This window comes from Flavobacterium sp. IMCC34518 (genome assembly GCF_027111095.2).
Lineage (GTDB): Bacteria > Bacteroidota > Bacteroidia > Flavobacteriales > Flavobacteriaceae > Flavobacterium > Flavobacterium praedii.
In genome coordinates this window covers 2328089-2385759 of the sequence record NZ_CP114284.2, presented here as the reverse complement: position 1 = coordinate 2385759, position 57671 = coordinate 2328089, and the positions used below count along the sequence as shown (strand labels likewise).

The window sequence follows — 57671 nt, the reverse complement described above, 5'->3', positions numbered from 1 at the left end:
AAAAAGCATTGATAGCGCTATTGAGGACTCTATGGATTTCAAACCCAATGTTATGGATGCCTTATCCAAAATATGCTCACCAATGGAATTGAGTGATGCTTATAAAACTTGGCTAAGAATTATTCCAATAGAAGTATATTCAACGAATGTAAAATTAAAAAACGATTCCTTTTTACTCAACATGGGCATGAAGTGTAATATGGAAACTTTGATTGGCAAAAAACCCGATTCAAAATTTGAAGCCAACAAAATTACCTTAAAAGCTGTTGACAAAATTCCCGAACAAATCTCGGCCAATATAGCTGCAGTATCAACCTACCAAGAAGCTTCAAAAATAATGACAACCAACTTTGTCGGTCAAGAATTTGGTTCTGGAAGTAAGAAAGTAAAAGTACAAAATGTAGCAATTTGGCACAAAGATGGCAAATTAGTAATTGCTTTGGATCTTTTAGGCTCCGTAAATGGAACGATTTATTTAAATGGAATTCCTCAATATAATGAAACCACCAAAGAAATCTATTTTGACAAATTAGATTATGTTTTGGATACAAAAAGTAGATTAATGCGAACAGCCAATTGGATGGCACAAGGTATTATATTAAAGAAAATGGAAGAAAGTTGCCGTTATTCTATCAAACAAAACCTAGATGAAGCCAAACAAAGCATGATGCCTTATTTAAAAAACTACTCTCCTATGCCAGGTGTTTTTGTCAATGGAAAAATGGAAGACATTCAATTTCAAAAAATACAATTAACAAATCAAGCCATAATTGCATTTATAAAAATTGATGGAACTATTAATGTATCAATCGACGGACTGAAGTAAAGTAATCAGTTTGCAGTGATAAAAAAAGTCAGTTCTGAAAAAATATTTTTTTAGGACTGACTTTTTTTATTGCAATTAAATTTTGCTACTGCTATTGAACTACTGTTTTTTCTTTTTCATTCGATAAATGTAATATCCAAGTGCTCCAACTAAAACATAAGGAATAATCATAAGATAAACAATCCCATCATTTATAGCTGCTGCTTTCGCTTTATTATCTTCTCCATTTAGTGCAGCACGACACATGGCGCACTGAGCATAAGTTGAAATTTCTATGAAGAAAAAACAAATTCCAAAAAGAAGAATCTTACGTTTAGCATTCGAATTTAGATTTTCAGGTATATTTTGTTTAAACATAATAAGGCGAAATCATTAAATATACTATCACTCCAGTTACAGCAACATACAACCAAATTGGAAAAGTAATTTTTGCAATTTTTTTATGCTTATCAAATTTACTGGCCAAAGCACGAACATAAGTAATCAAAACCAAAGGAATTATAGCTATTGATAAAAAAATATGAGTAATAAGAATAAAGAAATACACATATTTTAAAATCCCTTCTCCTCCATATTTTGTAGATTCGGCAGTCATGTGATACGCCACATACATTACTAGAAATGCAACTGAACATCCAATTGCCAATTTCATCAACAACTCATGACGCTTTCTATTGCCATTTTTAATAGCCATTACCGCAGCAACCAATACTATTGCTGTTATTCCATTTACAGTAGCATAAATTGGAGGCAAAAAGGTCAGTGGTGTAACATTAAAACCAAAATCTTTTAACTTCACTTTAAAAAGAACAGCAACCGCAACTGGTATTACGATTGACAACAATACAATCCACTTATTATATTTTTGCTCTATAGTATTATTTTCCATTTTATTTTTTTAATCTAATTTTCTTTATTTTGTTACGTTTATTCTTTTAGCAAAGTTTGTATGTCTTGCTGAATATCTCTAATTCCTTTTTTCTCCAATCCATCATAATATAAAATAGGATTACCATAGTCATCTTTTCTGCATCTGATGTTTCCATTTTTATCAATTAAGGCAAAAAGACCCGAATGTTCAAAACCACCTTTTACTTTACTGTTTTCACCTACATAAATATTAAACCCTTTATTGGATAAATTATAAATATAATCATGATCTCCTGTCAAAAAGTTCCAATTTGAAGATTTCACACCTAATATTTTAGCATGCTCTTTTAAAACTGCTGGAGTATCATGTACAGGATCAATAGTAATCGATACAATTCCAAAATTAGGGTTTCCAAAAAAGGTATTTTGAAGTGTAAGCATATTGGCATTCATTTTAGGGCAAATTGAAGGACAAGTTGCGAAGAAAAACTCCAAAACATATACTTTACCTTTGTAAAAATCATTTGTGATTTTTACATTATCTTGATTGGTAAGCTCAAACTTAGGTGCACTTCCAATGGTAACTAATTTTTCATTTAGAACATTAGATCCATTTGTTTTGTCTAATCTATCACTTTGGACAACACTGTTGTTTTTCAATCTATCTACAATTTTCGGAATTGCATAGATACCAAAAACTAGTATTATAAAAGAGATTCCAATGTATGATTTATTCTTAAGCATCTGTTATAATTGTTTTGTTGCGTTATGATTCTTTTTTAAAGCAGCACGATATTCATAGAGAATAACTTTGAAATCATCTAGCATTTCATTGCTTAATTCAGCAGGATGAAATGTACTATATCCTTCCTTGTACCCTTTCTTTTCTTTACGTCCTCTCAAGTTTCTTTCTTTGTCTACAATATAAACATCAGGAGTGCCAAAGTCAGGATTCAAATTGCCTTTTAATTTTAATTGACTAAAATAAGACTTTATTTCTTCTGGAGTTGCAAATATAAAATGCCATTGACTCACATCTGTAAAAGCACCTAAAGCATCAATTACAACTTTTACATCTTTTTCAGTTCCAAGAGGAGCAACTACCACAAACTGTAAATCTTTAAAATCGTGATAACGCTGGTATATTTTTTCATTTAGATTAAAATAATTCCCTCTGTTTTTAAGAATCTCAGTTCCTGAAAAACCGAGAATTGTTATCTTATTATTCAGGCTTACTTTTTCGCCATTCAGTGATTTCCATTCTCCAAAATCAGGAATTTTTGAAGTAATCACAGGCAATTTTGTAAAACTATTAATACCTGATGCAAAAAAAAGATACGCAACAATAGGCAATATGAACAACACAAAAAGAACAATATTTTTTTTCATTAGGGTTATATAAAATTTACTTTACTAAAATAAAAAAAGGCATCCGTCGAGACGGATACCTTTTTCATTGAATTAATATCTTGTTAAAAATTCCATTTGATGGTAGAATTTTTAAAAACCTCAAATACATAGTCTCCTTCTGTCAATAGAATAAAAAGCAAATAACAAACTAAGAATATCAAAGGAAAAACAACAGCATTTCTTAATGACTTTTTTTCTCCTTCCATGTGCATGAATGCCCATACAATATAATATGCTTTTACTAATGTTAAAATTATAAACAACCAGTTCAACAAACTCATCGTTAAAAAAGTATGCATGTATAAAGCATCTGGTCTGATGATACCAAAACCAACTTCAACAGTTGTGATTAAAGACAATAGACCAAAAACAGTCCAAATTCTTTTTGTATTAGAAACATGTGCGTGTGACATAATGATAAATCTAAAAATTAAACTAAATAGAAGAATGTGAATACAAATACCCAAACTAAATCGACAAAGTGCCAGTATAGTCCAACTTTTTCAACCATTTCATAACTTCCTCTTTTCTCGTAAGTACCCAAAAGTACATTAAAGAAAATAATAATATTAATTACAATACCAGAAAAAACGTGAAAACCGTGAAAACCAGTAATAAAGAAGAAGAAATCAGCAAAAAGCTTACTTCCATATTCGTTATGAGTAAGATTTGCACCCTCAATAACTAAAGCTGCTTGACTCAATCGTTTTTCAGAATCTTCTCTAGAAAGAATTGTTTTCTCTTTGTTTTTATTAATTGTTTCAATTCTAACCAAAACATCTGGATGTGCTTTAAATCCAGCTTGAACCTCAGCAACCGTAAAATTAGGAATTGCAGCTTCGTCCATAAACCATTTTGCTTTTGCTCTAGTTAATTGCTCTCTTTCAACAGGTAATTTTGTTGCAAAATCAGCCAAAGCTACACGATGGCCTTCTTTATCTACAAATTGTAATAAACTACCACCAGTAGTTTCGATAGCCCCGTATTCACCTTTGATAAAGTTTTTCCATTCCCAAGCTTGTGAGCCAACGAAAATTATACCCCCTATGATAGTTAAAAACATATAAAGGGCTACTTTATCCTTTTTCATTTGATGCCCTGCATCTACGGCCAAAACCATCGTTACAGATGAGAAAATTAAAATAAAAGTCATTAAAGCAACATAATACATTGGAGCAGAAACTCCGTGTAAAAATGGAAAGTGTGTAAACACCTCATCAGCCAAAGGCCATGTTCCAATAAATTTAAATCTAGAAAAACCGTAAGCTGCTAAAAATCCAGAGAACGTTAAGGCATCTGATACGATAAAAAACCACATCATTAATTTACCATAACTTGCTCCCATTGGCTCATTGCCGCCTCCCCAAGTTTTTTCACTATTTGCAGTAGTAACTGTCGCTTCCATAAAAGTTATTCGTTAAAAAGTTTCCAAATTTACGTTTTTTTCTTATTTAAAGAAATATAAAAATAAAAATAAATAAACCCATAAGATATCGAGAAAGTGCCAATACATTGCACCTAGTTCTATTCCAAGAGTTTGTGTTGAATTATATTTTTGTTTAAAATGATTATAAATAATAATTAACAATGAAATCATTCCTCCTGCAAGATGAATTAAGTGAACGAGCACCACTATATACAAAAATGTAGTTGTTATCGAACTTGCACTTCCTGTGAAATAATAACCATTTGACACTATTTGACCAAACCCAACAAATTGCAATATTACAAATGAAATTCCTAATACCAATGTAGACAATAGATACATTGTTGTCTTACTTTGATTGTCTTTTTGAATCATTTTTTTTGCTAAATGAAATGTAATACTGCAACCAATAATGGCAATAGTACTATAAAAAAATGCAGAAGGCATTTGAAAATCCTTCAACCAATCTGCCCTAGATTGACTCACTACATAAGCACTTGTTAAACCAGCAAACATCATTGTCATGCTTACCATAGCGAACAATAAAATCAGCTTATACGATCTTGCCGTTCTTGATTTATAATCTTCGGCTGTCATTGTCATTTCCATAATTATCTTAAAAATTTATCTAATATGTATACTAATTGTAATAAGGTTATATAAGAAACGCTTACAAGCATTAATGTTCTTGCAGCTTTTGCGGTTTTTATCTGATACAAACGAACTGCATAAAACAACATCCAAAGTCCTAGGCATAAGACAAAAATTGAAGCAAGTGGAGTAATATACAATCGTCCAGTATATCCTAAAGCAGGCAATAACGAAGCAATTATCAACCAAATCGTATATAAAATTATTTGTAATGAAGTTCCTTTATCCTTTTTCCCAGTGGGCAACATAAAGAAACCTGCCTTTTCATAATCGTCATATAAAAACCAACCAATAGCCCAAAAATGGGGAAACTGCCAAAAAAACTGAATTAAAAATAAAGTTCCTGCTTCAATACCAAACTCTCCAGTAGCGGCTACCCAACCCAACATAAATGGAATTGCTCCAGGAAATGCTCCCACAAAAACAGACAACGAAGTTACTGTTTTAAGTGGTGTATAAATACTTGTATATAAAAAAATAGAAATAGCAGCAAACATCGCTGATTTCGGATTTATGGTATAAAGCAAAGTTACTCCCAAAATGGTAAGCAAACTAGCAACAATTAAAGCAAGGCTCGGCGCCATTCTTCCGGATGCAACTGGACGATTCTTAGTACGATCCATTAGTGCATCCAAATCTTTTTCGATTACTTGATTGTATGCATTAGAAGCTCCAACCATACAATAACCTCCGACAGCTAGTTTTAACAAAACCAACCAACTGAAAGGATGTGAAGTATCAAAACCTAAAACATAACCAGCTATTGACGAAAAAACAACACTAATAGCCAAACCAGCTTTTGTAATTGCTTTAAAATCAATGTAAATAGATTTGAACGAAATGGAATTAGGTGTTGTATTCAATGCAGATAAAATTGTTGTATTTTTTTTGGAAAACTGCTGCAAATATACAAATTAGATTCAAAAACAATCTATCTATTTGTAAATTGAAAAAATAGAGCTTTTTTAACCAGTTTTTATAGCAAAATGTAAAATCTTAAAGAAAGCCAAAATAAATTTAATAATCAAAATACCCATTAAACACATCTGACCTAAAGCCTAAAGTAAACCAAGTTGTTTGATTTTTATAAACAGTAGCTGTATTTGTAGTAGGATCGAAATTACGAAACAGAAAATTTCCGAAAAATTTTAAATTAGTAGCTGGATTAACCAAATATCCAACTTGAATATCTGAAATAAAAATACTGGTTTTGTTTCCTTGACCTACTTTCACACCTGTGTCAGCATACCTATCGGCATCATAGTCTCTATAAATATTTCCACCATAATTAGAATTGGCTCCCGAATCTGCAAAATCGAAACCACGAGTTCCAATAGTAAATTTAGCATTGGCATAAAATCGATCTTTAGTGTAATAACCCAACAACACCAATTCCTGAAAATTACCTCCCCATTGATGGCCTAAACTTTGATTATTGTGAGCATAATTTGTAATTGGTTCACTATGCGAATACACATATGGGCGCACATGATTGAATTCTAATTGCAATTGCAAATTATCCACCTTGAATGCATTAAAATATTTAACACCCAATTGATACCCTAATTTATTTTTCCAACTGTTATCACCACCAACAATATCACTAGTAGAAAACTCATCGATTAAAAATTGTCCATAAAGGTTTACTTGATTATTCCATTTGTACTTATAAGTTAACCCCAAAAGTGCATTTCCACTTTTGGAAGAAGAAGAAAACTCAACTGCACGATAGAAAACAATTGGATTAATGAAATTTGCATCAAAACCTCTTCCATTGGTATTGGTCCAAACTACAGATTCAAAAAAACCTAAATTCAAACGATTTGACACATTCCAACTCAGGTAATGATTGACAATATATTTTGAAGCATACGTTTTTTCTACGGTAACATCTGGACGAACATCCTTTAGCCACATATAATTTACCGTATATTTAATTTTCCAAAAATTAGCATCAATCTTAAAAAAAGGATAAGGACTAGTTCCGTCACTTAAAAATAAAGAACGATATCCATCACCAATAAAATTCTTGCCATAACCTAATTGTAAGTCTAAATATTTGGCTGCATTAAAAACAATATTAGCGTCAGCCATAGGAAAATCAAATGAATCCGAATTATATTCTTTTGCAATACCCATTCCTGGAACTACAGCAGGATTACCCCCCGAAGGCTTTATTGATCTTGCATAATCATTGTAATAATCTGCAAAACGCCCTTGACTTTCATAAAAAGTAGTGGTAAAATTCAAACGGGATCCAAGCCCTCCTTTAAAGTTTAAAGCTCGAGTATTTACATAAGTATAATCCGTTTTACTAGGATTTGAAATTCCACCTTGCACATTGAACAAAAAATTCAATGCAAACCAATAGCCTTCCCCTTGTATCTCTGCTAAATTCTCATTAAACGCTTTTCGTCCCCACCAACCCGATTTATTTTTCATCAAACTAGCATTAACCTTTTGAAAATTATAATATTTTTCAACTTCAGCAAAAGTATAAGGTTTAGTGGCGGTATGATTATTACTTCCAATTTTATTTATCGCTGCATCAAACTGAGCATAATAACTATGTGAAAAAGGAATACCGAGATGACTAGTAAACTGCGGATTATCGAAACGTTTGTATACAATACTATCCAATTCTGTCAGCCCTTCATTAATATTAATATTTTCCTTTTTTGCCTTTGCAACAGCAGCATTTCCCTCGGGAGACACCAAAGGAATAGCAATTTTCAAATTAAATTTAGAATACGTTGGATTTCCATTGTACGTTGGCGGTGCTATTTTTGGAAAATTTAAAAAAACCTTTTTCGTTTCAGTGATTAAATCCTCATTGTTAGAATTTACAACAATAACTTTAAACTTACCAGTTGCATCAACTTCAAAAAGAACTTTTACAACGCCTGAATATTGACTTTTCTTTAAATATTCGGGCACTTGAAAATTATGATATACAATTTGTTGGACTTCATTATAAAAACATTCTTCCAATTCTTTTCCTTGTAAATTGGAACAAATAGAGAAAACAGGAAAACGATCATCTGAAGACTCAAATTGTTTTGAAATTGGACTTTGAGCATTGACAAACAATACACTAAAAATAATAAAAAAAGATAAAAGGAATTTATTCATTTGGGGCATGTATATCAAATCAATATTGTGTAGATGATTCTTCACTATTTGCAATTGCTTTTGCACCAGAAGTTCCAATACGTTTTACACCAATAGCAATCATTTCTATAGCTTCGTCATAAGTCCTTACTCCACCAGCCGCTTTTACGGGCAGCGGAAAACTATTTTCAAGCATAATTTTTATTGAAGGAACAGTTGCGCCATTTGGCAAATTGTCTTTAGTAACAAAAAAACCAGTTGAAGATTTTACAAAAACAGAATTATAATCAGACTCTTTAAAATTAGAAATAACCACATTTTTTATCAATGCCGAAAGTTGTGCTATTTGCAAATCATTAAGTGCAGCTACTTCTATAATCCACTTAACAATTTTATTGTGAACTAAACCTAATCGTGTTCCTTTTAGAATCTCTTCTTTTACCAAGTCAACTTCTCCATTTTTAAAAGCTTCATAATTACAAACATAATCCAATTCATCAGCTCCATTTTGAATACACTCAAATGCTTCCTTTAATTTTTTATCTAATGCAGAATTACCTCCAGGAAAGTCAATTACAGTTCCAATTAACACTTTCGATTGCGCCTCTACTATCATTTTTTTTGCCAAAGCAACTCTATCAGGACGAATCATTATCAACTTAAATTTTTCGTCAATTGCTTCTTTTATAAATCCTTGAACTACTGTTTCATTATCTTTTTCACTCAAACCTGCTTGAGTATTAGTTTTTAAGTAAGTAGAATCTAAATAGTCTTTAATATTCATCTATAAAATTTAAGAGGTTAGCGTTTGCAAAATTACATTATTAGAATGATATGACCTCTATAACAATCCATTCAAAATAAAAAAACCCACCGAAGTGGGAATTATTTTTTTAAAATGAAATTCAAAAAGTTAAATTTATTACTGATTACTATAAAAGAAATCGACAACAAAGCCCCTGTACTATTTGCAATAACATCAAAAATATCGGCATTTCTAGTTGTAGTAATTGTTTGTTGTAAAATTTCAATGGTGATTCCAAAAGTAAAAGAAAACAAAAAAGAATACAACAATGGTTTTACAATTTTTTCCGTAATCAATTGCTTTCTAAAAAATAAATACCAAACAAAAGTAAACACGAAATGAAAAAAAACATGAACATATTTATCCAGATTTGGAATTTCAATTTTTGGTATTTCACTTGATTTTATCAAACAAAAATAGGAAACGACCCCTGTCCAAAATAACGCAACTAGAAACAATAAAAATTTAGGCACCTATAAGTTCCTTATATGCTTCATCTGACAATAATTCACCAATTTCTGCGGGATTAGAAATTTTTACTTTAATCATCCATCCTGCACCATAAGGATCCGAATTAACACTTTCTGGAGTACTTTCTAAAGCATCATTGAAAGCAATAATTTCACCTGATAAAGGAAGAAACAAATCAGATACCGTTTTTACAGCTTCAACAGTACCAAAAACCTCATCTTTTTCTAAAGTTTGATCTAATGTTTCTACTTCTACATATACAATATCCCCTAATTCTTTTTGTGCAAAATGAGTAATTCCCACTGTAGCAACATCTCCTTCAAGACTAACCCATTCGTGATCTTTTGTGTACTTTAAATTTGCTGGTATGCTCATAAAATGATATTTGAAATTATTAATTATTTTTTTGTACAAATGTAACAATCTTATACACATATACACTTTAGAAATTAAAAAATTAATTACCGAAAGTATACCGAAATGTAAACCCAGACCTAATATTAGTCAATGGAAAGGATGTAGAAATAACTGGTTTCGAAAAAGAATGATTATAATAAAATATTATTGTCAAATTTTTACTCAATGAATAATCAGAAGTCACATTTAATGTCCAAATATTTTGACCTCCTCCTAATTGATTGTTATTATAATCCAAATACCGCACAATGGTTTGATTATCCCTTAAAGTTAAATCGGCTTTAATATTTATATCACTTTTAATAACTCCAGTCGGATTATCAGCCAAGCTGGAAGAGAAAACTACGTCTTTAATTCGATAACCTAATCCAACTACATATTCAATTCCATGAACCTCCGTTAATAAATTATTATCAAAACTCATGGACAACGCTCTGTCTTTATTGATTTGCGTTAAAATTTTAAAAGAATTTTTTAATTCAAAATCCAATTTAACTAATGGATTAAACTGCTCTACCAAAGTAACATTTGACATAATAGTAGGATTAAAATAGTTCCCACTATCATCTTTCCCATTAGGGTTTTCAGTATATTTAAAATTAGACCTAAAAGAATTTACGGTATAAGATGCTCTATAGATTTGTTGCAAAGAAAAACGTTTAAAGTTCTTTTTGAAAAACTCATAACGCATCAAACCAGTATACTTTATTGCCCAATTTGGCAATGGAAAGTTTTTAAAAATACTCGTAGAAGTACTACTTGCATTAGAACCAGAATAAGCCGCCAAAAAAGCAGGTAATAAAACTGCCTGATTGGAACTGGAGTAGCCTAAAGGAAATCCTTTTGAATCTAATTGTGCTGGATCGGTAACATCTATACCTCCTCTTGCAGTTGCTAGCCTTTTCGCAATTACCAATCTATTTTCTCGAAACTTATCAAATGCCGTTGAACTAAATTCATCACTAGTAGAAAAAGAAGTTCGTATCAAAATTGTTGAAATAGAAAATATTCCAAAATTATAAGGCGATCTAGGATTATATTGTCCATTAGCACCAACGTCATATTGTTCTGAAAAATTTTCAGAATACGAACGATCACCTAATAAATCAATTTTTAAATCCGGTGTCAACTCAAGATTCGCAGATCCTTTGAATTCTTGTTTTTTAACATTGGTATAATTTTGATTGAATTCTTGATAAGTGGTCAACCATCCATTTTTGGCAGCTTCATATCGAACATCATTTTGGCTGCCAAATACAAATCCCAAAGTTGGTTTTGAAGAACCAAAAAAACCAATACCCGGAGTATAACCAGGTAAAACTGTACCCTGATTATCCGTAAAGCTTAAATTAACAGTTTTCAAACTTGTTAATACTCCTTTCAGGCCTTCAACAAATTGATTTTGATTGATCTTTTTTAACGGATCCGTTTTAACGATTTTTTCGCCTGGTTTTGGTGCTTGAGCAACTTTTGGTTTAGTTACAGAAGAATTTTTAGATATCCCTAAATATTTATAAAAGGTATCCATAGTAAACGTAGTTGAAAAATTGGTAGTTTTAGCATTCTGAACCGTACTTCCTAAATCATAATACTGACCATTTTTTTCAACTTTCCCAAATGCTTCTGAAGCTTGTTGCCAACTATAATCACCTGTATAGGAGTAATTAGCTTTAATAAAGCTCAAAAAAGGGATTTTGTTCAATGGAAGCTCATAGTTCAAAACAAACTGTTGCATATGAAAATTAGCTGTTCCCGTATCAAAATATTTATCCCAAATTGTTACTCCATCTATAGTCTGATCATTTTCATCCAAGTAACTTTTGACAAGGTTTCTTGATGAAGCTGTATAATTTAAAGTTAATGATTTTGTCAATTTAAAATTAAAACCATATTGATAATTAAAGCCATAGTTTCTTCGATAAAGTGGATCAAAACCAATACCTATATCTTCAACCTGCCTAAATTGTTGTTCATTATTTTGTCTTACCACATTTGTATTAAAAGTTACACTTGATGGCAAATAATTAAAATTAAGATCACTCAAAAACTTCCAATAACTACTTTTCTTCATAAATTTTGTTTTTTGAAAAGGTTCTATTGGTTTGGGTTGAAAAGCAAAAGCATAATCTACAGTAGTTCTTGATTGTTGATCCAAATTCTTTTCGACTTCAAAATCATGTCGTTGCACTTCATTAAAATATTGCGAAAAAGTAAAGTTTTCTACATCATAAGGCATTGGTTTTTTTTCTGCATTTCTTTCTTTACGAACACCAATAAAATTAATGCTTTTACGCTTGGTATAATCAATCGCCTGATTCAATTTTGATTTTCTTTCTGCTTTAGTATCTGCATCATCCAAAACTTGTTGCAATTTGATGTCCTCATAAAACGGATCATATTCCGGTTTAACAATTTCTTCCCCAATGGAATAATTAAAAGGCACATTTATTCCCCATTTTTTTGGTAAAAATTTACCTAAATTAATATTCGTCACAACATTATACTGCTGAATATCTTCTCTACTTCTTTCATTTGGACCTTGCTCTATTGTACCAAAACCAATATTTTTCATGTTTCCAGAAAAAGACACCGTAGCTAAGTCGGCAAAATTAGTATCTACGTTTAACAAAGCTGCCATACCTCCTTTATTGTCCATATCGGCTAAACGAAGTTCGTTAAACCAAACTTCCCCTTTAATGGCATCATGTGGTTCATTACTTTTAACCCCCAACATTATATTTCGGATCAAACCTAAATTAGGATTTCCTTTGATTCCTAAACGAAGTTTACTATTTCCATCTCCTCCAACTTGAGCAGGATCATCATCGGAATAATATATACCATCAGTAGGCAAAGTTGATTTGTCAATTTTTAAAGATTTCAACTTTAATTGTGTTAATAATTCTAATGACAAATCAATTTCGTTCTCAGTAGGCCAAACCAATTCTGAACTCAATGGAGCACAATTACTTCCACCCGAAGAAGAAGCTACAGTAACTTTTAAAGGAATTTCAACTTGATAAAAATCATTAGAATAATCGGCACCAAAACGTAAGAAAGCAACCATTTGATTGTCTTCTAAAACTTTTTCATCAGGCAATGACTCAGCATGCAAGAACATTTTGAGTTTATTGTATTGACGCATATCAATATTAAAGTTCTTAAATGCTCCTCTACCATCTAAAGGTTCCAGTCCTTTGCCAGAAACTTTCATCGAAAGAGATTGCTCATCTTGATTGATAACCGTGTTATTATTATACAATTGCTCCCTAACAACACTTGGGGGACTAACATAATTTACTGGACATCGATTAGAATTCTCCTCAACATTTACGGATGCTGTTTCATAAATAGTCCCATCATCATTAACATTCAAATCATTAAAATCTAATGCTTGGGTATAACGTCTCCATTCTCCTCTAATTAAATCTAAGGCACCAAAACGCAAAGTAACCTGATCCGAAAAATCAGTCATAAACATTCGCATAAAACGTATAGATCTAAAATCCGAAATTTCACCAATGATGTTTTGTGGCAAAGCAACTGGTATTTTAAACTGTATCCATCGTGCTTCTGTTGTACTACCATTGGCCAATGTTACCACTGTGTTTCGAACATCCGAAATATTATTCTGACCAACTTCCATATTGGGTTTCATATCAATACTGTATTCGTAATACGCATTGATTGTGTTCATAGTATTATCTCTATTAACATCCTCTACATCTGGAACTGTCGAAGAACCTCTATTGGGAGAATCGATATTAACATTTGAATTCCCATCGACACCGTTGTAATTTTTATAACGATTTAATATATCACCAGTTGTGTTTAAATAATAGGTATAATTATCCCCTGCTGGATCAGGGTCTGAGGCATACACATCATAGATCTTTGCTTCTTCACTAGAAGGAAGTCCGTCCAATCCAACATCCTGATTAACACGATTACCTGCATTATTATCGAAAGCATAAATTAAGGATTGAGAAGCAGGTACATTACCCCAATTTGCTTTCCCTGGCAACGGACTTGCAATGATCTGATTTGGTCCTAATCCATTTTCATAAAATTTTCGATCATCTTTTAAAATGTCTTCTGAAATTTCTCCAAGATTAAAATAGACTTTTCCTGTATTTGATTGTGGAATCTTTCCTTCTCCTACATAAGGATCCATAACCCAAAACTGAATATATTCTACATTACTTTGTTCAAAATTTGTAGCACTTAACGATCTCACTATACCTCCAAAATTCTCTTTGGGTGTATCGCCAAAAGTGGCCGAATTATTGTAAGGTCCGCGCTCTTTGGGATAAAAACTCAAATCCAATGTATTTACAACAAGGGATTGTCCCTGAACAATATCGGTCAAAGGGTACAATTCTTCACTATAAACTCTCCTAGTCGTATTCAATGATAAATCATCATTTGAAATTCCAGATGGTTTTGACGTATAAAAAACGGGGTCGATAGAATACCAAGATAATTTCGATCTTTTAAATCCATAGCTCAAATCAGTGGCAGTAGCATTAAAGCCATAATCTGTTGGTTTCTGAGCATTTTCATTGGTTGGCGTTGACGACAAACTCCAAGCATAAGGAGAACGCAAATCTATTGAAGATTGAGAACTTTCAAAATCATCTACATAACTAGTAGATTCTCCCTGAAATTGATCTCCTTTTGATGCATTGGGCATCAAATAAGCAAATTCACCACTTACCGAAATATTAGATGGCACATCAGTATCTATATTAGGCAGTTTATTAACCAAACGGGTAAAAAAGGGCACTTGAGAGGAATAATTTCCGTGTAATCCGAAAATACTATTATTTACTGATTCTTGACCATAAGTTGATTTTTGAGTAAAAGGCTTCTCTTTCATATTTAAAAAAGTAGCCCCAACCATAAAATTTTCAGAAATTAAATGATCAACATTAACCCCAAAAAACCTCCTAGTTTGTTGGCCAAAAACAGAATTATTTTCTAATGAAATCTCGATAGGAGTATTAGACGCTTGCAAAGAAGGATCTAAAATCTGGACTCTCCCCAATTGATAATTGACACTATAATCTACACCTTCTAGTAAAACCCTCCCAGCAGCTACGACTTTAACAGACCCCTGAGGAACATTAAATGCCCCAATAGAAATACCATCACCACCTACCGATTTAAACTTTCCTCTCAAAAGAAATTTATTCACCTCTGGATTTTGAATGGCACCCGCTTGAGTTATTCGATACATGTATGGATTTACATATTTTTTTTGATTATCATTATACGTAGTTACATCATCATAATTTCGTGGAGAGTTTGGATCATCTAACTTATTAAACAGTAATTCACCAAAAGGCTCTTTACTTGTGAAAATAATTCTACCATTTTGGGTATCCACCGTTAATCCAGGAATGAAATCAAAAAAACCATCTCCTCCAGTTTGAGGATCATTATTAAAATTTAGCTTATCAACATTTAGAACTTTCAACAAAGTTGTATTTTCTACTGTGTTTTCAGGCAAAGGGTTTAATGGAAAGGGCACTGAATTTCCAGCAGCGTCTTTTGCCGGTGTAATATAATTTAAGGCTGATGGATTTTTATATAATATATTTAATCTAAAATCATCTTGAATTAATTGGTAGGCACCGGGGATTTGATAAATATTTTTCATCATCAAATTCCAAACAGGATTTGAAACATTTGTCAAACTGCTTTTCAACATTTTTAAAATTAAAGTCTGAGAAACAACCGTTTGATTTGAAGGTTGGTTTCCACCTACCACAGTAGCTTCAACACCATCATTTCCAAATTCACCTACTTGATATACTTTATCTCCAATAGAATACTCATAGGCAACAGCTAAAATCTCATCATTTGCCAATTTCTGTTGCAAAGATATATACCCCAATTGTGTATTAAAAGTATATTCATTTGGCAATAACTTACGGGCATTTTCTAATTTAGAATAATCTTGACCTTCGGTAATTTTAAGAGGAACAGGAGACCCCGTAGCATCAAGATTAAATCCTTCATTAGCAGTCACTATTTCTCGAATTTTCGAATTTAGCAACCCCTTACTTACCTTTCCATCAATTAAAGCAGGATTATATAAGTTATTAGCATTGTCTGTTGGAGTATCTATAGGCTTAACAAACATTCCCGTTGAAGGATTCAGAACTACAATTTTATTTTCTAACAGTCCCGTAATTTGAGCTTCACCTAAATCCTGAAGCGCAATAATATTTCTTAAATTATTACTGGTCGTGTTTACTCGGTTTTGTTTGTTGGTGACCCAAACTTCCAGCCTTGTTATTTGTACCCTTGAATCTATAAAAGGATATTTTTTTAACGAGGCGTCGTATTTGTCCCTAAAATATTGGGATAAAAAGAAGTGTCTGTCATTATCATAATCCAAACCGTATAATTCATATTCTTGAATTGTACCTCCTCCTTGAGCGATAACACTTTTGGCTTGAGATTTTTGCTCAGAAAACACTCCTGTCACAGTTGTTTTACCAAACTGTAATTCCGTTTTTACACCAAATAAACTTTGAGCACCTTGAATCAATGTACTGTTTAAAGGCATACTGACATTACCAACTTCGATTTTGCGTACAATATCGTCATCGGCAGGGGTATATTCTAATTTTAATAAATTTTGAAAAGCAAAAGTAGATTGAGTATCAAAATTGGCATTAACTTGCAATCGTGTACCTACTTTTCCAAGCAAACTCATACTTATTCTTTGATTGAAATCGAATGCAGTATTGGTACGATTTCGGGGAGAAAATGCGGGATTATCCTGTTTGGTATACAGCATTCCCAAATCAATTTCTACCGATCCCGTTGGTTTTACATCAATGGTATTACTTCCAAAAATGGACTCAAAAAGTCCCGATTTAATATAATATCTGGGCAATAAATCTTTTTTGGCGGCTTCGCTTCCTTCTTTATTACCATCAATAGCAGCTAATTTTTTGCTAAAATAACTATTCATAGATTCTTTTAACATCAATTTCTCGTACTCAGCTGGAGTCAAAACAATAGGATAATTGATATTGAAGTCGTCTATAGAATTAGTATAAACATAAGTATCCGTAACAGGATCGTAAGTATAGGCTGATAATATACTTTGTGGATTTGCTAATTGAAGTTCACCAACATCATAGCCTTTTTTAACAGTATCCTGAACTACTTCTTGCGCTTGAGCCTGTGATAAAATACCACAAAAAAATACCAGCAAAAAAATATAAATTTTATGCATATCAATTCGGCTACTAGTCACCTTTTATAAATTTTTTAAAGCTCTCTTTATTATAGTTTCCACTGTAGCCTCTGGGTCTTCTTTGACGATTTTTTCAATTACCTTTTCTGATGTTTTTCGAACAAAGCCTAGGACTTCTAGAGCAGATAACGCCTCATCTTTATTTGTATTGCTTTGAAGCATGGAAACTTCATCCAAATCATATAATTTTAACACTTTTTCTTTCAAATCAAGAATAACCCGTTGTGCTGTTTTACTACCGATTCCCTTAATTTTTTGAATAGTAACTACATCTCCAGAGGCAATGGCATTAATAATTTGTTTTGGTTCCAATGAAGAAAGCATCGTACGGGCTATGCTAGCTCCAATTCCAGAAACAGACAACAGCATTTTAAATATCTCTCTTTCTGATTTTTCTACAAAACCAAATAAAGTATGCGCATCTTCTTTAATTTGAAGATGCGTAAATAATTTTATAAAATCTGTATTAGGAAGTAATGAATAGGTATGCAAAGAAATATTCACATGATACCCAACTCCATTACAGTCTATTACTACATCGGTAGGTGTTTTTTCTACTAATTTTCCTTGTAAATGTGCTATCATAAATATTTTATCTGTCCAAATATAATAAAATTTGAGATTAAAAGACAAATTGTAAGGTCTTAAGAATTCACGTTATAAGTAAAAACCAATAGTATACAATTTAATCTTAAAATCTCAAATCTTATTTTAGTGCAATTCTTAATATTATTACTTCATTCTCAAGTTTTTTTCCTGAGCATCGATTACAGCAATTGCAGCCATATTAACCATTTCCTCAACACTTGCACCCAATTGGAATACGTGCACAGGATTATTCATTCCCATCATTATAGGCCCAATTGAAGCAATTTTGTTTAACTCTTTCATCAACTTATAGGTAATATTAGCAGATTCTAAGTTTGGAAAAATCAAAGTATTTACTTTTTTACCGGCTAATTTTGAAAAAGGAAATTTTTCGGTAAGCATTTCTGGATTTAAAGCAAAATCTGCTTGAATTTCACCATCGACAATAATATCAGGATGATTTTCATGCAAATAAGCTACTGCTTCTTTCACTTTAGAAGCCGTTTTATTTACAGATGAACCAAAATTAGAATAGGACACCATCGCAATTACTGGCTCAACTCCAAATATTCGTGCTGTATTAGCAGTCATTAATGCAATTCTTGCTAAGTCTTCAGCCGAAGGATTAACGTTTATTGCAGTATCAGATAAGAACATAGGGCCACGATTGGTCATCATTAAATTAGTGGTAGCTACCAAAGAAACATTGGGTGCTTTACCAATAACTTGCAACATTGGTTTTACTACAGAAGGATAGCTTCTAGAATGCCCAGATACCAACGCATCAGCATCACCTAAATTCACCATCATTGCAGCAAAATAATTTCGCTCTCTCATGAACTTTTCAGCATCATAAAGCGACACCCCATTGCGTTGTCTTGTCTCCCAAAACTTAGTTGCATAACGCGTTCTTCTTTCATCTTCCTGGGCTAGCTTAGGATCAATTATAGGCAAATCGGCATCAAAGCCAAGTTCAGCTTTCAGCTCTAAAATAATTTCTTTATTTCCTAATAAAATTGGAAAACCTATCCCCTCTTCATAAACAATTTGAGCTGCTTTTAAAACATCCAGTTGTTCTGCTTCTGCAAAAACTACTCTTTTAGGATCTGTTTTAGCGCGATTGGTAATCATACGAATCATTTTGTTATCGTTACCCAAACGATCCAACAATTCTTCTTTATACTTTTCCCAATCAGTTATAGGATTCAAAGCAACCCCAGAATCCATGGCGGCTTTTGCAACAGCTGGAGCTACAACAGAAATTAATCTTGGATCAAACGGTTTTGGAATAATATATTCTCTACCAAACACTAATTTGGTGGCTCCATAAGCAACATTAACCTGTTCAGGCACGCTTTCTTTTGCTAATGCAGCTAGTGCTTTAACAGCAGCCATTTTCATCTCTTCGTTTATCTTTGTAGCTCGAACATCAAGTGCCCCTCTAAAAATATAAGGAAATCCAAGTACATTATTCACTTGATTAGGATGATCAGAACGACCTGTTGCCATTATAACATCTTTTCTTGTGGAAATGGCTAAATTATATGCAATTTCTGGATCAGGATTTGCCATTGCAAAAACAATTGGATTTTCAGCCATACCCAACAACATTTGTGGAGTCATTACATTTGCAGTTGACAAACCCAAGAAAATATCAGCTCCTTTCAACGACTCTTCTAAACTTACAGATGCGCCATCTTTAGCATATTTCAATTGCAATACAGACAAAGCAGGATTATCTTTTGTTAGAAGCCCTTTACTATTAAACATTAAAATATTTTCTCTTTTAACGCCTAACAAAACATATAAATCAGCACAAGCAATTGCAGCTGATCCTGCTCCAGAAACCACCATTTTTACGTCTTCGGCTTTTTTATTCGCTAATTCTAAAGCATTGATTAATGCAGCCGAAGAAATAATTGCTGTTCCATGTTGATCATCATGCATTACAGGAATATTAAGCTCCTCGACCAATCTGCGTTCAATCTCAAATGACTCTGGTGCTTTTATGTCTTCTAAATTAATTCCACCAAAAGTAGGTGCAATATTTTTTACTGTTTGAATAAACTCTTCAATATCTTTTGTTCCAATCTCTATATCGAACACATCAATATCTGAAAATATTTTAAACAATAAACCTTTTCCTTCCATAACTGGTTTTGAAGCTTCTGGCCCAATATCTCCAAGCCCCAAAACGGCAGTTCCATTTGTAATTACTGCTACTAAATTTCCCTTTGCAGTATATTTATAAACATTATTTATATCTTTTGCAATTTCTAAACACGGTTCTGCAACTCCTGGAGAATAAGCCAAAGACAAATCTCTTTGGGTTGCATATTTTTTGGTTGGCACTACTTGAATTTTACCTGGAGTAGGTTTTGCGTGGTACAATAACGCTTCGCTTCTTTTACTATTTTTATCCATTTTTATTTGGTTCTTTTTCTGGTTTTTTTATAACAAAGATAACTGACTTCAAATAAACAGCCACTTTTAACTTATTTTTTTATTTAAATTAAGGATAATTTATAACCAAAAAAAATAGCCACACAAAATGCAGCTATTAAATAGTATTCACAAACAACTGTTATTGTGAAATATAAGAATCCAAATGTTTTATAGTTTCTTTTTGAACTTCAATAATTGCTTTTACAACATCACCAATAGAAACTATACCAATTACCTTTTCATTTTCTATTACAGGCAAATGTCTAATTCGCTTTTGACTCATTAAACTCATACAAAAATCAAGATTATCTGAAGGTTTTACAGTCAAAACGTCGCTTTCCATAATCTCACTCACTGGTGTTTTTTTTGAAGACTTATCTTTTAAAACAATTTTTCTAGCATAATCTCTTTCTGATAGAATACCTTTCAATACTCCTTCTTCTATTACAAGAATGGCTCCTATATTTTTTTCACCCATAACTCTCAATGCTTCAAAAACAGTAATAGTCGAAACAATGGAAAAAACTTCTTTGCCTTTTGTACTTAATATTTGATTTACAGTCATAACGGTTAATTTTTAGAACGTTAAATTTAGATAAAAATCACATACAAAATTCAAAAATCAATAAAAATTATAGCAGCCAAAAAACAATTAATGACCAAAATATTATTTTCGTCCACATTACCCATTTATGTTCGAAATTAAAAATTAATACATTTAAGTTGTCAATGTATTTTGTTTATTAGAAAAACATTTTTTCATTAATAGAACATTCAATATGAAAATCACATCAGTATAGGATAAAATCCAATAATTAAATACAGCTATAATTATACAAATTTTCAAAATAAGGACATTTAAATTCATTTGCAAAAATCACTTTCATCAGAACTTTAAACAAAAGATTATGCTTCTCTTGAAATTGGCTGAGTTTTTATTTCTCTTCTATTCGATATAAAACAAAAAATCACACCTAATACACCAATTATTATTTAAAACAACTCAAATAGAAACTTGTATTTTAAAGAGAAACTTTTAAATAATTTTATCTTTATTTTAAACAAATAATTAATTCTAAATTTATATTTTAAACTTATTTTAAACTAGATTTGAAATATGAAAGATATCACTCTCAAAGAAATAGCAACCACATTAGGAATCTCAATTACTACAGTTTCTAAAGCCTTAAAAGACTATCCTGATGTTAGTGCCAAAACAAAAAAAGCAGTAATTGAACTTGCTCAAAACTTGCATTATACACCAAATAGTTTTGCTGTAAACTTACGCACAAAAGAGTCTAAAACAATTGGATTAATTATCCCTGAAGTAATGCATCATTTTTTTTCAAATGTGATAAATTCAATTATAGATGAAGCTGAAAAAAACGGATACTTGGTCATCATCCTTCAATCTAATGAATCGATTGAATTAGAGAAAAAACAAGTTGATTTATTAATTAACAAAAGAGTTGATGGTATTTTGATCTCTCTATCTAATGAGAGTAATTATGACGAACATATTCAACATATAATAAACAGAAAAATACCTTTGGTGATGTTTGATAAAATTTCAAAACTTGCTCCTTGTTCTAAAGTCATAATTAATGATCAAAAAGCGGCATTCAATGCAGTACAACATTTAATTGATATTGGATGCAAAAAAATAGCATATATAAGAGGACCGTTAAACCCACAAAATTCAATTGATCGCTTTATTGGATACAAAAAAGCATTAGAAAAAAACCATATTCCTTTTGATTCTTCATTGGTTTATACCTGTGAAAAAGTAACATTTGAAGAAGGTTATGATTTTACCGCACAAATAATTAAAGAACATCCTGATGCAGATGGCATTTTTGTAATGACTGATTTAGCGGCAGTTGGCGTACTATCATTTTGCAATGAAAATCAAATTAAAATACCTGAGCAAATTGCAGTAATTGGATTTAGCAATTGGTTTATGTCAAAGGTTATTTCTCCTAAACTGAGTTCGGTTGACCAACCAAGTCATAAAATGGGAATAACCGCTTTCGATTTATTATTAGAGGAAATGAATGCTCATAGAGATGAAAATATATTTACACCAAGGACTATTGAACTGGAAACTAATATTATAATAAGAGAATCTACCATACGACAATAAAACCACAAAAAAAACCCTTCAATCATAAATATTTAGAAAGAAGGGTTTGGGTTTTAAATACGATTACATTTACTGCATCGAAACAATTATAAATTCGCTTCGTCTGTTGGCTTGGTGTTCTTCTTCGGAACATTTTACACCATCGGCACATGGATTGACCAATTGAGATTCTCCATATCCTTTCCCGGTTAATCGTGCTGAATTAATGCCGTTTTTAACCAACCAAGTCACTGTAGCTTTGGCTCTTCTATCGGATAATTTCTCGTTGTAAGCAGCGGTTTGGCGGCTATCGGTATGCGAACGCACTTCGATTTTCATCGCTGGGTATTGCTGCATAACGGTCAATACTTTGGCCAACTCGTAACTGGCATCCTTACGAATGTATGACTTGTCCAAATCAAAATAGATCATCGGAATGTCTAAGGTTTTGGCCAAATCTGTCCCTACTGTTATTGGCTTGATTCTTCGCTCCAACTCCATCGAGTAGTCTTTGCTTCCGCTGAAACTTTTGGATCTAACTGATCCTTCTTTGGTTTGATAGTCCTCTTTCTCGGCTCTTACATAATACGTTTTACTGCAATCTACTGCAAAACTATACCTGCCTTGAGCATCGGTTTGGGTAACTTGCAACGGTTTGAAATTGGAATCAAATAAACTCATCTTTGCATTCGACACTATTTCTTTGGTTTCTTGATCTGTTATCAAGCCCGAAAGCATTTGATCACAAATCAATTTTTTGTACTCCACAAATCGGTAAATATCATCGTATCCTTTTCCGCCTTCTCTATTGGATGTGAAAAATCCATTGCGCTTTTTATTGATTAAAAACGCAAAATCATCTTGATTACTATTTATTGGCTCCCCAACGTTTTGAATGCCATAAAAACTATCATCTACCTCTTTTCTGGCCACAAAAATATCCAATCCTCCTAAACCTGGGCGGCCATCGCTGGCAAAAAACAATTCATTTTCTTCCGATACAAACGGAAAGGTTTCTCGGCCTTCGGTATTGATTTCCGGCCCTAGATTCTCTGGAGTTCCATATGTACCATCTTGATTGATTTTAACCCTAAACAAATCCGACTGCCCTAATGTCCCAGGCATATCCGAGGCAAAATACAGGGTTTTTTCGTCTTGGCTTAATGCTGGGTGAGCCACGCTGTATTCATTGCTGTTAAATGGCAATTCTGTTACATTGCTCCACTCGCCTTCTGCATCCAATGTGGCTTTGTAGAGTTTTAATAAAGTGTTTTTACTCGAATCTCTTCCTCTTTTGCCTTCTAGGTAGTTGTTTCGTGTAAAATACATGGTTTTGCCGTCTTGGGTAAATATCGGAGTTGATTCATTGAACTTCGAATTGATAGTACGTACAAATCGTTCCGGAATTCCCATCTCACCATCGGGTTTCATCTCTGATGCATACAAATTGGTAAAGGATTTGTTGGTCCATTTGAATACTTTCTTGGAAACACCTCCAGTATCTCTTGCGGAAGCAAATACTAATTTATCGCCTAAAAAGGAACTCCCATAATCTGAAAATGCCGAATTAACTCCTGCATCCACTACTTGAAAACGTCCCGAATTGGCCTTGATTTCCTCTAGATAATTTTTATTCTCTTTGAATAATATCCCTCTTTTATCGTTACCACTTTTTAAATTAAACTGTTCCAACATTTGATCCGACTTTTTGTAATCTCCTGTTGATTTTAAGGTCTGTGAGTAGCGGTAATAATATTCGGCCTCTTGATTGGGATACAATGTAAATAGTTGCTCATACCATTTTGATGCTTGTGGCAATTCGGCTTTAAAATAATAGGCATTCCCTAACTTTTGAAACATCTTTTCGTCTTGGTATCCTTTGGCTGCCACTTTCTCATAATTGACTATGGCATCGACATAAGCATAACGATCGTAATTGACATCCGCTTTGGCAACTGTTTTTTTTTGGGCGTACCCTGAGGTCAACAAAAGCAATATAAAAAGGCTATATAGTGTAGTTTTAATTTTCATAGGTGTGGTTTTAAAAGAATCTTGGGGAGATAATTTTGTCAAACTTGTTAAACAATTCGTATCGCAAAAAGATTTCGTGGGAACCCGAATTGTATTGTGCCAATTCTGTTGTGTCAAAATCATAACTGTATCCTATAAACCATGAATCACTGGCTTGGAAGCCGACCATGGCGCTCATCGCAGCACTCCATCTGTAGGCTAATCCCGCTACGAATTTTTCGTTCATCATGAAATTGGCGCTCACGTCCACCTGAAGTGGTGCTCCTTGTACGTATTTGCTTTGCAACGAGGGTTTGAATTTTAGACTTGGATTTAAATCAAATACGTATCCTGCTATCAGGTAATAATTGATTTTCTCGGTGGCAATATGGCTGCTTGAACTCGAGGTGGCCGTCCCATCAAAATGTACCGTTTCGATTAAATTGGGCGCTGACAATCCTAAATAACCATTATCCGAATGCAAGTAAAATCCAACTCCAATATTGGGCGAAAATTTATTGTCGATATTCTCTTCAAAAATAGCATCGCCTGGATTTTGTTTCAGTTTTGTAAAATCAACGTTTAATAAATTCGCGCTACCTTTTATTCCAAATGACATTTTATATTTATAATTTACAGGGATAGTGTATGAGAAATCAACGGCTATATTGTTCTCATCCGATGGCCCTATTTGATCGTTTACAAATGACAATCCCAAGCCTACTTTACTATCATTTATTGGTGTATTGATCGAAAAGGTGTTCGTCACCGGTGCGCCATCTATTCCTACCCATTGATTGCGGTGTAATGCAAAAATACTCATGGCTTGTCGAGATCCTGCATAACCTGGATTCACGACTATTGTATTGTACATGTATTGGGTGTATTGTGCATCTTGTTGGGCAAAGCCTACAAAGGATAAAAGCATTAATACCAACCCTATTATTTTCGTTTTCATGTGTGTGTTTTTTTTAAGCTTAGGGACTTATCCAACTATTTTCTGTTCAAATACAAATATCCTGATTTCTCAAATGCATTATTGGCACTGTCTCTGTATTTCAGTATATAAAAATAGGTTCCTACGGGTAATTCTGATGATTTCTCTATGGTTACTCGACCTTCGGAAACTCCTTTAAAAGCCCTATCTTCATTATTGTAATGCTCGCGTTCGAATACTAAAACACCCCAACGGTTGAAGATCTCTATCGAATTCTCCGGATAACATTCTAAGCCTTTTACATAAAACTTGTCATTGATCCCTGCCGAACCATCGGGTGATACCGCATTGAAGACTTCTATTGCACAGCCCGAAACACTCAGTACCGTTGGATTATCATCCACCAAATTCAACTCGTCCGATTTATCTTCTACTACTTTTCCGCTTGGTGCGGTACCATAAACAGTAGCTTGATTTGAAATACTTCCTAAATTAATATCTGATTGCTTAATAAAATACAAGCCCGAGAAATGTGTCGTACTGACTTCTCCTATGGCCAATGTTAATGGAGATCCTGACATGATAACTCCTGGTAATGGATCACTAATAGTTACATTACTCAATGGTGTATTACCTGTATTGGTTATTTCAAAACTGTAGGTAATGGTTTCCCCTGGCTGTGCATATCCATCATTGTTCTCATCCCTGAATTTCGCCGTTTTCACTAAAGCAATACTAGGCCTTTCTACTACAATAGTGATCGTGGCTTGACTGCAATTGCTAGGATTGGCTTTCTCACAAATGCTGTAATTTAAGCTATAGCTACCCCCTGGTGTATTGCCCAACACATTCAACAGCCCATCTGTTCCTATTGTGAAATTTGGACTTGGTGTCAATGTGATACTTACATCTGAAGCCTTAGCCGGCAATCCATTGATTGTGTCATTTGACAATACATTGAGAACTCCTGTTAATGCTTGAGTTCCATCTACTGTTCCTGCATCGTCATTGACCGCTAGAATATCGGCATAGGTTTTACAACTGATTCCAAAATCTAAATTCAAATTAACTTTTACTGATTCTGTAAACTGAGCGTACAAAATAGTATTGGTGGTTAAACCACAGTCAACATAACTTTTTGATTTTTCTGTACGCGCTTGTTTTAGTGTTCCGCTTGGCAATACTTTAACCAATCCAGAAGCTGACATCGCCTCAGAAGCTTGTTCGAAATTAGCTTCTTTTATAAACTCAATTTTATATTCTCCATAAGCTCCTTGTGGCGCTCTTGTTCTCCAATAGCCTTCAACTCCCATCGTTACGCTTCTGGAGAATCCATTAGGACCCGTTACAAATATATTAGGAACATTTGTGGTTCCATTTCCAAATCCGGCTGCGTTCAATTCTCCCGCATTTGCAATTCCTTTATAACTTCCGTCTCCATTAAAATCAATCCATTCCCATTTACTGAAATCAATTACGCCATTAGAATCTGGTATGTTTTTAGTCACAAGACCATCATTATTGGCATCGTACCACTCATCTTGAAGTCCATTGTTGTTTAAATCGTACCATACAAAATCACCTAAAACTAATAAATCAGTTTTATTATATCCAAAATCAATCTTTTGATACTTACAATCTTCTACTTTTAATATCAAGAAACTTGGTGTTGTATTATACAACTCTTGAGCCGTATTCAAATTCGCGTCTTGAACTTGGATTACATAATCCCCCGCTACCATTCCCATAAATGAATAGCTGCCATCTGCTTTGGTAATACTCAACAAAATTGGACCGGTAGTAGTATTTATTGGTTTTAAAGTCACCGGAACATTTCCTAAGGGGGTATTAGTAAGCTCATTTTTAATTAAACCCGATATAGCTGTTGATAAACCACAACCAACTGTTACTGTAACTATAGCCGTATCACAATTATTTAGGTTTAATTTATCACAAATGGAATATGTCATTGTATATGTCCCAGACGGTGTAAAGGCTGCCATTTCAACTGTCCCATCTGATTTTAATGTCATAAAGCCCGTTGGATCAGCTGTGACTGTCGATATTAGTACATTGCTCAAAGTAGCTTTGGCCAAATCTACAGCATCATTATCCAATACATTTAATACCTCTTGAACTGAATTGCTACTCAACAAAGATCCCGATAAATCATCAGCTGCAAATATAACCGGTGGGGCAGGTGAAGGAACATCATTTACTGTCAAGTTAATATTTGCAATGTCACAAATTGAAGGCAATGTTGTTGAACAAATTTGATATTGTAAGGTATAATTTCCTATTGCGGTTCCTGCCGCAACTGTTAGAGTGCCATCTGCATTCAGAGTAATCCCTGATGGATAAGCTCCAACTTGAGTTACAGCAACAGTATTGAAAGTAGCGGGAGTAAACACAACTCCATTCATATTATCGTTCATTAACACACTTTCTGTAATACCTCCAAATGCTCCAATTATAGGCAATAATGAGTCGTTCACTGCATCAACATCTATAACTTTAATTATAACTGTAGCTTGATCACAAATAGTTGGGTTCACTATATCACAAATTGAATATATAATTGAATAATTTCCTGCAGGTGTATTAGATGGAACATTAATAAACCCGGTTGCTGTATCCAATATTGGCACTAGTGAACCAGCTCCAATTGGAATTGCAGGTGTAACTACTGAAATTATAACTAAATTACTATTTAATGATTTCCCATTTATTGTATCTGGATTTGCAGGATTTGCATCCAATACATTTCCTGCATTTGTAGCACCTACTTTACTAACTATTGGAGCTAACAAATCATCTTCTGCTATAACAATTGGATTTTTAACAGTAATATTAATTACAGCAGAAGAACAATTTGACGGATTTATTTTTTCACAAATAGTATAGAATATAGTATAAATACCAGCTGGAACACTAGGTGGGATAACTATTTCATTTGAATTCAAATCAACTTTAGGAACAGGGAAGTTTTGACCAGAAGGTAAAATTACATCCGTTACGGTAACTTTTACTTTATCAAAAGTTATTTTTATTCCATCTAATGTATCTTCTCCATTACCATGATCTTCATTAAATGGTTTTAAAACAACAACATTTAAAGTATTGTCAACAACTATATCATCATTTTGCGCTTGAATAACTGCAGCACCTACGACTACTATTGAAGTTACCGTATCGCAATTTGTTGGATTTGTCACTTCACAGATGGTATAGGTTACATTATAGTTTCCTGCTGGGGTGCTAGGAGCTACTGTTACCGTACCATCCAGATTTAAGATTAAGCCTGTGGGTACGTTTACTTCTCTCAAGGTAACTTGCCCGGGGTTAGTCCCTATCACTACAGGATATCCGTTTAGGTTGTCATTGCCTACTAAAGAAGCTGTTGTACCTCCTGGCAAGCCGTTGATCGGTATTGTAGTTTCAGTTATCGCATCGATGATCGGTGTGCTTACAAAAATCGTCACAATAGCTGAATCACAATTCGCTAAGTTTGCAATTTCACAAATTTGATATGTCAAAGTATAATTTCCAGCAGGAGTACCCGCTGCAACAACAACATTGTTGTTAGCAAACGTGATTCCAGGATTTGTTGCATTAACAAAACTTATTTGTACATCTGAAGCCTTTATTGTGTTACATTTTAACAAATCATTTGATAACACATTAGTAAATGAAATTCCACCAGTGTATCCATTTACTGGTGATCCAATATCGTCATTAGCAACAATAAAATTAGTTACAAGTAAATTAGCTTCACATGTTGTTTTGTTGCCACAAGAGTCTTCAATAGTTATAATAATAGTTGTATTACCTGACATAGCTATAGATCCAACGGCAGGTAATTGTGTAACAATCAAAGAATCCCCAGCTGTACAATTATCGGTTGCAACTATACTTTTTGTAAAGTCAGGAACTAATGCTTGGCAATTAGAATCTGAAGCTACTGTTTGATTAGTTGCACAAGAAATAATCACAGGCGCCTTGGTGTCTTGAACCGTGATGGTTTGAACGTGAGTCGTAGTAAGTCCACAAAGATCCTTAGCTATCCATGTTCTTGTTAAGCTATAACTTCCTGCACAAGTTCCAGCTGTGGTTGTTTCAGTGTAGGTTACTGTTGCCGTTCCACAATTATCCGTTGCCGTTAATATTGGAGCTGTTGGTACCGCTGAACATTCTACCGTTACATCCGTTGGAAGAGTTTCTACAAATGTTGGTGCCGTGGTGTCTTGAACCGTGATGACTTGAGTAAAAGTAGCAGACAAATTATTACAAACATCTTTTGCAATCCAAGTATTAGTATATGTTCCACTATTTACACATGAACCTGCGGTAAACGAACCACTAGTTTTGGTATACACTACTGTTCCTCCACAATTATCCGTAGCAGTTGGCGCTTGTGATTGTGCTGCAGTCAAACCATTTACATCATTACATTGTAACATGATATTTAAAGTATTTGGTGCTGTAGTCCAAATTGGTACCGTTGTGTCTTGAATAGTAATTGTTCTGGATACTGAAGCTAAAGCTCTTCCACAAGTATCTGTGGCTGTCCATGTTTCTGTAACGGTTCCTCCACAAGAATTAGGTGTAGCTGTAAAAGTAGAAGCATTTGAAGTTCCACTAATTTCACATCCTCCTGTTAATCCATTGCTAAATGAAATTGTACTTGGTGCTGGTATAGCTCCACAAGCTACCGTAATGTCTGCAAGAGCGGTCATCGTTGGTAAAGCTGCTGGGCTTACTGTAATTGTTCTGGATACTGAAGACAAAGCTCTTCCACAATTATCTGTGGCTGTCCATGTTTCTGTAACGGTTCCTCCACAAGAATTAGGTGTAGCTGTAAAAGTAGAAGCATTTGAAGTTCCACTAATTTCACATCCTCCTGTTAATCCATTGCTAAATGAAATTGTACTTGGTGCTGGTATAGCTCCACAAGCTACAGTAATATCTGCAAGAGCGGTCATCGTTGGTAAAGCTGCTGGGCTTACTGTAATTATTCTGGATACTGAAGCTAAAGCTCTTCCACAAGTATCCGTGGCTGTCCATGTTTCTGTAACGGTTCCTCCACAAGAATTAGGTGTAGTTGTAAAAGTAGAAGCATTTGAAGTTCCACTAATTTCACATCCTCCTGTTAATCCATTGCTAAATGAAATTGTACTTGGTGCTGGTATAGCTCCACAAGCTACCGTAATGTCTGCAAGAGCGGTCATCGTTGGTAAAGCTGCTGGGCTTACTGTAATTGTTCTGGATACTGAAGACAAAGCTCTTCCACAATTATCTGTGGCTGTCCATGTTTCTGTAACGGTTCCTCCACAAGAATTAGGTGTAGCTGTAAAAGTAGAAGCATTTGAAGTTCCACTAATTTCACATCCTCCTGTTAATCCATTGCTAAATGAAATTGTACTTGGTGCTGGTATAGCTCCACAAGCTACCGTAATGTCTGCAAGAGCGGTCATCGTTGGTAAAGCTGCTGGGCTTACTGTAATTATTCTGGATACTGAAGCTAAAGCTCTTCCACAAGTATCCGTGGCTGTCCATGTTTCTGTAACGGTTCCTCCACAAGAATTAGGTGTAGTTGTAAAAGTAGAAGCATTTGAAGTTCCACTAATTTCACATCCTCCTGTTAATCCATTGCTAAATGAAATTGTACTTGGTGCTGGTATAGCTCCACAAGCTACAGTAATATCTGCAAGAGCGGTCATCGTTGGTAAAGCTGCTGGGCTTACTGTAATTATTCTGGATACTGAAGCCAAAGCTCTTCCACAAGTATCTGTGGCTGTCCATGTTTCTGTAACGGTTCCTCCACAAGAATTAGGTGTAGCTGTAAAAGTAGAAGCATTTGAAGTTCCACTAATTTCACATCCTCCTGTTAATCCATTGCTAAATGAAATTGTACTTGGTGCTGGTATAGCTCCACAAGCTACCGTAATGTCTGCAAGAGCGGTCATCGTTGGTAAAGCTGCTGGGCTTACTGTAATTATTCTGGATACTGAAGCTAAAGCTCTTCCACAAGTATCCGTAGCTGTCCATGTTTCTGTAACGGTTCCTCCACAAGAATTAGGTGTAGCTGTAAAAGTTGAAGCATTTGAAGTTCCACTAATTTCACATCCTCCTGTTAATCCATTGCTAAATGAAATTGTACTTGGTGCTGGTATAGCTCCACAAGCTACCGTAATGTCTGCAAGTGCGGTCATCGTTGGTAAAGCTGCTGGGCTTACTGTAATTGTTCTGGATACTGAAGCCAAAGCTCTTCCACAAGTATCCGTGGCTGTCCATGTTTCTGTAACGGTTCCTCCACAAGAATTAGGTGTAGCTGTAAAAGTTGAAGCATTTGAAGTTCCACTAATTTCACATCCTCCTGTTAATCCATTGCTAAATGAAATTGTACTTGGTGCTGGTATAGCTCCACAAGCTACCGTAATGTCTGCAAGTGCGGTCATCGTTGGTAAAGCTGCTGGGCTTACTGTAATTGTTCTGGATACTGAAGCTAAAGCTCTTCCACAAGTATCCGTAGCTGTCCATGTTTCTGTAACGGTTCCTCCACAAGAATTAGGTGTAGCTGTAAAAGTTGAAGCATTTGAAGTTCCACTGATTTCACATCCTCCTGTTAATCCATTGCTAAATGAAATTGTACTTGGTGCTGGTATAGCTCCACAAGCTACCGTAATGTCTGCAAGAGCGGTCATCGTTGGTAAAGCTGCTGGGCTTACTGTAATTGTTCTGGATACTGAAGCTAAAGCTCTTCCACAAGTATCCGTAGCTGTCCATGTTTCTGTAACGGTTCCTCCACAAGAATTAGGTGTAGCTGTAAAAGTTGAAGCATTTGAAGTTCCACTAATTTCACATCCTCCTGTTAATCCATTGCTAAATGAAATTGTACTTGGTGCTGGTATAGCTCCACAAGCTACCGTAATGTCTGCAAGAGCGGTCATCGTTGGTAAAGCTGCTGGGCTTACTGTAATTGTTCTGGATACTGAAGCCAAAGCTCTTCCACAAGTATCCGTGGCTGTCCATGTTTCTGTAACGGTTCCTCCACAAGAATTAGGTGTAGCTGTAAAAGTTGAAGCATTTGAAGTTCCACTAATTTCACATCCTCCTGTTAATCCATTGCTAAATGAAATTGTACTTGGTGCTGGTATAGCTCCACAAGCTACCGTAATGTCTGCAAGAGCGGTCATCGTTGGTAAAGCTGCTGGGCTTACTGTAATTGTTCTGGATACTGAAGCCAAAGCTCTTCCACAAGTATCTGTGGCTGTCCATGTTTCTGTAACGGTTCCTCCACAAGAATTAGGTGTAGCTGTAAAAGTAGAAGCATTTGAAGTTCCACTAATTTCACATCCTCCTGTTAATCCATTGCTAAATGAAATTGTACTTGGTGCTGGTATAGCTCCACAAGCTACCGTAATGTCTGCAAGAGCGGTCATCGTTGGTAAAGCTGCTGGGCTTACTGTAATTATTCTGGATACTGAAGCTAAAGCTCTTCCACAAGTATCCGTAGCTGTCCATGTTTCTGTAACGGTTCCTCCACAAGAATTAGGTGTAGCTGTAAAAGTTGAAGCATTTGAAGTTCCACTAATTTCACATCCTCCTGTTAATCCATTGCTAAATGAAATTGTACTTGGTGCTGGTATAGCTCCACAAGCTACCGTAATGTCTGCAAGAGCGGTCATCGTTGGTAAAGCTGCTGGGCTTACTGTAATTGTTCTGGATACTGAAGCCAAAGCTCTTCCACAAGTATCCGTGGCTGTCCATGTTTCTGTAACGGTTCCTCCACAAGAATTAGGTGTAGCTGTAAAAGTTGAAGCATTTGAAGTTCCACTAATTTCACATCCTCCTGTTAATCCATTGCTAAATGAAATTGTACTTGGTGCTGGTATAGCTCCACAAGCTACCGTAATGTCTGCAAGTGCGGTCATCGTTGGTAAAGCTGCTGGGCTTACTGTAATTGTTCTGGATACTGAAGCTAAAGCTCTTCCACAAGTATCCGTAGCTGTCCATGTTTCTGTAACGGTTCCTCCACAAGAATTAGGTGTAGCTGTAAAAGTTGAAGCATTTGAAGTTCCACTAATTTCACATCCTCCTGTTAATCCATTGCTAAATGAAATTGTACTTGGTGCTGGTATAGCTCCACAAGCTACCGTAATGTCTGCAAGAGCGGTCATCGTTGGTAAAGCTGCTGGGCTTACTGTAATTGTTCTGGATACTGAAGCCAAAGCTCTTCCACAAGTATCCGTGGCTGTCCATGTTTCTGTAACGGTTCCTCCACAAGAATTAGGTGTAGCTGTAAAAGTTGAAGCATTTGAAGTTCCACTAATTTCACATCCTCCTGTTAATCCATTGCTAAATGAAATTGTACTTGGTGCTGGTATAGCTCCACAAGCTACCGTAATGTCTGCAAGTGCGGTCATCGTTGGTAAAGCTGCTGGGCTTACTGTAATTGTTCTGGATACTGAAGCTAAAGCTCTTCCACAAGTATCCGTAGCTGTCCATGTTTCTGTAACGGTTCCTCCACAAGAATTAGGTGTAGCTGTAAAAGTTGAAGCATTTGAAGTTCCACTGATTTCACATCCTCCTGTTAATCCATTGCTAAATGAAATTGTACTTGGTGCTGGTATAGCTCCACAAGCTACCGTAATGTCTGCAAGTGCGGTCATCGTTGGTAAAGCTGCTGGGCTTACTGTAATTGTTCTGGATACTGAAGCTAAAGCTCTTCCACAAGTATCCGTAGCTGTCCATGTTTCTGTAACGGTTCCTCCACAAGAATTAGGTGTAGCTGTAAAAGTTGAAGCATTTGAAGTTCCACTAATTTCACATCCTCCTGTTAATCCATTGCTAAATGAAATTGTACTTGGTGCTGGTATAGCTCCACAAGCTACCGTAATGTCTGCAAGTGCGGTCATCGTTGGTAAAGCTGCTGGGCTTACTGTAATTGTTCTGGATACTGAAGCTAAAGCTCTTCCACAAGTATCCGTAGCTGTCCATGTTTCTGTAACGGTTCCTCCACAAGAATTAGGTGTAGCTGTAAAAGTTGAAGCATTTGAAGTTCCACTGATTTCACATCCTCCTGTTAATCCATTGCTAAATGAAATTGTACTTGGTGCTGGTATAGCTCCACAAGCTACCGTAATGTCTGCAAGAGCGGTCATCGTTGGTAAAGCTGCTGGGCTTACTGTAATTGTTCTGGATACTGAAGCTAAAGCTCTTCCACAAGTATCCGTAGCTGTCCATGTTTCTGTAACGGTTCCTCCACAAGAATTAGGTGTAGCTGTAAAAGTAGAAGCATTTGAAGTTCCACTAATTTCACATCCTCCTGTTAATCCATTGCTAAATGAAATTGTACTTGGTGCTGGTATAGCTCCACAAGCTACCGTAATGTCTGCAAGAGCGGTCATCGTTGGTAAAGCTGCTGGGCTTACTGTAATTGTTCTTGATTTTGAAATTATTCTTCCAAGTTCGTCAGTAAAAGTCCAACTTTCAGTAACAGAACCACCACATGAAGATGGTATCGCACTTAGGGTTGAAGTTACCGAGCCACTAATGGGGCATGTTGTTGAATTATTAGTATAACTAAGAGTACTTGTCGTTACTGCTCCACAAGCTACAGTAATATCTGACGTAGTAGCAAATTGTGCCGCTGGCGCAGCAAGAATTGTCAAGGTTACTGAAGTTCGCGTTAAACTTGAACACGTTCCATTAGAAGTTTCTCCATATAAAGTTCTTGTCGCAGCAGTTGTACTTACTAAAGTTGCAGGACTTACAACATTTCCTCCTGTTGAGGCATCATACCAAACAATACTTGAACCTGATGGAACTGTAGCAGTTGCCGTCAAAGTCTGTGATGAACCTGTCTCACACACCTCTACATTAATTGGTGCCGTTGGGGCAGCAGGTAATAGATTGATCGTCACAACAACACTTCCTGTCATGTTAGCTGTACAACTTGTAGTTGCATTAGTCGCCACAACGGTATAAGTACCTGCAGCTGTTTTGTTTCCAAAACTAATCGCGCTTCCAGTTCCTGCAACTGCTACTCCGTTATTAACGCCTCCTAGTTGTAATTGATAATTTACTCCTAATTGAGAATTTGCTAGACCTACCACAACGCCTGTACCTCCTGAACAATAAGCACCGCCGCCTGTTACAGCATGTGCTATGGGCAAAATATTAAAAATCACATTCACATCATCACTCGATGCTGTACATGGTGTATTGGAAATCGTCCAACGCAAGGTATAAGATGTTCCTGCAGTGCCAGAAAAAGTAGTCGTTGGATTAGTATCCAAAGCAAATGATCCACCTGTTCCACTTACAATTGTCCATTTTCCAGTACCCACTGTAGGAGTGTTTCCTCCAAGGGTAACAGTCGTAAGTCCACAAGTCGTAGCTCCAATTTGGTCGGCTCCGGCATTGGCTGTAGTTGGTAAAGCATTAACGGTTACGGTCGGTGTTCCTGTAAAACTTGTACCTGAACAATTGGCGTCTGAAAGAGCAGTTATAGAATATGTTTTTATTGAAGTCGGACTTACTGAAATAGAATAAGGACTTGTTGTAATTCCTGTAACACTTGTTGGGGTGGTTCCATCAGAATAAGTCAAATTCCATGGTTGTACGCCAGTTAAAGCAATACTTAAATTCGTACTACTTCCATTACAAATGGTTGCTGTTCCGCTCAAATTACTTGATGGTTTTGCTTTTACTGTAACAATTGCAATTGAAGAAGTAGCCGTACAAGTTCCACTCTTTAATATTGCTCTATATGAAGTTGTAGCACTTAAGTTTGTAACAGTTATACCTGTTGAAGTTAAGGCAATAGTTGTTCCTGCTGTAGCAAAATTATCTAATGAAGATTCCCATCTAATTATCGTTCCAATATGTCCAGATAAAGTCAAAAGCGTACTATTAGTACCCGTACAAACTGTCGCTCCTCCAGCAACTGTTCCTCCAACAGATAATGGATCAACAGTTATGGTAACTGAGGAAGTTGGATCTGAATCACCTAGTGTAGAAATCGCTACTCTTCGGTATTTTGTAGTTGTTGTTAATCCAATAGGTACATCATATGTTGCGGAAGTAGCACCTGAAATTATATTCCAAGCACTGAATGGACTAATAGAACTTTCCCATCTATAGCTTATAGTTCCTACTCCTACTCCAGAGGCTGTGTTGGAAAATAAAACTGGATCGCCTCCGCTACATATTGTTTGATCTGCAGCAATTGAACCTGCAAAAACAGTAACTTTAACATAAGCGGTAGCTTTATCACAAATATTTGGTGACAAACTAGTTGAACAAATCTCATATTCTATTGGATAAACCCCATTAACTGTACCTGATGCTACAGAAATAATTCCTGCTCCATTTATTGTTAAAGGAACTTGGGTTTTTGGTGTTATACTAGTGTTTGTAGAAGTTACTAATACACCATTTATAAAATCATTAGCCTTAACTGAAGTTGCTAAAGTCGTACCAGATATTACTGTTGCAAAAGGGTTCAAAGCACTTCCATCATTAACCGCATCAATTGGAATACAATTGATTACTACAGGGGTTGAAGCTACCGAAAGCCCACATTCTTTTGTTCCTGCAACCGAATATGATCCTGTTTCCGTAGGGACATAAGTTTGGTTTGTGGCGCCTGGTATCAAGACATCATTTAAATACCATTGGTATGGCTCTAACCCTGGCTCAGCCGTTAAGGCCGAAACACACCCAGAACCGTTTATTGTAGGGGCAAACTGTTGGGTGGCATTATCATTATACGAAGACAAGTAAGAAGCCATAGAAAACCCTCCTTCTGACTGCACCATACTCAAACTCATTCGAACAGAAGATGTAAAAACAAGGTTTGTAGGATCACCTAATTGAGTATTTGTAAATCTCATAATGTAATAACCAGAACTGCCTATTTGATATCTTGAATTACTTGTCAAAGTCTCCAAATTGACACCATTTATAAATACTGGAGCAGATGCATCATTAACTAAAACATACCCAAAATATTTTAAGTTGGTAGTATTATCATATTTTAAAAATTTAATAGTTTCTACACTATAGGAACCCGTACAAGGACTTATAGGCGCAACACAAGCCATATCAACTTCGCAACTTTGTGCTGTACCAGAATATACTATGATTTTTTTATCAGCAGAAATAATTGAAGCTGAATATTTTACACCATCTATACCATGAAAAATACTTTGATAACTTCCAGCAGTTGGCAAAAGGTAGTTATTTGTAGCTGTTATGGTTCCTGCAGTATCAACAGTATTTACAGTAACTCTTGTATTGTCTTCAGTAGCAATAAAAACGGTTTGTTCTGGGAAATTTAAATTAGTACTAGTACCTCGAGTTGTTCCACTCCCTCTAACCACTAAATAATTTGTACCCAAAACTCGAACAGGGGGAATTTCATTCAAAACTGAATCTCCACAACCAGTTGGCGTATCTCTCCATTGACCAGAATTCATTACAACTGGTTTAGTAGAAGAAATTAATGATCCGATTGCTGTTTGAAAAAGATAACACTGGCCTGCATTCAAAGTAACCAAAACAGTCCCATTTATTGATACCACAGTGTTGTTATCAATTGCCATAACTGAATAAACAGGTGCTGCAGTTGCAGCTGGAAATCCTGTTGGTGCATAAGCATAAAGCCCTGTAAAATCTGATCTATAATATCCAACTCTAAAAGAAGAACCTATTGCTTCATTACCATAACTTGCTAATGAGGCATTTCCTTTAATCTCTGTAGGTCTGCCACCATTTACTGCATCACTTTCAATATTTCTTACAGAAACTGCAATAGGTAGAGTACTTGTAAAAATCAACCCTCTATCACTGTATATAGTATTGATGGCATTTGCAGGTTTTGATGCAGGGTTGCCTGTTGGTCTGAAAGCAACAGGTGAACCTGAAGTAACACTCATCGTTGTAATTGCAGTTCCATCACTTTTGGTAATGGTCACACTAGCTGTCCCTGAAGGACATGAAATAATAAACTCATTCGCTCTAGAAGAATAATCCCATGGAGCCGCTGCTATATAATGTTTTGTAGAATATTGTGAAAATCCTTTAGTTGTAAAGAGTAAAAACATTACAATAAGTAATGAGCCTTTAATAATACTATTCCCTTTCAAAGTAAAATTCTTCATAAATACAATTGATTTAAGTTTTGAAACAAACAAAACGTATATTGATTTTTAAACAGTTGAAAGAAATACTCCCTCAGTAAAAAAACCAAAAACCAGGCAAGTAAAACTCACCCGAAAACAGATTAAAGTTCCTATCGAAACAATAATCATTCCAAAACATTCAACTATACACAAAAATGTTGAGAGAAGAAAAAACAATAATTTTGATAAGCCTAAAGAATTAAGCTTAAGCGAAGTAAAGTTTCTCATAATCAATTCAGTATTAAGTTCAAATAGATTGGGTAATACAAAATTATATAATTATTAATTACTTATTAACAAATTTCGTTAAACTACAAATATTGTCGTCAATTAGCATTTTTATCGAAAAATAAAGAGTAAAAATCTAAATAACACGCAATTATACAATCAAAAATGATTTTTTTATATGAATTTCAAAATAAATAAAAACAATAAGTAACGATAAAAACTTGTTAAAAAAAACTAATTATTCTAGGAAAGATATATTTTTCTTAACACCTTGATAATTAGCGCGTTTTAGTGGTGAATTTTTAAATATTAATTTAAAAGTTTCCTCAGTCAATTCTATCCAATCTTTTTTTGACATTGCTAGCAAATCAGAATTGGAATTCAACAAAGGTTCATTGTGTGGCTTCGAAAAACGATTCCAAGGACAAACATCTTGACAGATGTCACAACCGAAAGCCCAATCATTAAATTTGCCTTTCATTTCATCTGGAATACTATCTTTGAGTTCGATAGTGAAATAAGAAATGCATTTACTGCCATCTACAATATAGGGCGAAACTATGGCCTCAGTTGGACAGGAATCGATACAAGCGGTACAAGAACCACAATGATCAGTGGTTGCCTGATTATACTCTAAATCTAAATCAATAATAAGCTCAGCTATAAAATAAAAAGAACCTACTTTTTGAGAAAGGAGATTACTATTTTTACCGATCCATCCTAAACCACTTTTAGCAGCCCAAGCCTTATCGAGAACTGGGGCAGAGTCTACAAAAGCACGACCAGAAACTTCACCGATATTTTGCTGAATTGAATAAAGTAATTCTTTAAGTTTTTCTTTGATGACAAAATGATAATCTTGACCGTACGCATATTTTGAAATTTTATAGGAATTGGCATTTTGAAAATCAGTAGGATAATAATTTAATAAAAGCGATACGACACTTTTTGCATCATCAACTAATAGAGTTGGATCCAACCGTTTGTCAAAATGATTTTCCATATAGGCCATTTGGCCATTTCTATTGTTTTTCAACCAGTCTTCAAGACGAGGGGCTTCCTGCTCAAGAAAACCTGCTTTTGATATACCACAAGATAAAAACCCTAGACGTTTTGCCTCGGTTTTAATGAATTGTGTATGTTTAATTTTATTATCAATCATTTGATACCAACAATGTGGTTTCGCAATAAATAAGACATAGCCCTGATAGGAACGGCATCCTTTTCCTGCTTCCTTTAAGCAGGAAAAGATACAGTGGATAGCAGGAATAGCTTCTAATAACTAGAATAAACCTCCTTGAATATTCGATTTGATTTTCCCTAAATGCTTATAGGCTTTTTCGGTCACTTCACGACCTCTTGGTGTTCTCATAATGAAACCTTCCTGAATCAAAAACGGTTCATATACTTCTTCGATAGTTTCACTACTTTCAGAGACAGCTGTAGCCAAAGTTGATAAACCAACCGGCCCACCTTTGAACTTGTCTATAATGGTATTTAAAATTTTATTATCCATTTCATCAAGTCCATGAGCATCTACATTTAATGCCTTGAGTGCGTACTTAGCAATCTCAATATCAATAGTTCCATTTCCTTTAATTTGTGCAAAATCACGGACTCTACGTAATAAAGCATTAGCAATACGAGGAGTACCTCTACTTCTACCCGCAATTTCAATGGCAGCTTCCATAGAAATTGGCATTTTAAAAATCATGGCACTTCGTTCTACAATTGTAGTTAAAAGTTCGGTTGTATAGTATTGTAATCTTGATGAAATTCCAAAACGTGCACGCATAGGAGCTGTCAAAAGTCCAGAACGAGTTGTTGCACCTATTAATGTAAAAGGATTTAGATTGATTTGAACAGTTCTAGCATTTGGACCAGATTCTATCATAATATCAATTTTAAAATCTTCCATGGCTGAATACAAATACTCTTCAACAATAGGACTCAATCTATGGATTTCATCAATAAACAAAACATCACGTTCTTCCAGATTAGTCAATAAACCAGCTAAATCACCAGGTTTATCTAATACAGGGCCAGATGTAATTTTTATTCCAACCTGTAATTCATTAGCTAAAATATTAGCCAAAGTAGTTTTTCCTAAACCAGGAGGTCCATGAAAAAGAGTGTGATCTAAAGCTTCGTTACGCTGATTGGCAGCTGCTACAAAAACCTTCAGATTTTCTAAAACTTGATCTTGCCCTGCAAAATCATCAAAAGACAAAGGCCTTAATCTTTTTTCGATGTCCAGTTCTTCAGAACTAAAATTAGTATTGGTAGGATCTAGATTTTCATTCATTCGATAAAGATAAAAAAAGTAACATTAAAATATAAAAAAATGCCTCTCAAGATTGAAAGGCATTTAAAATAAATTTAAAATATTAGTGATGTAAAACTTCTTCACCAACTTTCATTGGAACATTTTGAGGAACAAAATCCACATCATGACCCGGTTTACTATAATCATAAGGCCAACGGTGAACTTCTGGAATTGCGCCAGGCCAGTTACCATGAATATGTTCTACAGGTGCAGTCCATTCCAAAGTATTCGATTTCCATGGATTTTGAACTGCTTTTTTACCGTAGAAAATACTAGTAAAAAAATTATACAAAAATACCAATTGAAATGCACCACCAATTAATGCAAAAGTTGTGATTAAAACATTTACATTTTGTAAGTCATCAAATAAAGGAAAATTTGTATTTGTATAATAACGTCTTGGTAATCCCGCTAAACCGATAAAGTGCATTGGAAAAAATACTCCATAAGCACAAACAGCAGTAACCCAAAAGTGAACATATCCTAAATTTTTGTTCAACATTCTTCCAAACATTCTTGGAAACCAGTGATAAACACCAGCAAACATTCCATAAAGTGCAGATATACCCATTACCAAGTGAAAGTGAGCAACTACAAAATAAGTATCATGAACATTAATATCTAAAGTACTATCTCCTAAAATAATTCCAGTTAATCCACCAGTAATAAAAGTAGAAACCAAACCTATTGAGAATAACATTGCAGGATTCATTTGTAGATTTCCTTTCCAAAGTGTAGTAATATAATTGAATGCTTTTACAGCTGATGGAATTGCAATCAATAATGTTGTAAAAGTAAATACCGATCCTAAAAATGGATTCATTCCTGAGATAAACATATGATGCCCCCAAACTATAGTTGACAAAAATGCAATAGCAATAATTGACATAATCATAGCTCTATAACCAAAAATTGGTTTACGAGAATTTGTAGCAATAATTTCAGAAGTAATCCCTAAAGCAGGTAAAATTACAATATAAACTTCAGGATGACCTAGGAACCAAAATAAGTGTTCAAAAAGAACAGGAGAACCACCTTGGTAATGTAAAACTTCACCAGCAATATAAATATCAGACAAGAAAAAAGAAGTTCCAAAACTTCTGTCAAATATTAACAACAAAGCTGCAGATAATAAAACTGGAAAAGAAACAATACCAATTATAGCAGTTACAAAGAAAGCCCAAATAGTAAGAGGTAATCTAGTCATAGACATCCCTTTTGTTCTAAGGTTAATTACTGTAACAACATAATTCAAAGATCCCATTAATGAAGATGCAATAAAGATTGCCATTGATACCAACCACAATGTCATACCTAATCCTGAACCAGATATTGCTTGAGGAAGAGCACTTAAAGGTGGATAAATTGTCCAACCAGCGTTAGCAGGTCCTGATTCAATAAATAATGAACAAACCATTATCACACTAGACAAAAAGAACAACCAATAGGATATCATATTCATAAAACCTGATGCCATATCTCTTGCACCAATTTGCAGCGGAATTAACAAGTTACTAAATGTTCCACTTAAACCGGCGGTAAGTACAAAAAACACCATAATAGTACCATGTATAGTAACTAAAGACAAGTAAATATCATTAGTCATTACACCGTTTGGAGCCCATTTGTCTCCAAGTAAAATATTAAAAATCTTAAATGATTCTTCTGGCCAAGCTAATTGCATTCTAAAAAGCATAGACATACCAACACCAATAATTCCCATTATAATACCTGTTAATAAGTATTGTTTGGCAATCATTTTATGATCAATACTAAAAATGTACTTAGTAATGAATGTGTCCTTATGGTGGTGTTCGTGTTCGTGATCGTGTCCGTGATCGTGACCTTCTGCTGACATATTTTTATACTTTAAAATTTCTTAATAATTATTTCATTGCAATTTTCACAACAGTTGTAGTGTCTTTAGCTACAGTTGTATCTTTTGCTAAGGAAGCATCTTGAGCTGCTGGTTTATTTTTTGAAGCTTTAACCTCACTAACTAATGTAGCTTTATCACTCAACCATTTTTTATATTCTTCTGGAGTATCAACAACAACTTTCATTTGCATGTTGTAATGAGAAGATCCGCAAATTTTATTGCATAAAAGCAAATAATTAAAAGTATAAGGATCTAATGCAACTTCACCTTTAGCGACTAGTTGAATGCTTTTCTTAGCTCGTAAAGCATTTATATTAGCAACTTTTTCAACCATATAAGGCAAAGCTTGATATTCAGCAGTAGTATAAATAGGAGTAAAAGCAAATTCGGTAACCATACCAGGAACACAATTCATTTGAGCTCTAAAATGTGGAAAATAAGCAGAATGTAAAACATCCTGTGATCTCATTTTAAAATGCACTTTTTTACCTTTAGGAATATGTAATTCGGAAACTACAATATCATCTTGAGAATAAGGATCAGATAAATCTACTCCCAAAGTATTTACACCCTCAATTAATCTAACGTTTGCTTTTCCTAAAACATTATCAGCACCAGCATATCTAGCAGTCCACTTAAACTGTTGCGCATATAATTCAATAACTACGGTGTCTTCATCTTCATCAACAAACATAATATTTGTCCAAGCATAAAGTCCATACAAAATTAGACCTGCCAATACTACAGCAGGAATAACGCTCCAAATTGCTTCTAATTTATTATTATCTGCAAAATATAAGGCTCTTTTATCCTTATTACCTCTGTATTTAAATGCAAAATAATGCAATAAAACTTGTGTAATTGCCTGAACAATAAAAATTAATACCCATGTAACATTCATTAAACCATCAATAAGCGCACCATGCTCAGATGCAGGAGTATGAAGGGCCAAAGGCCCCCATGTATAAACTCCATATATGGTAAAGACATAAATGAAGGCTAAAAAACCAAACATTAAATATCCTTGCACATTATTATCTTCATCGGTTGCAATTTGAGAATTGTCCGAAGTCGAAGCAACTTGTGTTAAATCGAATATTTTCGTCAATTGCCAAACAGCAACAGCCAATAAAACTAAAACTATAATTACCAACAAACTTGTCATCTGTTTATGTCTTTAAATATTAATAATGAAAATGTTTACTCTCTTCTATATACGGATTTCTTTTTGGCAACAGAGGAGCTTTAGATAATGCTGTGAAAACAACAAAAATAAATAATCCAAGAAAGAATAAAACGGATGCAATTTCAGAAATACCAATAAACCAACTACCTCCAACTGTACCGGGCATAATCATATTAAAGAAATCAACATAATGCCCCAATAAAATGACAGTTCCTGCCATAACTAAGACCCAAGTGATTCGTTTAAAATCAGTATTAATTAAAATTAATACCGGAAATAAAAAATTCATAACTACTGCACCAAAGAAAGGTAAATTATAAACTTGTATTCTTGTAACAAAATAGGTGATCTCTTCTGGAATATTTGCATACCATATTAACATAAATTGAGAGAACCATAAGTACGTCCAAAAAACACTAATACCAAACATAAATTTAGCTAAATCATGAATGTGACTTGAATTTACATTCTCTAAATACCCTTTAGATTTTAAATAAATAGTTACCATTGCAATCATTGTAATTCCACTTACAAAGAAACTTGCAAAAACATACCATCCAAATAAAGTACTAGACCAATGTGGATCTATAGACATGATCCAATCCCATGACATAATTGATTCGGTAACTATAAAGAATACCAAAAACATAGCAGAAATATTAAAATTCTTTTTGTAGAAAGAATTATCATCAGACTCATCTTGTGCTAAACAATTTTTACGAGAAAAATAACGGTAAGCATTCCATCCCAATAAAAATATTGAAGCTCTAACTATCCAAAATGGAAAGTTTAAATAACCCGATTTACCAGCAATAATTTTATCATAATTTTCACTACCCAATTTTGTAACTCCTTCACTTAACCAAATAAAAATATGATTAATATGAAAACCTGATAATAGTAAGAAAACAAAGAAAAGAAGAGAACCCACAGGCAAATAAGCTGTAATTCCTTGCATTACTCTGAAAAGAACTGGAGACCATCCTGCTTGTGCAACTTGCTGAATAGCATAAAAAGCAAGTGTCCCTAAGGAAAGAAGCATAAAAAAGATACAAGCAACATATAATGCAGCCCAAGGTTTATTACTTAATTGATGATAAACATGTTCTAAATGTTCTTTATGTTCCGTATCAACTTTAACATTATGATTTGCTGCTACCTCTTTATCTTTCCCAACAGAAGCTACTTCATGAGTAGTTTCAGAATTTTGAGAAGGTGTAGCTACTCCTTGTTTAGCTTCAGCATGTTCTCCATGACTGTCTGCAGCAAGAAGAGCTTCTACTGCTTGAATATCTTTTGGTGCAGTTAAAAAACCATATCCAATTCCTAAAAGACCAACAGCCATTAAGACGAAAGAAAAAGTTTTTAATTTACTTGAAAATGTATACATATCTATTACGATCAGTTTGTTCGACAATTATTATTGGCCTTTGAGTTTCATTACATAAGCGGCAACCAACCAGCGCTCATGAACACTCAATTGATTAGCATGTGAACCCATTAAATTTCGACCATAGGTTTCTACATGAAAAATACTTCCTTCGTTAATTATTCTGTCTTTATAATTTGGAATACCCATGAATTTACCTTGAGTAGCTAATTTTCCTTGACCATCACCAGCATTACCATGGCAAATTGCACAATAAATTTCAAAAAGACCTTTTGCCTTATCCATATCTTTATCTGATATTGAATCTAGCGGTGATTTTAAATTTGCTTTTGCCAAATCATAACCTTCTGGTGTATTTGGATAATCATAAGGTTCAAATCCTCTATTTATTGATCCTTCTGCAGGAAGTTGACCTTCTTTTCCGTTTTTAAAGGCATTCGATTGAGAATAAGTATTGTAACTTACAGGCTCATACATATTAGGCATGTATTGGTAGTTTGGTTTCAAATTATCATGACAAGATGAAACTAAAACAGTAATACAAACTAAAAATGTTATTTTATATAGACTTTTCATATTCACAATTAATTCTTTACAATTACTTTTACTTCAACTGCACCAGTACTTTCAAAAAAAGAAACTAATTCTTCTTCATTATTATTTACAGCAACTTCCATTAAAAAATGGTCATCAGTAGTTCTTACATCAGGATTCTCAGCTTCTTTAAAAGGCCATAATCTGCTTCTCATATAAAAAGTAATAACCATTAAATGCGCAGCGAAAAACACAGTTTCTTCAAACATAATTGGCACAAAAGCAGGCATATTATCAATATAACTAAAACTTGGTTTTCCACCGATATCTTGAGGCCAATCTTGAATCATAATATAATTCATCATCCAAGTTCCAAAAGACAAACCACACAAACCATAGATAAATGCACAAATTGCTAAACGGGTAGGTGCTAATCCCATTGCTTTATCTAATCCGTGAACCGGAAAAGGTGTAAATACTTCTTCAATATGGTGATGAGCTGCACGTGTTTTTTTTACAGCATCCATCAAAATATCATCGTCATTATAAATGGCGTATATAACTTTATTACTCATGATGTGAATGTTTATTAGCTTCTCTTTCTTTAATATAATGTTCTCCTGTAGCTTTTAATATTGTTTTAACTTCGGCTTGCGCTATTACAGGGAATGTTCTTGCATATAGTAAGAATAACACAAAAAAGAAACCAATAGTACCGATAAATATTCCAATATCAACAAATGTAGGAGAAAACATAGTCCATGAAGATGGTAAATAATCTCTATGTAATGAAGTAACAATAATTACAAATCTTTCAAACCACATACCAATATTAACGACAATTGATATTATAAAAGAGAACATAATACTCGTTCTTAATTTTTTAAACCACATAAACTGAGGAGAAAAAACATTACAAGTCATCATTGCCCAATATGCCCACCAATAAGGTCCAGTAGCTCTATTTAAAAAAGCATATTGTTCATATTCTACACCAGAATACCAAGCAATGAACAATTCTGTAATGTAAGCAACACCAACAATAGAACCGGTAATCATAATTACAATGTTCATTAATTCAATATGCTGTAAAGTAATATACGCTTCAAGGTTAGAAACTTTTCTCATTATAATAAGCAAAGTATTAACCATTGCAAAACCGGAAAAAACAGCTCCAGCAACAAAATATGGTGGGAAAATTGTAGTATGCCACCCTGGAATTACTGAAGTAGCAAAGTCCATCGATACAATTGTATGCACTGAAAGCACAAGTGGAGTTGCCAAACCAGCTAGAACAAGAGAAACTTCCTCAAAACGTTGCCAATCTTTAGCTCTACCACTCCAACCAAAACTTAAAATAGAATATACTCTTTTATTAAAAGGTGTAATAGCTCTATCACGTAACATAGCAAAATCAGGTAATAAACCCGTCCACCAGAAAACTAATGATACTGAAAGATATGTTGATATTGCAAATACATCCCAAAGCAACGGTGAGTTAAAATTTACCCATAAAGACCCAAATTGATTTGGTATTGGTAAAACCCAATATGCCAACCAAGGACGTCCCATGTGAATAATTGGAAACAAACCTGCTTGAATTACAGAGAATATAGTCATTGCCTCTGCAGATCGGTTAATCGCCATTCTCCATCGTTGACGGAATAATAATAGTACAGCAGAGATAAGGGTACCTGCGTGACCAATACCAACCCACCATACGAAGTTAGTAATATCCCAAGCCCAACCAACTGTTTTGTTTAATCCCCAAGTTCCTATACCAGTGGATACCGTGTAAATAATACACCCCAATCCCCAAAGGAAAGCGGTTAATGCAATTGTAAATACAATCCACCATTGTTTATTTGCTTTACCTTCAATAGGTGCGGCTACGTCTACAGTTATATCGTGATATGATTTATCACCTATAACTAAGGGTTTTCTAATGGCTGCTTCGTAGTGAGACGACATAATCCTTTATTTGATTCTTAATTAATAATTTTTGTACTAGGTATTTCTAACTTTAACGTGGTATACAACATTTGGTTTTGTACCAACATGCTCTAATAAATGATAACTTCTTTCATCTTCTGCCAATTTTGTAACAACGGCTTCTTTATCATTTACATCTCCAAATATCATTGCTCCAGTAGAACATGCATTTGAACAAGCTGTTTGGAATTCACCATCTTTTATAGGTCTTCCTTCGTTTTTAGCTTTTAAAATTGTTGCTTGTGTCATTTGGATACACATTGAACATTTTTCCATAACTCCACGAGAACGAACATTTACATCTGGATTTAAAACCATACGTCCTAAATCATCATTCATATGATAATCGAATTCACTGTTTTTGTTGTATAAGAACCAGTTAAAACGACGAACTTTATAAGGACAGTTATTAGCACAGTAACGAGTACCAACACATCTGTTATAAGCCATTTGATTTTGACCTTGACGACCATGAGATGTAGCAGCAACTGGACAAACAGTCTCACAAGGAGCATGATTACAATGTTGACACATTACAGGTTGGAAAGAAACCTGTGGGTTATCTCCTGCTTTCTCCATTTCATTGAAAGTAGATAAAGAACTTGATAAACCAGCAATATTTTCTTTTCTTTCATTGTCTCCTTCGAAAGTGCTTTCAGAAGAATAATATCTATCAATACGCAACCAATGCATATCTCTACTTCTTCTAATTTCATCTTTACCAACAACTGGAACGTTGTTTTCGGCATGACAAGCAATTACACATGCTCCACAACCTGTACAAGCATTCAAATCAATAGAAAGATTAAAATGATGTCCTGTAGAACGATCGAAAGAACCCCATAAATCAACAGAAGTTGCTTCAACCTCTTTATGATCTAAAGACACCATTGGTTTTTCGTTCCAAAACTCAGCGTCCCTAGAATTGAATATTTCAAGTGTAGTTTCTTTAATAATATCACCTCTACCCATCAATGTTTTCTGACCTTGAACACAAGCAAATTCGTGTTCACCATCAGATTTAACAACTGTAACAGATTGTACATTATTAAATCCACCATATAAAGCATAAGCATTAATACCTACTTGCATTTCTTCTTTTAATGCTGCTTTACGACCATAACCTAAAGCCATACCTAAAGTTCCAACAGCTTGACCTGGTTGCACAATTACTGGTACATTTTCTAGTTTTACACCATTAGCAGTTAAGGTAACATAACTTCCGTTTAAGCCCCCATTTGCAACAATTTCATTAGACAATCCCCATTTCTTAGCATCAGCATTAGAAACAGTAACATAGTTATCCCATGAAACTCTAGTTAATGGATCTGGAAATTCTTGCAACCAAGGGTTATTAGCTTGTTGACCATCTCCCATCCCTGTTTTAGTGTACAATACCAATTCAAGACCAGAACTTTTTGATTGAGCTAATGCATTTGCAGCAGCACTATAATCAGCTGTACCTGCAGCAGAATTTGAAATAACACCAATATAAATACCATCATGTAAAACTTTATTCCAAGATGAACCCGATATAATAGAACCTGAAAAAGCTTTCAAGTAATCATAATAAGTTCCTGGAATTCCATTTATAGACAATAAAATATCTTGAAATTGTTTAGTATTAAATAACGGACGAATAGTTGGCTGTGTCAAACTGTACGTCCCTTTTGTCAAAGTTAAATCCCCCCAAGCCTCTAAATAATGAGGAACTGGAGCAGCAATTGTAGACAATAGGGCCGTTTCATCCTCTTTTAAAGTCATTGAAACAGAAGTTTTTACTTTTTTCAATCCTTCAACGAAAGATTTACTATCTGCCAATGTATAAACTGGATTAACACCACTCATTATTAAAGTATGAATACTACCAGCATTCATTTCTTTTACTAATTGAGCTACTTTTTCATTAGATCCTTTACGTATTTGACGTGTTCCAGATGTAATAAAAGATTCACTTGCCAAAACTTGATTAATAGCCAAAACTAATAATTGAGCATTTTTATCTTGAATACCTGATACCAAAAGTCCTTTTGAACCAGCAGATTTTAGTTGTTGTGTTGCTTTGACTACATCCGCTTTATAAACGGAATCCAAAGAATTAGCAACTGCTGAGCCAGTTATAGTATTATAAATAAGAACTAATGCTTGCTTTTGATTTGCAGTTGACATTGCAACACGTTTATCTGCTGCAGCACCTGACAAAGTCATATTAGACTCTAATTGTATGTGTTTTGATATTTTTTTACTTCCAGTTGCACCTGATGGAATTCTTCCCTTGGCATAAGCAGAATCATATCCACCACCTTGCCAATCTCCAAGAAAATCAGCACCAACAGAAACAATCACTGAAGCTTTTGAAAAGTCATAATCAACTAAAGCTCTTTCTCCATATACAGTTTCAAAAGCATCTAAAGCTTCTGAAGACGATATAGCATCATATATTACATGTTTTGCGTTTGGATTTTTGCTAATAAAATCAGCAATCAACTTTTCAGTAGATGGACTAGCTAAAGTATTTGTTAAAAACACTACTTGTCCTCCTTTTGCTTTAGCATCAACAATACTAGATTTAATTTTTGAGTCTACTGCTGACCAAGAAACATTTTTTGCTTCTAACTTAGGCTCTTTCAAACGCATATTATCATACAATGATAATATAGATGCATGAATTCTAGCGTTAGCAGTAAATTTTGCCCCAGCAATAGTATTATTATCAATTTTAATTGGACGCCCTTCACGGGTTTTAACCAAAAGGTTCGCAAAATCAAATCCATCAAAAACTGAAGTTGCATAATAATCCGCTATTCCAGGAATAATTTGTTCTGGCTGTAGCACATAAGGAATTGACAAATGCACAGGACCTTCGCATGCAGCAAGAGAAGCTGCAGCTGTACTAAAACCAACGTACTTTAAAAAGTCACGACGCGTAGTTGAAGAAGACAAAGCAGCTTCATTTCCTAAAAACTCATCAGTAGGAATTTCTTCAACAAATTCGTTATTTCTAAGCGCCTCAACAATAGAACTATTTCCGTCTAGTTCTTCAACACTTTTCCAGTATTTTTTGTTTGATGACATATTATATATAAATATTAAACTTAATAATTTTTTTTAGTTTCAAGTTCTAATTTGTATCAAGTTCTAAGTTAAATCTAACGAAAACTTAAACCGAAACACTAAACTCATTTAGTAATGGCATTTACCACATTCCAAACCACCCATCTGAGCAGCTGTTAATTTATCAACACCATATTTCTTAGAAAGTTGCTCATGAATTTTGGTATAGTAATCATTGCCTTCCATTTTAACATCTGTTTTTCTATGACAATTAATACACCACCCCATCGTTAAAGGAGAGAATTGCTTTTGAATCTCAAAAGTTTGAACTGGACCGTGGCAAGTCTGACAAGCTACTTCTGCAACTGTTACGTGTTGAGAGTGATTAAAATAAACAAAACTTTGCAAATTATGAATACGAACCCATTTAACAGGTTGCGTAACACCAGTATATTTTTGATTCGTTTTATCCCAACCTACAGCTTTGTAAAGCTTGTTAATTTCTGCATCATAATCTGCTTTTGAATAGTCAGCAGTAGCAGTAGTATCACTAACTTCAGCGATATTTTTATGACAATTCATACAAACATTCAATGAAGGAATACCAGCATTTTTACTTACACGAGCAGCTGAGTGACAATAATTACAATTAACACCATTGCTACCAGCATGTATTCTATGTGAAAAATGAATTGGCTGAACTGGAGAATATTCTTGATCTACGCCAACTTGCATTAAGAAACCATAAACTAAATAGGCACCAGTAAGCAACAAAAGTATAGACGAAAGCAAAACCAAGAATTGATTTCTAACAAATGCTTTCCAAATCGGCAAAGTAGGTTCTTTTGAAACCACTTCAATACCATTTGCAGCTGCAACTTTTCTCAATACTTTGTTAACCAAAACCAACATTACAATAAGAATTGCCATTACTAATGACAAAGCACCCAATATAATATTATTAGACACACCCTCTTCTGAAGACACATCACCTTTTGTTCCAGGTAATGCAGCTACAACCGCAGGAGCAGCAGCTTTTGGCTCAGAAGTATATGCAATTATATTATCAATATCACCTTCTGACAACTGAGGAAAAGCAGTCATTGGTATTTTATTGTTTTCTTCAAAAACTTTCACAGCATCTGCATCTCCAGATTTTATTAAATCTGAACTATTATGCACCCACTTGTAAATCCAAGCTTTTTCTCTTCTAGAAGCAACACCTCTTAAGGCTGGACCTGTTGCTTTAGCATCAAGTTTGTGACAAGCAGCACAATTGGCATTAAAAAGCTCTTTACCTTTTGCAGCATCACCTCCAGAACTCGCTGCTGGAGCCGCTGAAGTTGCTGAAGTTGCTGTAACCGCAACCGGAGCTGCATCCTGAGCAAATGAAGCTACGGAAATACTCAACATTAAAGCTAAGCTTAAAAATAATTTCCTTGAATTCGAATTATGGTTACCCACCTTTTCCATATTAAAATATTGATTATCTACTAAAAAATTGTTCGTTTGTCATCCAAAAAAATTAGAAAACCAAACGAACCTTATTTAAAAACTGGGACAAAAATACGACTTAAGAACTATTCTCAAAACCTTAAAATAATCTTAATTATAATTTATATTAAATCTAAATAACAAAGCTATATCGTTTTCCTGTTAAAAAGCTATTTTTGCATTATAAATAATCAGATTATGAGATTTTTAAGAAGCCTTACTACATTGTTACTGTTTGCATTAATTATTTGCACTACAAATAAAATATTAGCTCAAGATTCAAATTTAAATACCGTTCAAGATCCAAAATTTGAGCAACTATTAAATGAAAAAAGAAAAGCAAACCCTAGTTTATCCTATAATGATCGCTATAAAATTCAAATTTTCAACGGTATAAGTGAAACTGCTAAAAAAACTTTGAATGAATTTCGTCAAGAATTCAAAAACATTGATGGTACCATAATTTTTAATACTCCAAATTATAAAGTATGGGTAGGAAACTTTAGAACTAGGATGGAAGCAGAACGATTTCTTGTAGAAATTCAAAAAAAATACAAAACAGTTTTTTTAATAAAACTAAGCAAATAGAGGTTTTACAAAATTGAACAAATAGTACTTCTGTTTTTATTGAATCAATTTTTTAATAATGGCAACACCAAACTTAGAAGCAATTTGAATTACAAATTCTTTAAAATCAACAACAGAAGTCTCGTTTGCTTCATCAGAAATAATACGAATAATAATATAAGGTATATTATATTCAAAGCAAACTTGTGCAACCGCTGCTCCTTCCATTTCTACACATAAAACTTCAGGAAGCACCTTCAAAAGATTATTTTTATCTACATTATTGGAAAAAAACTTATCCCCACTTGCTATTTGACCAACAATCAATTTTGGATTTAACAAAGAAAATTGATCTTGTTCTTTTGAAGCAATCAAAGTCATCAACACATTATCCTTAATCAAATCACCAATACTTTTTACTGCTAAATCTAGCATTTCATTTGGCGGACTGAGTAAAATTTTACCCAATAAAGGAATTTCAAATTGATTCATTATAGGTCTCGCATCCAAATCATGCTGTACCAAACTATTTGCTATTACAACATCACCAATATTTAATTTATTGTCAATTGCACCTGCAACTCCAGTAAATATTAAATGTGTAATATCAAATTCAACAATTAAATGAGTTACTGTAGTAGCAGAAGCAACTTTTCCCCAACGAGAAAAAACAACAACAACTTCAATTTTATTAATGGTTCCTGTATAATAGGTACGCATTCCCTTAACAACTTCCTTTTTATTATTAAGCAATCCTACAACTCCATTTATTTCCTCAGGCATTGCTCCAAGAATTCCAATCCTTTTTGATATCATTTGTTTGTGTTTAATATGAATATTAACAAAATAAAAACATTATTTATATATCCTTTTTTTAATCCTCCTAAGTATGCTTGGTCCTACAAAATTCTAATAACAAATCTGAATTAGGAGAAAGCAAATTAACCATAAAACTATTCATTAAAAAACAGGAGAACCCGTAAATCTATCTATTAACAACTTCAACTTTGATACGGTAGCATCAGGAAACAAATACAACACACTTAAACCAAAAGCCTCCCTTAGTTCTGTAAATCGATAGTATTAGATTGCATTTCGTCAATAAAATAATAATCCCCCATCACCTCAGTTTTAGCATAGACCTTAACATTATAATAACGAAACAAATTGATGTAGAAACTTTTTCCATCATTAAATCCATAAAAAGTATTTCCTACTTTACCAGACCTATTATTTAAAAGACGATATTTATATTGATATTTTGTGATGGTGAAATTTTCCATATCTACACAATTTCAAATAAAAACATCTATATAATTTAAATAAACGCCTACTGTATTTAATGGTGCCGAATTATCATCAATTTTTGATTATCATTAAAAACAATCTTTAAATCAACATTTGAATATGAATTTAGGTAAGCTGTAATACATTCATTCATGCCTTGAATCAATCTTTATTCGTGACCACTTTTGACATCGATTGCATTGCCTTTTACAACAGAAAAATAGTTGCCTAAAATATAATCAATACCCTCTACTTTTACTATAGAATCAAAAACAACAGTTGCATAACCACTTTCCATTTTAAAATCTGTATGTTCAGTATTATAAAATTCATTTACTGTAATAGACAAAGCTGTCTTACCAGATTCTATTGGAAAACAAATATCAAAATAATTTCGAAGTTCTTCAGACAAAGGTTATACTACAAAAGCTATAACTTTTATTTAAAAAAAAAATATTTTTGAACAGATCCTATATAACTATTTTTTTTCAATCGTACACTTTTTCAATAAAAAAAATGACTTTCATTTTTCTTATTGGCACTATTTTCTAAAGAAATAAAATACCGAGTTTCATTTTGCGCAATGGAAACCAAAGAACAAAACATGATAAAAAACAAAAATTTATTTATCATAGTGAAACTTAGTTATGCTAAAATAAAAAATCCCAACGAATTGGGATTTTTTAGAACTAATTTATTGTATTTTATTTCAATTTCTTTTTGATGGCAACTTCATGGTAGGCTTCAATAACATCTCTTTCTTCGATATCATTATACCCTTTTATTTGAATACCACAATCGTAACCTTTGGCAACTTCTTTTACATCATCTTTAAAACGTTTCAATGCAAGAAGCTCTCCAGTAAACACAACAACCCCATCTCTAATGATTCTGATTTTTGCATTTTTGGCAATTTTACCATCCATAACCATACATCCCGCAATAGAACCTACCTTAGAAATTTTGAATATTTCTCTAATTTCAGCAGTTCCAAGAACTTCTTCTTTCATCTCAGGAGCTAACATTCCTTCCATAGCATCTTTCAAGTCATCGATAGCCGCATAAATGATAGAATAGTAACGGATATCAATTTCTTCTTTATCGGCAAGTTGTCTAGCATTTCCAGCTGGACGAACATTAAATCCGATAATAATTGCATCTGAAGCAGAAGCCAACATAACATCTGTTTCTGTAATAGCACCAACTCCTTTGTGTATAATATTGATTTGAATTTCTTCAGTAGATAATTTAGAGAACGAATCAGATAATGCTTCAACAGAACCATCAACGTCACCCTTAAGAATTATGTTCAACTCTTTAAATTGACCCAATGCAATTCTACGTCCAATCTCATCTAATGTAATATGACGTTGTGTACGAACTGATTGCTCACGCATCAATTGAGAACGTTTAGCTGCAATTTGCTTCGCTTCTTTTTCGTCTTCAAAAATATTAAATTTATCTCCAGCAGTAGCTGCACCGTCAAGACCTAAAACAGAAACCGGAGTAGAAGGACCTGCAATAGTCACAACATTACCTCTTTCATCATGCATGGCTTTAATTTTACCATGGTGTTTACCAGCCAACATGTAGTCACCAATTTTCAGAGTACCATGTTGAACTAATATCGTAGAAACGTATCCTTTTCCTTTATCCAAGAAAGCTTCAACTACTGTACCTTGAGCTGCTTTATTTGGATTTGATTTTAAATCTAAAATTTCAGCTTCTAATAAAACTTTTTCTAATAATTCTTTAACTCCAGTACCTACTTTTGCAGAGATATCATGAGACTGAATTTTTCCACCCCAATCTTCTACTAATAAATTCATTCCTGCTAATCTTTCTTTTACTTTTTCAGGATTAGCATTTGGTTTATCTATTTTATTAATGGCAAAAATAATAGGAACTCCTGCAGCTTGAGCATGAGAAATAGCCTCTTTGGTTTGTGGCATAATATCATCATCCGCAGCAATTACAATAATTGCAATATCAGTCACTTGAGCACCACGAGCACGCATCGCAGTAAAGGCTTCGTGACCAGGAGTATCTAAAAATGCTATTTTTTGTCCATTATCTAAAGTCACACCGTATGCACCAATATGTTGTGTAATTCCACCAGATTCACCAGCAATGACGTTTTCTTTACGAATATAATCCAGCAAAGATGTTTTACCGTGATCGACGTGACCCATAACAGTAACGATTGGAGCTCTGAAAACTAAATCTTCTTCTTTATCTTCAACAACTTGAATTGCTTCTTCGATATCTACAGTAATAAACTCAACTTCATAACCGAACTCATCAGCCACAATTGTTAAAGTTTCTGCATCAAGTCGTTGATTTTGTGTAACCATTATACCAAGGGACATACAAGTTCCAATTACTTTTGTAATTGGCACATCCATCATAATCGCAATTTCACCAACAGTAACAAATTCAGTAACTTTTATCGTTTTACTTCCTTCGTCTAAAGCTCTTTGCTCATCATCCGATTTTTGACGGTGAGTATCTCTTTTATCTCTTCTGTATTTCGCTGCTTTAGATTTACCCCCTTTACCTTGAAGTTTTTCCAAAGTTTCACGAATTTGGTTTTTAACTTCCTCTTCTGTAGGCTCAACTTTGGCAACAATTGCAGGTCTATTTCCTTTTACAAATCCAGGTCTAGCACTTCTGTTTGCATTAAAACCACCTCCAGTATTTGGTGTAATTTTATTTGGATTTGGCGCACCTGGAACAGCAGGTGGTCTTGGCGCACCAGGTTTTGGAGCAATTCTTTTTCGTTTATTCTTATTCGCATTATTTGCACCAGCAGCTCCAGGAGCACCAGGTTTATTAGGCGTTATTTTTGGATCTTCCTTTTTCTTTTTGGGCTTATTAAATTGAGACAAATCAATCACTTGACCAGTTAAAGTAGCCCCAGAAAGTTTTTGATATTGAGTAGTAATTGTTTCTTCTACAGGAGCTTCATTTACAATTGGCTCTTCTTTTTTCTCAACTTGAGCGACTTTCTTATCTGTATTCTTTACCTCGTTGAATTTTGTTTTTTCTTTTATTTCTTTTGAATCAGAAGAAACAATTTCTTTTTTAACCTTTTCAACAGGCAATTCGATTTTTTCAATCTTTTTAACAGCTTCTACTTTAACCTCCTCTTTCGGAGATGGTTTTACTTCGGGAATTAC

General features: G+C 34.1%; 36 protein-coding genes (2 of these 36 running past the window's edge). 3 read left to right on the top strand and 33 right to left on the bottom strand.

Annotation, left to right across the window (positions count from 1 at the left end; genetic code table 11):
• Positions 1–826: the 3' portion of a DUF4403 family protein gene (locus tag OZP06_RS10025; RefSeq protein WP_269221732.1), read on the top strand. 593 nt of this gene lie to the left of the window's left edge; 826 of the gene's 1419 nt are visible here — the last part of the coding sequence; the start codon falls outside the window, past its left edge; the stop codon is at positions 824–826.
• A 99-nt stretch (positions 827–925) separates the two neighbouring features.
• Here the strand turns inward: OZP06_RS10025 and OZP06_RS10020 are convergent, their stop codons facing one another.
• The 16 genes from OZP06_RS10020 to OZP06_RS09945 all read right to left on the bottom strand — a co-directional run bounded on the left by OZP06_RS10020 (position 926) and on the right by OZP06_RS09945 (position 20861).
• Positions 926–1183 carry a hypothetical protein gene (locus OZP06_RS10020; RefSeq protein WP_269221731.1) on the bottom strand — a complete coding sequence of 86 codons (258 nt, stop codon included), beginning with the start codon at positions 1181–1183 and terminating at the stop codon, positions 926–928.
• The gene (locus OZP06_RS10015) at positions 1176–1715 is read right to left on the bottom strand and encodes a DUF420 domain-containing protein (RefSeq protein ID WP_269221730.1); all 540 of its coding nucleotides are present in this window, start codon (positions 1713–1715) and stop codon (positions 1176–1178) included. Before OZP06_RS10015 ends, OZP06_RS10020 begins: the two co-directional genes overlap by 8 nt.
• Before the next feature lie 38 nt (positions 1716–1753).
• The gene (locus OZP06_RS10010) at positions 1754–2440 is read right to left on the bottom strand and encodes an SCO family protein (protein WP_269221729.1); all 687 of its coding nucleotides are present in this window, start codon (positions 2438–2440) and stop codon (positions 1754–1756) included.
• A gap of 3 nt (positions 2441–2443) precedes the next feature.
• The gene (locus tag OZP06_RS10005) at positions 2444–3085 is read right to left on the bottom strand and encodes a hypothetical protein (protein WP_281238008.1); all 642 of its coding nucleotides are present in this window, start codon (positions 3083–3085) and stop codon (positions 2444–2446) included.
• A gap of 83 nt (positions 3086–3168) precedes the next feature.
• On the bottom strand, positions 3169–3519 hold the full coding sequence (locus OZP06_RS10000; RefSeq protein WP_281238009.1) for a cytochrome C oxidase subunit IV family protein: 351 nt from the start codon (positions 3517–3519) through the stop codon (positions 3169–3171).
• Positions 3520–3536: 17 nt separating this feature from the next.
• Positions 3537–4511: a cytochrome c oxidase subunit 3 gene (locus OZP06_RS09995; RefSeq protein WP_281323670.1), complete on the bottom strand. Its 975-nt coding sequence runs from the start codon at positions 4509–4511 to the stop codon at positions 3537–3539.
• A gap of 42 nt (positions 4512–4553) precedes the next feature.
• Positions 4554–5141, bottom strand: a complete 588-nt coding sequence (locus OZP06_RS09990) for a cytochrome c oxidase subunit 3 (RefSeq protein ID WP_269221728.1) — start codon at positions 5139–5141, stop codon at positions 4554–4556.
• 2 nt (positions 5142–5143) lie between these two features.
• The gene (gene cyoE / locus OZP06_RS09985; RefSeq protein ID WP_269221727.1) at positions 5144–6046 is read right to left on the bottom strand and encodes a heme o synthase; all 903 of its coding nucleotides are present in this window, start codon (positions 6044–6046) and stop codon (positions 5144–5146) included.
• Positions 6047–6200: 154 nt separating this feature from the next.
• Positions 6201–8315, bottom strand: coding sequence for a gliding motility protein RemB (locus OZP06_RS09980; RefSeq protein ID WP_281323669.1), 2115 nt, complete (start codon positions 8313–8315; stop codon positions 6201–6203).
• Positions 8316–8334: 19 nt separating this feature from the next.
• A complete protein-coding gene (gene deoC / locus OZP06_RS09975; RefSeq protein ID WP_269221726.1) occupies positions 8335–9078 on the bottom strand; it encodes a deoxyribose-phosphate aldolase in 744 nt (247 codons plus the stop codon).
• Positions 9079–9179: 101 nt separating this feature from the next.
• Positions 9180–9434, bottom strand: coding sequence for a VanZ family protein (locus OZP06_RS09970; RefSeq protein WP_269224591.1), 255 nt, complete (start codon positions 9432–9434; stop codon positions 9180–9182).
• A 130-nt stretch (positions 9435–9564) separates the two neighbouring features.
• Positions 9565–9945, bottom strand: a complete 381-nt coding sequence (gene gcvH / locus OZP06_RS09965) for a glycine cleavage system protein GcvH (protein WP_269221725.1) — start codon at positions 9943–9945, stop codon at positions 9565–9567.
• Positions 9946–10027: 82 nt separating this feature from the next.
• Positions 10028–17242: a cell surface protein SprA gene (gene sprA, locus OZP06_RS09960; protein ID WP_281323668.1), complete on the bottom strand. Its 7215-nt coding sequence runs from the start codon at positions 17240–17242 to the stop codon at positions 10028–10030.
• A 24-nt stretch (positions 17243–17266) separates the two neighbouring features.
• A complete protein-coding gene (gene ruvA / locus OZP06_RS09955) occupies positions 17267–17848 on the bottom strand; it encodes a Holliday junction branch migration protein RuvA (protein WP_269221724.1) in 582 nt (193 codons plus the stop codon).
• Positions 17849–17995: 147 nt separating this feature from the next.
• The gene (locus OZP06_RS09950; protein WP_281323667.1) at positions 17996–20275 is read right to left on the bottom strand and encodes an NADP-dependent malic enzyme; all 2280 of its coding nucleotides are present in this window, start codon (positions 20273–20275) and stop codon (positions 17996–17998) included.
• A gap of 160 nt (positions 20276–20435) precedes the next feature.
• Complete coding sequence (locus OZP06_RS09945; protein ID WP_269221723.1) at positions 20436–20861, bottom strand: CBS domain-containing protein; 426 nt, start codon at positions 20859–20861, stop codon at positions 20436–20438.
• A gap of 552 nt (positions 20862–21413) precedes the next feature.
• Here OZP06_RS09945 and OZP06_RS09940 point away from each other — a divergent pair.
• Positions 21414–22439, top strand: a complete 1026-nt coding sequence (locus OZP06_RS09940; RefSeq protein WP_281323666.1) for a LacI family DNA-binding transcriptional regulator — start codon at positions 21414–21416, stop codon at positions 22437–22439.
• A gap of 69 nt (positions 22440–22508) precedes the next feature.
• On the opposite strand, the gene OZP06_RS09935 is transcribed toward OZP06_RS09940, so the two are convergent.
• From OZP06_RS09935 to OZP06_RS09875, 13 genes are all read right to left on the bottom strand, one after another.
• A complete protein-coding gene (locus OZP06_RS09935; RefSeq protein ID WP_281323665.1) occupies positions 22509–24449 on the bottom strand; it encodes an OmpA family protein in 1941 nt (646 codons plus the stop codon).
• 10 nt (positions 24450–24459) lie between these two features.
• A complete protein-coding gene (locus OZP06_RS09930) occupies positions 24460–25386 on the bottom strand; it encodes a type IX secretion system membrane protein PorP/SprF (protein ID WP_269221603.1) in 927 nt (308 codons plus the stop codon).
• Positions 25387–25421: 35 nt separating this feature from the next.
• Positions 25422–38534, bottom strand: coding sequence for a gliding motility-associated C-terminal domain-containing protein (locus OZP06_RS09925; protein WP_281323664.1), 13113 nt, complete (start codon positions 38532–38534; stop codon positions 25422–25424).
• A 487-nt stretch (positions 38535–39021) separates the two neighbouring features.
• Positions 39022–39945 (bottom strand): tRNA epoxyqueuosine(34) reductase QueG, encoded by a 924-nt coding sequence (queG, locus tag OZP06_RS09920; RefSeq protein WP_269221720.1) that lies wholly within the window; start codon positions 39943–39945, stop codon positions 39022–39024.
• 120 nt (positions 39946–40065) lie between these two features.
• Positions 40066–41088, bottom strand: coding sequence for a Holliday junction branch migration DNA helicase RuvB (gene ruvB / locus OZP06_RS09915; RefSeq protein ID WP_269221719.1), 1023 nt, complete (start codon positions 41086–41088; stop codon positions 40066–40068).
• An 82-nt stretch (positions 41089–41170) separates the two neighbouring features.
• On the bottom strand, positions 41171–42967 hold the full coding sequence (locus OZP06_RS09910) for a cbb3-type cytochrome c oxidase subunit I (RefSeq protein WP_281238024.1): 1797 nt from the start codon (positions 42965–42967) through the stop codon (positions 41171–41173).
• 28 nt (positions 42968–42995) lie between these two features.
• Positions 42996–44153, bottom strand: coding sequence for a cytochrome c oxidase subunit II (locus OZP06_RS09905; RefSeq protein ID WP_269221718.1), 1158 nt, complete (start codon positions 44151–44153; stop codon positions 42996–42998).
• A gap of 19 nt (positions 44154–44172) precedes the next feature.
• Positions 44173–45564, bottom strand: a complete 1392-nt coding sequence (locus OZP06_RS09900; protein WP_269221717.1) for a quinol:cytochrome C oxidoreductase — start codon at positions 45562–45564, stop codon at positions 44173–44175.
• A gap of 30 nt (positions 45565–45594) precedes the next feature.
• Positions 45595–46140 (bottom strand): cytochrome c, encoded by a 546-nt coding sequence (locus OZP06_RS09895; protein WP_269221716.1) that lies wholly within the window; start codon positions 46138–46140, stop codon positions 45595–45597.
• A gap of 8 nt (positions 46141–46148) precedes the next feature.
• Positions 46149–46673, bottom strand: coding sequence for a DUF3341 domain-containing protein (locus OZP06_RS09890; RefSeq protein WP_281238026.1), 525 nt, complete (start codon positions 46671–46673; stop codon positions 46149–46151).
• On the bottom strand, positions 46666–48069 hold the full coding sequence (gene nrfD / locus OZP06_RS09885) for an NrfD/PsrC family molybdoenzyme membrane anchor subunit (RefSeq protein ID WP_269221714.1): 1404 nt from the start codon (positions 48067–48069) through the stop codon (positions 46666–46668). Before nrfD ends, OZP06_RS09890 begins: the two co-directional genes overlap by 8 nt.
• Before the next feature lie 36 nt (positions 48070–48105).
• A complete protein-coding gene (locus OZP06_RS09880) occupies positions 48106–51165 on the bottom strand; it encodes a TAT-variant-translocated molybdopterin oxidoreductase (RefSeq protein ID WP_281323663.1) in 3060 nt (1019 codons plus the stop codon).
• A 108-nt stretch (positions 51166–51273) separates the two neighbouring features.
• Positions 51274–52617 (bottom strand): c-type cytochrome, encoded by a 1344-nt coding sequence (locus tag OZP06_RS09875; protein WP_269221713.1) that lies wholly within the window; start codon positions 52615–52617, stop codon positions 51274–51276.
• Positions 52618–52836: 219 nt separating this feature from the next.
• Here OZP06_RS09875 and OZP06_RS09870 point away from each other — a divergent pair, with 219 nt between their 5' ends.
• Positions 52837–53226 (top strand): SPOR domain-containing protein, encoded by a 390-nt coding sequence (locus tag OZP06_RS09870; RefSeq protein ID WP_281323662.1) that lies wholly within the window; start codon positions 52837–52839, stop codon positions 53224–53226.
• Between the two features lie 36 nt (positions 53227–53262).
• On the opposite strand, the gene OZP06_RS09865 is transcribed toward OZP06_RS09870, so the two are convergent.
• From OZP06_RS09865 to infB, 4 genes are all read right to left on the bottom strand, one after another.
• Positions 53263–54021, bottom strand: a complete 759-nt coding sequence (locus tag OZP06_RS09865; protein WP_281323661.1) for a 5'-methylthioadenosine/adenosylhomocysteine nucleosidase — start codon at positions 54019–54021, stop codon at positions 53263–53265.
• A 245-nt stretch (positions 54022–54266) separates the two neighbouring features.
• A complete protein-coding gene (locus OZP06_RS09860; protein ID WP_269221711.1) occupies positions 54267–54488 on the bottom strand; it encodes a hypothetical protein in 222 nt (73 codons plus the stop codon).
• A 173-nt stretch (positions 54489–54661) separates the two neighbouring features.
• Positions 54662–54904, bottom strand: coding sequence for a hypothetical protein (locus OZP06_RS09855; protein WP_269221710.1), 243 nt, complete (start codon positions 54902–54904; stop codon positions 54662–54664).
• Positions 54905–55196: 292 nt separating this feature from the next.
• Positions 55197–57671, bottom strand: the 3' portion of a protein-coding gene (infB, locus tag OZP06_RS09850; RefSeq protein ID WP_269221709.1) for a translation initiation factor IF-2. The gene runs 423 nt beyond the window's last position; 2475 of the gene's 2898 nt are visible here — the last part of the coding sequence; its start codon lies off the right edge, out of view; the stop codon is at positions 55197–55199.

What these genes read in the sequence shown, in the direction of transcription:
- OZP06_RS10020 (WP_269221731.1), bottom strand. Translation starts at nt 1,183, where the DNA reads ATGTTTAAACAAAATATACCTGAAAATCTAAATTCGAATGCTAAACGT.
- OZP06_RS10015 (WP_269221730.1), bottom strand. Translation starts at nt 1,715, where the DNA reads ATGGAAAATAATACTATAGAGCAAAAATATAATAAGTGGATTGTATTG.
- OZP06_RS10010 (WP_269221729.1), bottom strand. Translation starts at nt 2,440, where the DNA reads ATGCTTAAGAATAAATCATACATTGGAATCTCTTTTATAATACTAGTT.
- OZP06_RS10005 (WP_281238008.1), bottom strand. Translation starts at nt 3,085, where the DNA reads ATGAAAAAAAATATTGTTCTTTTTGTGTTGTTCATATTGCCTATTGTT.
- OZP06_RS10000 (WP_281238009.1), bottom strand. Translation starts at nt 3,519, where the DNA reads ATGTCACACGCACATGTTTCTAATACAAAAAGAATTTGGACTGTTTTT.
- OZP06_RS09995 (WP_281323670.1), bottom strand. Translation starts at nt 4,511, where the DNA reads ATGGAAGCGACAGTTACTACTGCAAATAGTGAAAAAACTTGGGGAGGC.
- OZP06_RS09990 (WP_269221728.1), bottom strand. Translation starts at nt 5,141, where the DNA reads ATGGAAATGACAATGACAGCCGAAGATTATAAATCAAGAACGGCAAGA.
- OZP06_RS09980 (WP_281323669.1), bottom strand. Translation starts at nt 8,315, where the DNA reads ATGAATAAATTCCTTTTATCTTTTTTTATTATTTTTAGTGTATTGTTT.
- deoC (WP_269221726.1), bottom strand. Translation starts at nt 9,078, where the DNA reads ATGAATATTAAAGACTATTTAGATTCTACTTACTTAAAAACTAATACT.
- gcvH (WP_269221725.1), bottom strand. Translation starts at nt 9,945, where the DNA reads ATGAGCATACCAGCAAATTTAAAGTACACAAAAGATCACGAATGGGTT.
- sprA (WP_281323668.1), bottom strand. Translation starts at nt 17,242, where the DNA reads ATGCATAAAATTTATATTTTTTTGCTGGTATTTTTTTGTGGTATTTTA.
- ruvA (WP_269221724.1), bottom strand. Translation starts at nt 17,848, where the DNA reads ATGATAGCACATTTACAAGGAAAATTAGTAGAAAAAACACCTACCGAT.
- OZP06_RS09950 (WP_281323667.1), bottom strand. Translation starts at nt 20,275, where the DNA reads ATGGATAAAAATAGTAAAAGAAGCGAAGCGTTATTGTACCACGCAAAA.
- OZP06_RS09945 (WP_269221723.1), bottom strand. Translation starts at nt 20,861, where the DNA reads ATGACTGTAAATCAAATATTAAGTACAAAAGGCAAAGAAGTTTTTTCC.
- OZP06_RS09940 (WP_281323666.1), top strand. Translation starts at nt 21,414, where the DNA reads ATGAAAGATATCACTCTCAAAGAAATAGCAACCACATTAGGAATCTCA.
- OZP06_RS09935 (WP_281323665.1), bottom strand. Translation starts at nt 24,449, where the DNA reads ATGAAAATTAAAACTACACTATATAGCCTTTTTATATTGCTTTTGTTG.
- OZP06_RS09930 (WP_269221603.1), bottom strand. Translation starts at nt 25,386, where the DNA reads ATGAAAACGAAAATAATAGGGTTGGTATTAATGCTTTTATCCTTTGTA.
- OZP06_RS09925 (WP_281323664.1), bottom strand. Translation starts at nt 38,534, where the DNA reads ATGAAGAATTTTACTTTGAAAGGGAATAGTATTATTAAAGGCTCATTA.
- queG (WP_269221720.1), bottom strand. Translation starts at nt 39,945, where the DNA reads ATGATTGATAATAAAATTAAACATACACAATTCATTAAAACCGAGGCA.
- ruvB (WP_269221719.1), bottom strand. Translation starts at nt 41,088, where the DNA reads ATGAATGAAAATCTAGATCCTACCAATACTAATTTTAGTTCTGAAGAA.
- OZP06_RS09910 (WP_281238024.1), bottom strand. Translation starts at nt 42,967, where the DNA reads ATGTCAGCAGAAGGTCACGATCACGGACACGATCACGAACACGAACAC.
- OZP06_RS09905 (WP_269221718.1), bottom strand. Translation starts at nt 44,153, where the DNA reads ATGACAAGTTTGTTGGTAATTATAGTTTTAGTTTTATTGGCTGTTGCT.
- OZP06_RS09900 (WP_269221717.1), bottom strand. Translation starts at nt 45,564, where the DNA reads ATGTATACATTTTCAAGTAAATTAAAAACTTTTTCTTTCGTCTTAATG.
- OZP06_RS09895 (WP_269221716.1), bottom strand. Translation starts at nt 46,140, where the DNA reads ATGAAAAGTCTATATAAAATAACATTTTTAGTTTGTATTACTGTTTTA.
- OZP06_RS09890 (WP_281238026.1), bottom strand. Translation starts at nt 46,673, where the DNA reads ATGAGTAATAAAGTTATATACGCCATTTATAATGACGATGATATTTTG.
- nrfD (WP_269221714.1), bottom strand. Translation starts at nt 48,069, where the DNA reads ATGTCGTCTCACTACGAAGCAGCCATTAGAAAACCCTTAGTTATAGGT.
- OZP06_RS09880 (WP_281323663.1), bottom strand. Translation starts at nt 51,165, where the DNA reads ATGTCATCAAACAAAAAATACTGGAAAAGTGTTGAAGAACTAGACGGA.
- OZP06_RS09875 (WP_269221713.1), bottom strand. Translation starts at nt 52,617, where the DNA reads ATGGAAAAGGTGGGTAACCATAATTCGAATTCAAGGAAATTATTTTTA.
- OZP06_RS09870 (WP_281323662.1), top strand. Translation starts at nt 52,837, where the DNA reads ATGAGATTTTTAAGAAGCCTTACTACATTGTTACTGTTTGCATTAATT.
- OZP06_RS09865 (WP_281323661.1), bottom strand. Translation starts at nt 54,021, where the DNA reads ATGATATCAAAAAGGATTGGAATTCTTGGAGCAATGCCTGAGGAAATA.
- OZP06_RS09860 (WP_269221711.1), bottom strand. Translation starts at nt 54,488, where the DNA reads ATGGAAAATTTCACCATCACAAAATATCAATATAAATATCGTCTTTTA.